The organism is Corallincola platygyrae (assembly GCF_039544265.1).
GTDB lineage: Bacteria > Pseudomonadota > Gammaproteobacteria > Enterobacterales > Neiellaceae > Corallincola > Corallincola platygyrae.
Genome location: NZ_BAABLI010000011.1, coordinates 1 through 57,671, shown reverse-complemented (window position 1 = coordinate 57,671; position 57,671 = coordinate 1). Strand labels below are relative to the sequence as shown.

Here is a 57,671-nt window from a genome sequence, read left to right as displayed (position 1 = left end):
GGGTTACGCGACCTTTTCCAATGCCCAGGTAAATATAATTTTTGTTGCTGGTGGTGGCGGTTATGGCATGGCGAAGGATAACTCAACAGGCAAGATCACCTACATGGAGATGGGTGAGGGTGGTGTCGGTTTAGGACTAGGTGCTAAAGATTACCGTGTCCTGTTCGTATTCCACACCAAAGCAGCTTTGAACTCATTTATTGAGGATGGCTGGGTGTTTGGCGGTGAAGCGGATGCTGCTGCAAAAACCAAAGATAAGGGTGGTGAAGCCAGCGGCGGAGCGAAATTTGGTGACGTCACCGTATATCAACTTACAGAAGCTGGTTTAGCGATACAGGCAACGGCGAAAGGCGCTAAGTACTGGAAAAGTGATGAGCTGAATTAAGGCTTACATCAGTAATATCGGAATTACCTTGTTCAGTGCAATAACTTAAAACGTGTCTTCGACGGGTGTATTTCGGGGTGCTTGCCCACCGAGGCAGTCTCAAGCTGACTGACTCGGTGGCACGCCAAACATGCGCTTATATTCACGGCTGAACTGAGACAGGCTTTGATAACCTACCTTGTATGCTGCATCACTGATACTTCCCTGAGGCATAGAAACCAGCTCCTTGGCTTGATGAAGCCTTACTTGTTTTATGTATTGCAGAGGTGACACGTTGGTGACTGATTTGAAGTGCTGATGGAGTGAACTGACGCTCATACTTGCCTCACCAGCGAGTGTGGCGATATCTAATGGGTCGGCATAGTGAGATTGGATGTAATTGATCACATGGGCGATCCGTTCATGGTACTTACCCTGTGTTACGAAGGCGGCCAATTGCGCACCTTGAGGGCCGAGCAAGGCATAGTAGATAAGCTCTTTGACCACCATTGGGGCCAATAAACTCGCTCTGTTTGTGTCAGTTAGGGCATCTATTAGTCGCACGAGCGCGTCTTCCATTCGCTCTGTCAGTGGACTGACGCATACCCCTCGATTCGCCAAAACATTTTCTTGCATCGCAGGCACTTGCACCATCATCTCCAGTATCATCTCTTTCGTGAATCCAATTTTTATTGCCAGATAAGGCTTTTCTGGAGAAGCCTCTATTACATGCCCTTCCATAGGCAGTGGTACCGACAATGCTAGAAAGTTGAGAGGATCATAGCGATAGCACTCAGAACCCAAATAGCTCTGCTTACTCCCTTGCAGCACGATGTACAAGATAGGCTGATAGATGATGGCTTGCCTGCTGGTTACGTGATTACTACGAACTAGCTCAATGCCATCCGATAGCGACGGGTAGAGGCCTTCGTCGGGTAAGAGGATCTCCAATTGTTCGACCAACCGGTTGCGTTGCTCAGGTGTCACAGATATCTCTCCCAGTCATTTAGGGGCGGTAACCATTGCCGATTTGAGCTTAACGGGAAAAGACCTTGTGTAAATAGCTTGATTAGGCATAAACCAAGGGTTTGGAGGATTAGGCAAACAATACGGAGAAGTGTGCTACCAACAAATCGCAGCGACTATCAATACTGTTGGCGATTCATCACCTTATCGGGAGCAAACGTATGAAACGTCGTCAACTTGGAAATAATGGTCTAGAAGTCTCTTCTGTTGGACTGGGCTGTATGGGCATGTCTGACTTTTATGGCAGCAGCGATGAAATGCAAAACATGGAAGTTTTGACACATGCACTGGATATTGGTGTTAGTTTTTGGGACACCGCGGACATCTATGGTCCTCATACGAATGAGCTGCTCTTAGGGCAGTTTTTCAAACAAAACCCCAGTGCACGTCAACAGGTTCAACTGGCAACAAAGTTTGGGGTTGCAAGGACAACCGAGGGCGAGTTTGTAGGGGTAAATGGTCGGCCGGAGTATGTCAAATTGGCCTGTGACGCTAGCCTCAAGCGTCTGGGGGTTGATCACATCGATCTCTATTACCAGCACCGTATTGACCAATCGGTACCCATTGAAGAAACCGTCGGGGCCATGGCTGATCTAGTGAAAGCTGGAAAGGTACGTTATTTGGGATTATCTGAGGCCAGTCATCGGACAATTCAGCGGGCGCACCAAGTTCACCCTATTTCAGCGGTACAGATGGAGTATTCATTGTGGAGCCGCGAAGTTGAAACGGAAGTGTTACCCACGTGTCAGAAGCTCGGCATAGGTTTGGTCCCTTATAGCCCTTTGGGACGAGGCTTTTTAACGGGCGCAATTCGTCAAAGGGAGGACCTGCAATCAGATGATTGGCGTTTGAACAACCCCAGATTTGAAGAGGCTTCGCTGCAAAAGAACCTGGCACTGGTGGATGCTGTGATGCATCTGGCTGAAGTAAAAGGGTGTACGCCTGCCCAATTGGCATTGGCCTGGTTGTTAGCACAGGACCCGGCCATCGTGCCGATTCCCGGGACGCGCAAAATCAGCCGTCTAAATGAGAATACTGGGGCTAGTGGGATTGTGCTGTCTAATCAGGAATTGACCTCATTGACTAACGCTATCAGTGATTTATCTGTATCGGGGGCTCGGTACCCTGTTGACCATCACTCTTCACTATTTGCTGACACACCAGAGCCAGTGGAGGAGTGATGGTGATTCAGCCCTCCCGTTGGACCGGAGGGCTAACTTGTTGAATATGGATAGAGGATTCATGTTTTGTGATGGGAGTAGTTAATTGATCTGAGTCAATTGATTCAGATCAAATGTTCTACCAGTTAGTCGCTGGATAATCGCCTCGAAATAACAACAAGTGGTTAACACAATGAAAACAATAATTGCATCTAGTGTTCTCAGCGCATTACTCCTTACAGCTCCACTTGCTCAGGCCCACCAAGCGGGAGATTGGTTGGTGCGTGGCGGTATCATCAACGTGTCGCCAGACGATAGCTCAGGTAACGTATGGGTCGATGGTTTAGGCTCTACCGATATGGGCGTTGGCGTCGATGACGACACGCAGTTAGGTCTTAACTTCGCCTACATGGTGACAGACAATATTGCGGTTGAGCTGCTGGCAGCAACACCTTTTACCCATGATGTAAATTTGGAGAACTCACAGCTGGGTTTGGGTGACGGCAAGTTGGCTGAAGTGACGCATCTGCCACCGACTTTGTCTGCTTTGTACTTTTTTGGTGATAGCCAGACCAAGTTCCGTCCTTATGTCGGCTTAGGTCTTAACTACACCATCTTCTTTGATGAAGAGTTCACTGGTAGCCGCAAAGAGCAAGGGTTCAACGACCTGGACTTGTCTAACTCATTCGGTTGGTCGGCTCAGCTTGGTGCTGATTACAGCTTAAACGATAACTGGTTTATCAACGCCCAGGCGCGTTACATCGATATCAGCACCGATGCCGACTTTAAAGTAGGTGATTCCAAAGCCAGTGTCAGCGTAGATATCGATCCTTGGGTGTATATGGCCAGTGTCGGCTATCGCTTTTAGACAGGGCTGAAGCATTTGCAAAATGGCGGGTATATCCCGCCTTTTTTATGCCCTAGATCTATTCGCTTTTTTCCGGCGACTCTTTTGGCAGGCGGATCTCAAACACAACACCTTGCCCCTCAGCACTGTCACAGTGGATCTCACCCGCCAGATTTTGCGTGATCAGGTTATAGATAATATGCAGACCCAGGCCACTGCCGCCGTCGCCACGCTTAGTGGTATAGAAAGGCTCAAAGATTCGACCAAGGTGCTCTGTGGCGATTCCTTTGCCATCATCTTTGTAAGTAAACAGTAGATGGTCGCTCTGTTCGGCGACGTCGATGGTTATGTTGCCCGCTTCGCTGGGAGTGAAGCCATGTTTGTAAGAGTTCATGATCAGGTTAGAGAAAACCTGCCATAGAATGCCCGGGTAACTCATCATCTGCAGATTGCTACCACAGCTTATTTCTAATTCTACTTGGTAGTTTTTGAACTGTGGCTGCAGGCTTCGTTTTACATCATTGAGCGCACATTCCAGGTTCAATAACTGCCTGCTCTCCTGATGTTGGTCGACGGCTACCTGTTTGAAGGTTTGCACCAACTGCGCGGCTCGATGCAGATTGTCATGGGCGAGATTCAGAGCAGTTAAATTCTCATTAAGGTAGTTCTCCAGCTCGCTCTTTCTCATCTTGCCGGATTCAAGCAATTTAGTTTGTTGTTTGGTCTTTTCAGTGACCATGGAGCAGGCAGTAATGGATACGCCCAGAGGTGTGTTGATCTCATGGGCGACACCGGCGACCAGGTTCCCCAGCGCTGCCATTTTTTCGCTTTCTATCAGCTGGTTCTGAGTTTTTTTCAGGCGTTCATATGCTTTGGCTAACTCACGCTGCTGTTCACGCTCCTGACTGACGACCTGATTGTAAGCGTTGTACCAGTCCACCAACCGCTTGATTTCAGTAATTGAATACTGACTATCGATAAAAACAGTGCTGGCGGTTTCATTGGGGTCGTTTTTCCTATCCGTGATGCTTCTTATCGGTAGAATCACGCGACGAGCAATGTACACAGTCGTGATGGCCATCAATGCCAATGAGAATGCCAGACATCCAAGGGTAAGATGGCTGATTAATATGGCATTTTTTTCCAGCGTGTTAAGTGGAATGATGCCTACAATGTGCCAGTCTGTGTTGGGTATCTGACTGACTACAGCACGCGCAATTTCGTCCTCATAGGTGACCACTTCCTGGCCAGTAGTATCGGAAATGTCGTTCAGTTTTAACTCTGGCATCGTGCGGCCGATACGGGACTGCAGTGGGTGATACACCACGCGGTTCTTACCATCGAGAATGGTGTGGTACATCATCGATTGATTTTTGGCGTAGGTGAAATCGTAGAAGGCACCCACCGAGTACTTCAGAATTAAGCTACCCGCGCTGATATAGCTTGCAGATGCTTCATCAAATCGTTTGATCTGATAGAGTGCTGGAATGATCAGCCCTTCATTGGATTGCTCATGGGGGTTTGACTCTAGCCCGAGCCAGCACAGAGAGAGCTCAGTTGATTCACAACGTTGCTGCCAGTCTGCAAGCAGGGCTTTATCCGTGTAATTTTCGGAGGTCTCTCCAACACCAAGGATGGTGTCGCCCACCACGATCTCAAGTGCCAAAAGACTGTTAGTGTTGAGCAGTACCCGTAATTCTTCTTCAATTTGAAATTGAATTTTTAGTCTCTCAATACCGCTGGGCTCTCGTGTCGTCAGGGTTTCCAGCAGCGAGTTGACGGTGGCGTTTTGGCTGATGTTGTAAGCAAGGCGAGCAGCGCCGCGAGTAAAATGCTCAATTGACAATGCGCGTTCTTCAATAATCTCTTTTGTCAGGTTTTCTGCCTGGTGGGTAAGGCCTGTGACTGATAGGTAGTAGCTAGCACTTCCGAGAAAAATCAGGGGTAAAAACGTACTGAACGCCATATAAACAATCAATCTTGATTGCAGGCGTGCAAACCACCGAATTAACTTCCCCATCTACTAAATATCCTTGGCTGTAATCAGTTTCACATCAACTATCACTTCGTCCTCAACCTTTTCTCCTCGCAACTGTTTGGCGGCAGCAACAACACCCGCATAACCCTGCATCTCGGCTTGTTGATCTATGGTTGCCATCATCCAGCCATCCTGGATTGCAGTACGCGCGTCGGGAATATCATCGTAACCTGCAATTTTGATCTGCTTGAGCTTGTTCTCCTGCAGGTAAAGCGCCGCGCCCAATGCCATCATATCGTTAGCACAAAAGATCAATGCCAGATCTGGGTGTTCATTGTGAACTCGCTTGGTGATCGCATATGCCTGCTCCAGATGCCAGTTGCCAACCTCAGAGCCGACTATGTTGACGCTGGGTGATTCGGCAAAAGCCCGTTTAGCCCCTTCCCGTCGCTGCCTGGCATTAGCTGCAGCGCGTGGCCCTTCAATAATCAAAGCCTTTCTCTGGCCCAGCAGTTTTGTTTTTTCTACCAAATGCTGGGCCGCCAGGTACCCGCCCTGATTATTGTCCACAGATACAAAGGGGATGGGTGACAAGCCTGCGTTGGCGACCGCTTTTTGACTAATACGGTTGTCGATATTGATTAGTTTTATCCCTGCCAGACTTGCCTTTTTCAATACGGGAACGATCCGGACCGAATCAGCCGGGGCGATCACAATGGCATCGATCCCCATTCTCAGTTGTTTATCGATCAGCTCCGCCTGTTGCTCTACCAGTGTCTCATTGGTGCCTGAGCGAACGATCAGTTCAATGCCTTGCTCTTTTGCTGCGCGTTTCGCCCCCTTTTCCAACTCAAGATAAAAAGGGTTAACCAGTGACTTCATCACCAACAATACTTTTGGCTTAGCGCCTGTGGCGGCATCGGGTTCGGTAGGAGTTGGATCGCTACAACTGATAGCAAAAAAGGAGGTGAGTACGACGAGCAGACGACTGACATAGGACACGGCAACGACCTCACTGATATTACTAATGCTAATAATAGGATGTTTTAACATGCCTGTTTGCGCTTCCCTTACGAAAAAGCCCGGCACTGGCCGGGCTTGAGCAACAAGGTGTCTGTAACGTGACTAGAAATGGCGGTAGGAGACACCCAGGTAATACTCATCGCCTGGTGTGTTATAGCCGTATACGTTCTCGTAGCTTTCATCAAACAGGTTGCTGGCCTTGGCACGGACAGTCCAACTATCAGTCACAAAGTAAGCAACGCCTAAGTTGACCAAGTGGTAGTCGTCGAGGCGTTGGCCTGCGTCGGTGCGTTCGCCGTGATACTCATATTGGGCGAGGAATTCGAAATCCTGCCAGTCATAAGTCACCTGATAGCTACCGGTCTTGCGAGCGCGTCGAATCAGTTGTGAGCCGGTGGCTTTGTCTTCAGCATCAACGTAGCTGAGGGTGGCTCGGTGACCCAGACCCAGCGCACGATAACCCAGGGTTACTTCGCCGCCCGTGATGGTTACTTCACTTACATTCTCAGGGGTACAGTTCCAGAACTCGTCGCAGATCCACTCGATGAGATCATCCACTTCGGTGCGATAAAGGCTGGCGGTGGCATTAACGCCCCAATATTGTGAACGTACCAGCAACTCGTAACTGTCGGCGGTCTCGGAGGTCAGATCCGGGTTGCCCTGAGAACCAAAGGATTCAGGGTAATAGAGGTCGTTGAAGGTGGGTGCTTTAAAGCTGTGTCCAGCATTCAGTGCGACCAGCAGTTTGTCGGTAACGTGATAACCCAGACTGGCGTTATAGGTAGTTTCAGAGTCGATGTTTTCAACATCGTCATAGCGAATTGCTGCCTCAGCGATCCATTTCTGATCCTGGAACTGAGCGTTGGCAAACACCGCGGTGACATCACGTGAGTCTTCAGCAAAGTCAGTATTGGCACTGACCTCTTCCTGGTAATAATCGATACCGGCGGCTACGCTGAAGGCGCTGTATACCTGATATTGATTGATCCAGCTGACCTGGTCGCGGCGGGTTTCAAAGAAGTCGCCATCACCTTTAGCGATGCCATTGCCGTAGTTTTCGTTGTAGTCACGGCTTTGGGCGACGGACAATACGCTGTTCCACTCATCACGTTGGTAGTGCGTGCGCAGCTGCCACAAATGGTTTTTGTAGTCGGTGCGATTTGCACCAAAGCTATTGTCATAGTCGTTGGCGCCGTCATCGATTTGTGCAACCCAGTCCAGCGTCAGTTGGTCGTTGATGCTGTAGTCACCACGAATCGCAGCAGAGAGACGGTCATAACCATCATCATCGGTTTCGTCGTCCTTGCGGGCATCAAAACCGCGGCTGTCCTCGGCGCTGGCACTCAGGGTGGTGGTGCCGCCGGCGTAGCCGATACCTACCTGACCATCACCAGCGATGAAGCTGTTGGTGCCGGTTTCTACACCTAACTGGAACTCTCCAGCGTTCAGTCGACGAGTAAAGATATTAATGACACCACCCAGCGCATCAGAACCCCAAAGTGACGCGCGAGGCCCCTTGATCACTTCGATTCGCTCGATCTGCGCAATAGGCAGATTTTCGATCGCTTTGTTACCCAGAGTAGCGGAGCCAGTACGAACGCCATCGACCAGAATCAGGGTATGGTCTGAGCTGGTGCCCCGGGTAAAGAGTGAAGTCTGTTGGCCTGCGCCACCTTGTCTGGCAACATCAAGACCTGCCACAGTGGATAGCAGGTCAGCCAGTGACTGAGGTTGAAGCTTGTCGATATCATCGCGGGTGATCACTTCAACCGCCGCCATGACGTGATCTACCTGCTGTGGTACTCGGCTGGCAGTCACAACAATATGTTCAATATCGTCGCTTTCTCTGGGCAGCACATCGTCTGCCATGGCTGAGGATGAGATCAGGCCACTGAACAATAGAACGCCTGTTGCCCAATGAGCTTTAGCTGTTTTGCCGCTTAACAATTGAAAGTGCATTGTGTTCCTCTTTGTTGGCGCCCTCCGCGCCTGTTGTTATGTATGTGGTCTTTACACCACTATTTGCATTGCGCCGGTTCCGGACTGACACCTGAAAAATATTTCAGATGAATACCGTTGCGGGGGCAGTGCCAGAGTCTCGCTGGCTTCCCGTGCGCAATACCCTTTAATTGGCGCGCTTTGCTGTTGCTGCACGCGCTGTCATTAACACCTCGCACATCCGATGCATGCCATCGAGTGCGCGCGGTGAGAATCTGTGTAACAGATCGCCATCAATACTGTAGATCTGCTTGTTTTTTACGGCAGGTAGCTCCTGCCATTTATCCCAAATCATCGCCGTGGCCTTGGATGTACCATGGTCCTCGGGGCGAACAATGACTTCTGCGTCAGTGAGTAGCACTTGCTCCAGACTGACCTGAGGATAAGCGGTGCTGGCATCTGCCATCACGTTTACACCACCGCAGCTATGAATCATTTGGTGGATCCAGCTCTCTTTGGAAATGCTCATCAGCGGATTGCTCCAAAGTTGGTAGAAAACTTTAATTGGTGGCTGTTGCGCATACGCATTACGCAGTCCCGCCAGACGTTCTAAAAATGCCGTGGCTGCCTCTTTGGCTTGCTCCTGATGACCCAGCATGTCACCCAATTCACTGATCTCGTCGGCGATCTGCTCCAGAGATTCGGGCTCGCTGTGGTAAATAGTAAAACCAAGCTTTTTGAGCTGTTCGATATCACCGGGTTGGTTGCCGCCTTTCCACACCACGATCAGGTCCGGCTCCAATTCCAGAACTCTGTCGAGTTGAATGCCGTGATAGCCGCCGATACGGGGAATGCTTAAGGCTTGTTCGGGGTAATCTGCATACTCTGTGGTGGCGACGATCTTATCGCCGGCACCGATAGCAAAAAGCATCTCAACAGCGTGTGGGGAGAGGGCAACTATCCGTTCAATATTTCCTTCAACAGTCCGTTCAATAGGACGTTCGATCGGTTTTGCCATCGTTAGTGCTGGGCTCAGCGTGAGCAGCACCAACAGTATCCACTGCTTCATCCTTGGATTCATTACGGACGCTCCTTGTTTGATGAGGAAAGGCCAGCGATAGCCATCAGTTTATCGATATCCAGATGTTGTTCGAACTGGTCTGCCAGGTGATTCAATTGCTGCTCGCGACACTGAGCGATATCCAGGGTTTCAACGGCTTTTCCATAGACCCAGCTGAGTATTGCAGCGCATGCATCAGGCTTATCAAGTAGCCCATGCAGGTATGTGCCAATGACTTGGCCATCATGGCTGATAGCGCCATCGGCTCTGTCACCGAGCAGGATGAGAGGTTGGCTGAGTGCCGGGCCATGACTTCGGCCCGCGTGGATCTCATAACCGGCGACTTCCGCTTGGCTGTTATCCAGTTGCAGCTGCCCCTCACAGTTCACCAGCGCCTTGTTTGCTGTTAGCTCTGTGTGCATCGACAGGTAGCCTAAGCCTTGGCTTTCGCCTGCGGCACTTTCAATGCCCTGAGGATCTTGAATTGTCTCTCCAAGCATCTGGAAACCGCCACAGATCCCCAGCAGCTTGCCGCCATAGCGAAGATGACGGGCGATCTCTTTGTCCCATCCCTGGCTGCGGATAAACGCCAGATCGTCTCTTACCGATTTACTTCCCGGGAGTATGATAAGGTCAGCTTGTGGCCAAGACTGCCCCATGGTTACCCAGATTAGATCGACATTCGGGTTTAAGCGCAGCGGATCCAGATCGGTATGGTTACTGATCCGGGGTAGCACAGGCACGGCCACTTTGACGACAGCGTCCTGAGTTGACTGGTCAGCACGGATCGCATCCTCGGCGTCTAACTGCAGATCATGCAGGTAGGGCATGACCCCCAGCACCGGCTTGTTGGTGGTTTGTTCCAACCAGTCCAAGCCTGATTGCAGCAGGCTGATGTCACCTCGAAAACGGTTGATGATAAAGCCTTGGGTACGAGCCTGCTCTGAATCCGACAGGAGTGCGAGAGTGCCATACAAGTGTGCAAAAACGCCGCCACGATCAATGTCTGAGACGATGACCACAGGACAATCGACTGCTTCGGCAAATCCCATATTGGCGATGTCTCGGTCACGCAGATTAATCTCGGCGGGACTGCCTGCACCCTCAACCAGAATCAGGTCATATTGATCTGATAGGCGCTGATAGGCATTGAGTACGGCAGGCATGGCGATCTGCTTGTACTGGTGATAATCCGTGGCATCCATTGTGCCGACCGGGTGGCCATCCACAATTACCTGCGCACCGATATCCGTGTTCGGTTTGAGCAGCACCGGGTTAAAGTCGGTATGTGCTTCGACGCTTGCCGCCACCGCTTGCAGGGCTTGTGCTCGACCTATCTCGCCGCCGTTAGCGGTGACCGCACTGTTCAAAGCCATATTTTGCGGCTTAAACGGCGCGACTTTGTAGCCTCGACGGGCAAACACTCTGCACAGACCGGCAACCGTAATACTTTTGCCAGCGTCTGACGTGGTTCCTTGGACCATCAGGGTAGGAGCATATTTACGCTGGCTCATCAGATCCCCTTACTGGCACGGCGGCGCAAAATGATCAGGAAGAACAGGCTGCCCAACGCCGACGTAATGACGCCAACCGGCAGCTCCTGATCGGGCAGTAGCTTCCTAGCCAGCACGTCGATCCAGACCATAAACAGGCCTCCGGTCAGACAGGTAGCCAGCAGGTTGCGCATCACATTGACGCCCAGCAGCATGCGCACCAGATGTGGGATCATCAGACCAACAAAGGCGATACCGCCACAGTAGGCCACCAGGGTCGCTGTTATCAGTGAGCTGAGCAGTAACATGCCGATGCGAAGTTTGGCGACATCGACACCCAGAGTGCGTGCACTCTCTTCACCGGCTAAAACGGCGTTTAATTGGCGAGCAAAGCCGAGAAACAGCACTAAGCTGGCGCCGGTTATTAGCAGCGGCAACCAAAGCGTGTCCCAGCTGGCACGAGTAAAACTGCCCAACGTCCAGAACAACACTGAGGCTGTGGCTGACGGTTCGCTGGTGTAGAGTGCTAGGCTGGTGACGGCGCTGAACATAAATGAAATAGCCACACCAGCCAGCAACATACGCTCGATTTGGTTGCCTCCGGGGCGGCTGCTCATGGCGACTACCAGAGCAACCGACAATGCACTGCCCACGAAGGCACCCATGGGCAGGGCGATAGTTGCGCCGAGGCCAAGGACTGCAATCACCATGACGGCACCAAATGAAGCGCCAGACGAGATCCCAAACAGGTAGGGATCGGCCAGAGGGTTACGAGTGACGGTTTGAAGCACTGCGCCGGAAAGTGCCAGGCCGGCCCCAGCGATAAACGCAAGCAGAACCCGGGGTAGGCGAATGTCGATAATGATCTTCTGTTTGATATGGCTGATATCGCATCCGCCACCCAACTGCGCGCAGGTGGCGCGCCATACATCGGCAAACTCTATTTGCGCGGCGCCGAAGCTGGCTGCCAGCATGGGTGACAGCAGGGCGATAATCACGAGAGCCGTGATGGCCGAAACGCGAAACATCGGAAAGCGCCAGAGCAACTCAGTCATCGGACACCCCAGACGAGTTGTTGCCATGATCGCCGGAACGGTATCCGTAATGGTAAGTGATCCTTGGGTGGCCATGGTCTGGGTGGCGGTCAATACTGCTGCAGACGCCAAATACGTTGGCCAGAGTGGCCTCAGTTAGCACTTGATCCGGAGAGCCTTGCTCAACCAGTTCTCCCTGATTGAGTAACAGCAATTGATCGCAGAATGCACTGGCTAAATTCAGATCATGGATGGAGGAGAGCACTGTGGTTCCCAGATGTTTGGCTAGCTCCAATACTTGGATCTGGTACCGCACATCCAAGTGGTTAGTGGGCTCATCCATCAACAAGAGTTTGGGGCGTTGCACAATGGCGCGGGCAATAAGTGCACGCTGTTTTTCACCGCCTGAGAGTTGGTCAAAAGGCTGTTTCGCCAATGCCGTCAGGCCGACCTGATCAATTGCATCATCGACCAGCGCGAGGTCCGCGGCGCTGTCAAACTCGAATGCGCGCTTATGCGGGGTGAGTCCCATGCGCACCACATCGCGCAACCTTAAACCAAAGTTGCCTGTGGTTTCCTGCAATACCACAGCAATCTGGCAGGCAATTTCACGGGCCGAACTGTGCCATATATCTTGACCATTTAGCTGTATACGCCCCTGCGTAGGACGGTTAACTCGGTACAGACAGCGCAGCAAACTGGATTTACCGGCTCCGTTGGGGCCAATCAGACCGACAAAGCTACCTGGGGCGATTGCAAAACTTATATGCTCAAGAATGGCACGCGCATCTGCCTGCCAGTGCAGATTCTCAACCTTAAGCAGTGAGTCTGCATCAGCATTGGCTGACTGCGACTGTCTTTGCGACGTTCGGGTGGATGTTTGCAACGTGATCCGCCTGGTACCTGTATCAGTATGCGTATACGGACAGATATTTGCTGAATACCAAATACGGGTCAGGTGGCGGGGTCATCAGGTGGCGCGCAGATGGCGCAAGACTGGATAACACTGCCCTGAGTAACCCGCTCAGGAAAAGCAAAAAGCCGTGTTTATACTTGCAGAGGCAGGTCTCCTGGCTCACAGCATTAGGACGTTTCGTCCCGGCTACATACCTTCCCAAACAACACAATCTGTTCAGTGGTTTCTCAAGTTGAGATTGTAGCGCTCTGTTCACAGTTGCGGGTACAGCCGCGGTATTACACCGCGTTCCCTTTTAAGCCTGTATGGCACCTTTGCAAGGTGTGTTGCTGCTGTCTCTGAGTTATCAGTTTTTGCGCAAGCCAACACATCAATGGGGCGAGATTATCCGGTAAAACTTATGTAACAACAAGTTTAGAACGCTCGTTTATGTAAAGGCTAGTGAGCCCAGGCCAACCCCACTACCGAGCCATTTTCGTAATGCCCACTGCGAACAGGGTGCAGGGGGAGAGAAGCTAACCCTTGAAGCAAGATCGCCAGTACGGATCCGTGAGTGACCACGGCGACGGCCTGGTCAACATGGTTGCCAGCGATATCCGCCAAGGTTTGTTCGCTGCGATGCCAAACATCTCTGACACTTTCGCCTCCCTGCGGCGTCGCGTCTGGTGAGCTATCGACGTGCAGATTACATAAGGCCAGTTGTTGTGCTGTCATTTCTGTCAGCTGCATCCCCTGAAGTGGACCGAAGTGGCGTTCTCGCAAACCTGGTAACTGGGTCAATGACAACTGGTGTCGGTTGGCAATCAATTGTGCAGTATCGTTGCAGCGTCCTAGGTCACTGGTGTAAATGGCACTCAATTCGGTACCTTCTAATAGCCTGGCGGCTTGTTTTGCCTGGTCCCAACCTTTATCGGTTAACGGGCTGTCGAGGTGCCCTTGCAGGCGAAGGGATTGATTCCATTCCGTTTCGCCGTGCCTGACCAGGTAGAGGTGTGTTATCGCCATCTCAAATCATCATCCATGTTACGTCTTGGGTAGCAATAGTGCTGCCAGCCACATGCTCATCGTGATGCTGGCTAACATCGTAGACAAAAGTACCGCGGCTGCCACTTGCGGTTCAGCCTGTTTATGCTGATGGGCAAATGCATAGGCGTTTATTCCCACCGGTGTAGCAGCTAAAAGAATGACAACTGCACCCACCTCGTAATCACTCGGCCGCCACCAATACCAAGTCATGACCCAAACCAGTAATGGCATCAAAATCACTTTAAGAGCGCTCATCACTATGACCCGAAAGCCGATGCCTTTAAGTGAATATTTTGCTAACGCTATGCCCAACACCAATAAAGAGCAAGGAATGGCGGCATCACCCAACCACTCAAGGATGGTTACCATACTTCGTGGTAGTTCCAACTCAAGCAGTTTTGCCAGCACTCCAAGCAATATCGAGGCGACCAGTGGTGTGGTAATGGTATTGAACAAGGCTTTAAGAAACGCTTTCCAATGTGGGCCTTGTTTTTGGCCTAGCTCTAACGCCAGGCCGCTGATGGTAAACAGCAGGGCGCTGTGAAAACCGATAATGAGAAAAGCTGGCGCCAGCGCTTCATCGCCGAATACTGCGAGAATGCAGGGGATACCAATCAGTACGTTATTGGAGTAGGTGCTGCCCAGCGCCACACAAGACTTTTCCGCCCCAGTCAGGCGCCACCCACAAAGGCACCAGGCCAGGATAAATATTGCTAGTTGTGGCAGGTAATAACTGCCGAATAAACCCCAGGGGATCTTACTCGGCCACTCAGCATTAAAGCTGCCGTAAAACAGCAGAGCGGGCACTAAAAGGTTAAATGTCAGTGCTGCAATGCCCTGATAGTGTTGTGTTGCGAAGCCGGCAAAACGCCCCATCAGCCAGCCAATTAAGATGAGACTGAAAACGGGCACAAAGATAGTAAATACCGGCAGCATGGCGTCACTGGTTGGATGTGTGGGACAGATTACTCTAGCGACAAACCTATGCTTTAACAATGAATTAGCAAAGGCTATAGGAACTAATTTGGTGAAAAAATGAACGCAAGGGGAAAACTCTGAAATTGATCACAGGTTTGCCCATTTTCTAAACAAACATGTCGGTGAAGCGCCTGATTGTTGCGTACGCTTGAACACCTAATACCAATAAAAATCTAATCAAGCTAATCAATTGGGGAAAAGCAAAATGAGTGACAAACAGGAACTCTACCTGCCATCTGAAAGCGTGAAAGAAAACGCCACAATTAAAGACTATGAAGCCTTGTACAAGCGCTCGATCGAGGATCGAGAAGGTTTTTGGGCGGAGCAGGCCAACGAACTGGAGTGGTATCAACCCTGGGACAAGGTGCTGGATGATAGCAACAAGCCGTTTTATAAATGGTTTGTCGGTGCCAAAACCAACATCGTTCACAATGCCATCGACCGTCACCTGCACTCGGCAACACGGAACAAACTGGCCATTATCTGGGAGAGTGAAGCGGGTGAGATGCGCAGCTACTCCTACTATGCGCTGAACCGTGAAGTCAGCCAGATGGCCAATATCCTTAAGAGCATGGGGGTCAAAAAAGGCGATATTGTCACCATCTACATGCCGCAGATCCCAGAGCTGGTATTTGCCATGTTGGCCTGTGCCAAGATCGGTGCTGCACATTCTGTTGTGTACGGTGGTTTCAGTTACGAAGCCCTGGCGGCAAGGATAGAGGATGCCAATAGTCGCGTGTTGATTACCGCCGATGGCGGATGGCGTCGTGGTAAACCCTCGAACCTGAAAGCGATCGCCAATGAGGCGATGAAACGCTCGCCGACCATCGAGGTGTGTATCACGGTGAAGTACAACGCACTGGATGTGGAAATGGAGTCAGAGCGGGACTTCTGGTATCACGATTTGAAGGCTCTCCCCATCGCTTCGCCCAAGTGTGAAACTGAAGTGTTGGACTCGGAAGATATGCTGTTTGTGCTCTACACATCGGGTACAACAGGTAAACCTAAAGGTATGGTGCACACTCATGGCGGCTATAGCGTTTATACCTCGACCACCCACCGTATGGCATTTGATATCAAACCTGACGATCGTTGGTGGTGTGCTGCCGACCCCGGCTGGATCACCGGCCACAGTTACATTGTCTATTCGCCACTGATCAATGGTTCAACCATCATGCTCTATGAGGGCGCACCGAATTATCCCTATCCGAACCGCTGGTGGCAGATGGTCGAGAAATACGGCATTAACGTGCTGTACACCTCTCCGACGGCTATCCGTGGCCTGATGCGTTTTGGTGACCAGTGGCCGAAGAAACATGACCTTACCAGTCTGCGTTTGCTGGGCAGTGTGGGTGAGCCGATAAACCCTGAAGCGTGGCGCTGGTTCTATGAAGTGATTGGTGGCAGTCGCTGCCCCATCATCGATACCTGGTGGCAGACTGAAACCGGTGGTTTCATGATCTGTCCGCTGCCTATTACCCCACTCAAACCGGGTTCGGCTACCAAGCCGTTTTTCGGTAATGAGATCTCTGTGGTTGATGACGAAGGTAACGAGGTGCCCGCAGGCGAAGAGGGTAAACTGGTTATCAAGAATCCGTGGCCCGGCATGGCGCGCACCATTATGGGCGACGATGACAGGTACGCCGACCTCTATTGGGGGGATTATGGCGATAAGGATTACTACAAGGCCGGTGATTCCGCCAAAATCGATAAAGACGGTTACATCTGGGTGATTGGCCGTATGGATGAAGTACTTAAAGTCTCCGGTTATCGTCTGGGTACTGCTGAGATTGAGAGTGCCTTGGTCAGCCACCCACAAGTCTCTGAAGCTGCGGCCATTGGTTTGCCTCACGAACTGAAAGGTAACGCGATCCACACCTATGTGATCCTCAAAGACGGTGTGGTGGGCACACCAGAGTTGTCGCAGACACTCAAAGAGCATGTGGGCTCCGAACTAGGCCGTATTGCCCAACCGGAGGATGTTGCTTTTGTGGATGCGCTACCTAAGACCCGTTCCGGAAAGATTATGCGGCGGGTGCTTAGAGCCCGTGCGTTGGGGCAAGATGAGGGCGACCTGAGTACCCTTGAGGAGTAGGCGATTTATCTGCTTGGCCCCGCTCAAGAGCGGGGCTTTGCCCTATGGTTCCAACTCGTAAGTTTTGCTCAGTCTTAGATAAGAGGTTCAGATGCCTGTTTGTGTGGTGACCGGTGCAACCGGGTTTGTCGGCAAGTCTTTGCTTCGTCAGTTGGTAAGCGCAGGGTGGACAGTGCATGCACTGAAGCGCTCAGGCAGTGATCTTTCTGAGTTGTCGGATCTCAATGTCACCTGGATTGAGGCTGACTTACTGGACATAGAGACCATCGAGGATGAGTTCCCGTCGCCTTGTGATGCATTATTTCACCTTGCGTCTGATACCAGCGCGTGGCGTAGAAACGATGATAGACAAACGCGCGTGAATGTCGATGGCACGCGTGCATTGCTAAAGCTTGCCAAGCGAATGAAAGTCGGCCGATTTATCTATACCTCGAGTATCTCGGCGTATGGTTTTCATAATGAGGCCATTACTGAGTCTTCTGCCAAACTCGGGCGCAACAGCGGCATCAACTACCTGCATACCAAATGCCTGGCCGATGAAATGGTGATAGCGGCAGCCGATGAGCTGGACACCGTGGTACTTAACCCTTGTCATATTATGGGCCCCGGCGATCGCCATAACTGGGCGCAGCTGTTTGACTTGATAAAGCAGCAAAAGCTACCAGGTATTCCTGCTGGAGGTGGCCCGTTTTGTCACGTGGATGAAATCGCCAGAGCCCATTTGCTGGCATATGAAAAGGGCAAGCGTGGTGAGAACTATATTCTCGACGGTGAATACCATTCCATGGCAGATGCTTGCGCTTTGATTGCGGAGCAACTGGGAGTGCCATTAGCTGCAAGGGTGATATCGCCAGGACTGTTGACCCTGCTTGGATACCTTAAACAAGCGGTGGCGGGAATAACCAACAGGGAGCCTGACATTACGCCGGAGAAAGCTGCCATGGTGTCTAAGTTGATACGGGTTGATAGTCAGAAGGCAGTTGATGAATTGGGGTATAGAAATGATATTCCACTAACGGTCATTATTGCTGATGCGCTATCTGACCTTCAAAGCTCTTAATTGGACTGCAGCCCGTTGTCTAGATTGGAACTGATGCCTCGCTGAAACCTCTTTTTGTGCTGTTAACCCCACTTCGACGTTTAAATTTTGACCAAATGCTTCGTTTGTCTAACGAAGTGTAAAAACAACACTAGTATTTAGGTACTTCTATGCCGATAGAGGCATATGTTTGCTTGTCAGCGAGCCCAAGAAGTTCGCGACCAATAAATTAAGCGCAATGACCCACCCCATTTAGTTTGGTAAAGGCCTGGTTTATGAATTTGTTAAGTAGTCTCTCCATCGGTAAAAAGATCTCAATTATAACGGTGGTCGCTGTCGTCAGTTTTGTGGTGTTGCTAACGGTGATCAGTGCCAACGTCAGCTCAAATTCCGATCGACTGAGTCAGCTAAAGAACCAGCTCTATCCTATCTTGCAAGAGGCTCAGTCCAATGTAGTGATGTTGGATCAAATGGCTGAAAGTCTTCGAACCGCTGTGATGATAGGCGAAGTGGAAATGCTGGAAGGTGCGGACCTCCAACTGGAGAGCCTTAACCAGAGTTTATCGACACTTGCAGAATTGGGTGCCGAAAAACAAGACTTGCTACCTATCACTCAAGAGTTGAAGAATTACTATCAAAGTGCAAGGGATCTGGCATTTGGCATGATTGATGGCAGCGTTTCTATGGATCAAATGGCAACGCAGGCGGCAAAAACTAATCAGCAGCTTGAGCAACTCCAAACACTGCTTGCTGATTTTAAAGCAACAGCGCAACAGAAGGTTGATGAAAGCATTGAGCAGGCCAATCAAACCTCACAGTCGACTCTTACATTTTCTTTAAGTCTAGGCATTGGCACCGTGATTTTGGTGGTATTTATCGGCTGGTCTGTGTCTGCCAACATCACCCGCGGTGTCCGCCGACTCAGCCGTTCACTGGAAGAGATTGCAAGCGGCGATGGAGATCTGACTGTTCGAGTGAGTTACGAGGGCAAAGATGAACTCGCGGACTTAGTTAACTATTTCAATCAGTTTATTGAAAAGCTACAGCGTCTTATCAGTGAAACGGTTTCCAGTGCCCGGGCATTAGGGGAGATGGCTGATCAGCTTTCTAGAGTCAGCGCTCAAGCCAACGCCAACATTGCCTCCCAAACCAATGCAATTGAGCAGACGACAGGTGCACTTAACGAGATGTTTATAAGTGTCAGCCATATTGCTGAGCATGCTGCTGAAGCATCCAGTTCCGCAACTCAGGCGAGTGGCGATTCAAGCCAAGGCTTGCAGTTGATGGAGGCGAGTGTCAGTACGATTAACGAGTTAGCCAGCGAAGTAGAAACTACCGCTGCTGAGATTTCTAGATTAGAGAGTTACACCAGCAATGTTGGCATCATCCTCGATACTATCCGTGGCATCGCAGAACAGACAAACCTACTGGCCTTGAACGCAGCTATCGAAGCGGCTCGAGCCGGGGAGCAGGGCAGGGGGTTTGCTGTAGTTGCAGATGAAGTGCGTTCACTGGCATCGCGAACCCAAGATTCTACGCAAGAGATCCAACAGGTACTGGAAGAACTACAGACTGCTTCTAAGTCCGCTGTGGAGTCTATGGGGCGCGGCACCGACATGGCCAACCACAGCGTGTCTCAAGCAGAAAATACGGGTACCTCCTTAAACAATATTACCAGTCAGGTCGAAGCTATTTCGGGCCTGAATGAGCAGATTGCTGCGGCGACAGAGGAGCAAAATCAAACGTCAGAGTTGATACGCACCTATGTCGAGGAGATCCAGCAAATGGCGCAGGATGCGATGAGTAGCACCTCTGAACTAGAGGGGGTTAGTCAGTCGCTGCTTGGTGTTAACCAGCAGCTTTCCCAAGTGGTTAACCAGTTCAAGGTGTAAAAACTATAAGGTGCGGGATACGCACCTCCCTATTTCCTTTGGAGTTTATGATGAAAGCAAGTGCCCTTTCAGTGCTGATTGCAGCCTCCCTGGCTGCACCATCAGTGGTTGCTGACGACTCGGAGTCAGCCCGGATAAAAAGTCTCGAGCAGCGAGTTTCTGAACTCGAATCAGATGCTCAGCTAAATAGTTGGCTAGAGCGGTTTCATGTCAATGGTTTCGCTTCTATGGCTATCGGCCGTGCAGATAACAATGCTGGTTACGCTGGTTATGATGATGAAGACTTTGACTACGAGCAGGGTAGCCTGTTCGCCGTTCAGACTACCTATGACATCAATGAAAATATGGAAGCGACCATGCAGCTTATTACGCGTGGTCGTCAGGACTGGGAGCCAAAGATCGAATGGGCGTTTGTTTCATACCAGTTTGATAATGGTACCAAGGTGCGTGGCGGTAAACTGCGACTCCCATTCTATATGTTGTCCGATTACCTCGAAGTAGGTTATGCCTACCCTTGGGCGCGTCCATCAGAAGAAGTGTATGGCGTTGTGCCTGTTACCAGCTACACCGGTATCGATGTACTTCACTCGGTAGACTTTGAAGAGTCAACATTGACCTTCCAACCGATTTTGGGTGAAGCCACCGTCGACTCCGATGACTCTCGTCTTGGGGTGGAAACTGACTTCGAAAAAGTCATGGGTATGGCAACAACCTATGACTGGGACGAGCTCACACTGCGCGCCAGCTACTTCAGATCTGATACTAAGTTTGATGACGCCAGCCGCCCGGATCTGGTGGATTTGTTAGATGATAAAACCGGCGAGTTCTTCGGTGTTGGTGCCCGCTGGGACCAGGGTGATTGGATGGTAATGGCCGAATTTACCCGAATCGAAGTAGATGACGCTTATCCTGATACCGATTCGGTATATATTGGTGCCACTTATCGCTTTGATCAGTTTTCGCCCTACCTGATGTACTCCTGGGTGGAGAGTAAAGATAACGATGAGCGTGAAATCCCTATTCCTGGTTTAGTCTCTGCGCTTGATGTAGAACGTGCGGCATACAGCGCGGGTGTGCGTTGGGACTTTATGACGGGCATGGCATTGAAACTGGACCTGACATACACCGACGACTTTGATGAAACCACAGGTGGATTACCTGGCAATATCGGTGTATCACCCGATTTCCCGCAGGTTGGTGCGATAAATACCGGCGAATATGACGATAGTTTCGTTTATTCAGTTGTACTCGACGTGGTGTTTTAAGGAGAAGAAACATGAAAAAGTTATTGGCGGTTTCTCTTTTTTGTGTTGCTAGCTTTACTGCCCAGTCAGCGGTGGTATTGATAGGCAATCCAGCGGCCTCTGAGTTGAGTAAATCTGATGCAAAGAAACTGTTTTTAGGCAAACTCAAAAAAGTGCCAGGCGGCGGTAAAGCACAGGTCATTGAGTTTGAGGATGGCCACCCACTGCGAATCGAGTTCCACGATAAGGTTACGGGAAAAAGTGAGTCCCAATTGCAGTCATATTGGTCTCGTTTGATCTTCACTGGTAAAGCAACTGCGCCATCACAGTTGGCATCACCCGATCAGGTGAAGCAAAAGGTTGCATCTAACCCAGGAGCGGTTGGCTATGTGGACGAAGCGGATGTAGATGCCAGCGTTAAGGTGTTGTTTAAACCTTAACATTAGGTGTTAGAAGCGAACGAAAAAAGCCCGCTTTAAGCGGGCTTTTTTACAAAACATGGAGTTCTATTTATTCAAACGCTCAAGCATTTTTTGAGCACGCAGTGAGCCTTCTGCAGCTGCTTTTTCAAACCAAGTTTTGGCTGATTCGTTACTCTTTTCTACACACTTGCCTACCAAGTGCATTGCACCCAGCTGGTTCATCGCTGCAGCATCTTTGTTTGCTGCAAGGGTGTTTAGCGCTTCAACTGCCTGATCACAGTTACCTGCTGCAACAGCGCTCTGAGCTTCTTCTAAAGTTACCGCTGATACAGAAGCGTGAAAGCCAAGAGCAAACAGAGGGAGAATAATCGCGCGCATAGATACATTTCCTTGTAACAAAATTGTAAATGAGCGCGCATGCTAGAATTAAGTGTGATGTATGTCAAATAAATGTATCGGTATGTGATTAAAATCCCGCGGATTTTTGGGCTTACTTCCGATTCTGTTTATCTCTGAATACGCCTTCTTGCATGGTCGATGCCACTAAACGCCCCTGGCGGTCAAAGAATTGGCCTCGGACAACTGCTCTGCCACCGCCACTGGATGGGCTGTCTACGTGGTAGAGTAGCCAATCATCCATTCGAAAATCACGATGGAACCACATGGAGTGATCTATCGTTGCCATCTGTATATTGGGTTGCATAAAGCTGACACCGTGTGGTTGTGCAGCTGTAGGCAGGAAGTTGAAGTCACTGGCATAGGCAAGCAGGTACATGTGGATCCTTGGATCGTCTGCGAGTTTGCCATTAGCTCGGAACCAGACATCGCGCACCGCTTCCATTTTTTCCGGTTGCAGTGGGTTAAATGGTGTCGCACTGCGCATTTCGATCGGCATTTCACAGGCATAACGGTCTCGAATTGCTTCCGGTAGCAGGTGCAAATGACGTTGGGCGAACTCTTGTTGTGATTCCAGCTTCTCTGGTGCTGCCACATTTGGCATCTCTGCCTGATGATCAAAGCCCGGCTCTTCCTGGTGGAAGCTCGCAGTCATATAGAAAATCGGTTTACCGTATTGAATCGCTTTAATTCTACGGGTGCTGTAGCTTCGCCCATCACGGATAACTTCAACGTCGTAAACGATGGGCCTGTTAGCATCACCCGGCAGGAGAAAGTAGCTATGGAAGCTGTGAACTCTCCTTGATACATCAACCGTTTGTTTAGCCGCAGCCAACGCCTGACCGATGACCTGGCCACCAAACACCTGCGGAAATCCCAGGTCCTGGCTCTGACCACGGTAAAGGCCAGCTTCTATCTCTTCTAATGTAAGTAACTGAGTTAATTGATCGAGAACTTGGGTCATGGTGATCCTTGGCTATCTGGTCATACCTGCTATTTTAGCGAGAAGTTAAGCTTCAGGGCCAATGGGTTTCGCCTGTTCCGCCAGATTGAACACCAGTTCTGCCATTTTTGTCTGTAATTCAGCCAGGTGAGGGGCCAATCTTACCTGAATATGTGGGTGTGCCTTTTGGCACTCTGCTACTTCTTCAGGGATATCTTCGACCACATGTCGCCCCGCTGCCAAAAAGTAGGGAACCACATCTATGTGTGTTGCTCCCTGAGCAACCAATGCCTCGAATCCTTCACCTATTGATGGTTTGGCCAATTCTAAAAATGCTGACTCGCAAAAAGCGTAAACGCCCTGGCTGGAAAGCAAGTTGGCAAGCGCTGAAACCTCATCATTTGAGGCCTGCCTTCGGCTGCCATGTGCAACCAATAAAAGTGCGTTTTTTGAAGTGTTCGACATAACAGAATTCTAATCTTCTTTTTTTATATGAAGTCATACCTGCAGGTTATAAGGAAACGTCTAAACTCTTGGGTATAACTGTCGATAATAGTTAACAAAATAGTGTGCAGTAAATGGATGTTGTTTAGCACCGTGTTATTTCAATGAGCTGTATTGGCTCAAATTGCCCGAGTAAAAACATGAATAAATTGTCCATAGTGCATCGTATCTATCTAGCTTTTGCTGTTTTGGTACTTATGTTTGCCATTGCTGGGGGTATCACTTTCCTCCAACTAGGGAGCGTGAAGTCGAGCTTTTCCTCAGTCACAGCGGATGCAAACATACTTTCGGCTGAAGCTAATCGCGCTAAGATCCATGTGCTGGATCTGAATCGTTTGGCCAACAATGCGGCAATAAGCACGTCAACTGACGACCTGACCGCGACGATCGAAGCGATACAGGTTGAAGCTGATGCTTACAGCGCCAATCTGGACAAGTTATCGAGTCACGCTGAACTGTACGCACATTCTCAGGTAGCAGATCAAATTAACGCGCTCAGGGCTCGGTTAGACACCTACCTGCAAGGCGTTGAAATGATTAGGGATAACCGTAACAGGGTATTGACGGAAAGTAATCAAATTGCGGAAGAACGCAGTACCTTCCTATTCAAAACTTCGGTCGGTAAAAAAGCGATCAATTCGGGAAGTGCCAGTATGGCCGCGTATGATGGTTATATTCAGGGGCTACTTGATACTTTCAATTCTACGCTGGAGTTGATGGAGTTCATTACCACCAATCTGTTGGTCAGCGATGACATTGCCAAAATGAACGAGATGTTGGAGCGCATCAAAGTTAACGCTGTCACGTTGGATGATTACTACGTTTCGATTATCGATGAAGTGCCTGACCTCTCAGGTAACTCAGATGTGAAAGAGGGCATGGATCAGCTGTTTTTCAACGTTAATGACCCTAATGGCATTATTGCTAGACATATCGCCAACGTTGAACGCTCCAAGCTTATCGATCAGCAGCTGGATGTGATGGCCGACGAACTTACCGGCGATCTCCAGTTATATGATCAAGTGGTTTCTTACAGCGGTGAGAGAACTCTGTCTGCGGAAGAGGCTGCCACTTCCGCGGTCTCGACCACGACCACACTTACTTTGATTACCCTAATTGGTGCCATTGCCATCGCCGTTGTGGTGGCTTGGTTTATGGGACAGGCAATCCGTGGGCCGCTGCAGAAAGTGATGCACGTCTTAGATTTGATGGCCTCCGGTGACTTCCGAGAGCGTATCCAACATAAAGGTGGCGATGAGTTCTCTCAGGTTGCCGATTGGGTCAATAAACTGATCGATAACATGAACGAAGTGATTGCACGCTTGCGCGACTCTTCGGCCCGCCTAACGCAAGTGGCGTCTGATAACAGCGATACAACATTACGAACTCGAAGTGCCCTTGAGCGTCAGAATGCTGAAGTGCAAGGGGTTGCGGCGGCAATTACCGAAATGGAAAGCGCCGTAGCTGAAATTGCACGAAATACTGACGCCAGTCGAGAGCGAACTCTGGAAGTAGAGAGCGAAGCACAAAGCGGCAGTGGCGTTATGACTGACAGCATCGCTATTCTGGAAAACCTTTCTCAGCGATTGGATGAGTCAAACGAAGTTATTCAGGAAGTGGACAATCTAAGCCGTGAAATTAATAAGATTGTTGAGGTGATTACAGATATTGCAGATAAGACCAACCTGTTGGCATTGAACGCGGCAATCGAAGCAGCCCGAGCAGGTGAGCAGGGCAGGGGCTTTGCGGTGGTTGCTGATGAGGTTAGGCAGTTAGCCAGCCAAACAGCATCATCTACCGAAGAGATCCAGAACATTATTGGTCAACTCCAGCGCCAGAGTAAGGAAGCGGTATCGACGATGGCGACCAGTGTTGGAGAGATGAATAACACCCGTGAGCATATAGAACAGGCGGGCCACTCGATGGAGCAGATTCAGGCCAGCATGACCTCTGTCCGTGATATGGCGAACCTAATCAGTGAAGCAGCCAGCCAGCAGCAGATTGCTGCGGAAGAGATCACCCGAAATGTGAATGTGGTGTCTGAAGTCTCTCACGAGAACTTTGAAGAGATTGAAAAGATTGCCGCAACCACAGAAGAACTTAACAACATGGCGACTGAGCAGGACGCGCTATTGAGCCGATTCTCAGTTTAGTGTGAATCGGTTGTAAGACTAAAAAAGCCAGCCCATAGGGCTGGCTTTTTGGTTTCGATTGCGAGTTTACATCATCAATCAATGCAGAGTTTAATGAGTTTCTTCCTTTGCTTTGAAGTTAATGATGTTGTCTACGCTGGGTAAAATAATTGGTCGTAACGAGGGTGATACTGACGCGCGCTCTTCGCTTTGTAAGCGTGTCCAGCGAGACTCGTCTATGGGGGCTTCGAAATAGACCGCCCAACGGCTGATGTGGCCATCCTCGCCCAAGTGTGCTAATCCGGCACTGCGTTGATCAACGCTATCTCGGTCAGCCTGCAGATCTGGTGGCATCAAGCAGGGATCAGCAATCAAACTCAATGGTTGCCATTGCACAATGCCGCTGGTTGTAAATGGGTTGAATTTGCCATAACAAATATCGACTGCCGCCTCAAAACCGTCCGCAAGTAACATGAACTGGCTTGTGCGTTGGTGCAGGTCCTGGCGCCGCTCGTGGCACTCTTTGGTTTCCTCTTCGACATGCTCGCGCAATTGGCTGGCAAGGAAGTCATACCGCTGGAAAAGACCATCAGTTGAAAGATTGGAGGGGGTCTCCGCTTCCAACTGGGTAGACAAACTATCTACGGCTTTGCGTAATGCTTTTTCGTTGGCTCGCTTTCTGTCCCTTTGCCTTTGCCATTGGATCGCAAATAGCGCGCTCAAGATAAAGCAGATGATGAAAGGAATACTGGCAAGTTGCGTGGAAAACTTTGGAAGCCAGAACAAGGTTATTGAAACCACCGCCAATGCAATACAACTTATGGTTGCCAGGCGCATCGACGAGAGCGACTGCTGAGTTTGTTTCATCTCATTAATCGCTAGCTCTATAGTTGCAGGCAGCGTTTTAGCTTGCTGAGTTTCCAGCTTGAGACGCTGCTCGTCTGATTTCAATTGTTGCCACTGACTCTGCTGGTGCCGGGCGACTTGCTGCAATTGGGCTAACTGGTTTTTTGCACTGTCGCGACACAGTTCGTATTGCTGCCAGCTTGGTAATGGTTTGGGCTCTCTTGCCGCAAGCATTGGCCGGTTTAGTTCGTCGGTGCAAAATAGCGTAACTTTGCCTTCGCTTCGGAACAGAGGTGTGACCTCTTTTTGCAGGCGAATATCGAGTTGGCGGGTAAGTTGGCTTACCAGTTCAGGGCTGAAGTTTTCGCTCAGTGCTCTGACGGTTCTGTAATAGTAACCATGGTCCTGAACAAACAGTGTTTTGAGTGCATCGACAGCCAACTCTACCTGGTCGTCGTTGTGGTTGAGCCGAATATCGCCATCCCTGATGATCTTTTGCAGCGTTCGTTTGACTGTTTCAGATAAGACATCACGATTTTGGTCTAATTTCATCGCCTGTTTCAGTTGGCGATGGCATTCGTCATGTTTGTGCAGGTTGAAGCTGGCTTTGGATTGATGCAACAGGCCGAGGCTGCGCAATAAATGAAAATCATGATGGAACTGTTCCAACTGTTGCAACAGCAATCGTGAGCGGGTTTCTGCTTCATCAAGCAGGCCAGGATCTCTGTTGCTTTCACTCAATAGGCGTGACAACCAGAAATTGGCAGTGACATGGCCGTCATCCAAATCCACTACGCGGCGCAAATTGGCGATGGCCCCTTTTCTGTGGCCAAATCCAAGATTACGCATTGCCCAGCGTAAATTCAGCTTCAAATTTGCGCCATCGCTGGAGGCATGCAGCAATTGATCATCCGCAGGATCTGGTGAACGACCGAAGATAACGTCTAACTGTTGGCTGATAACTGGATCGTGAGACTCACTGTCCGGGGTATATCCCACGATATCGAGCAGACTGTGGCTAGTTTGATTTGTTTCCTGGCTATCAAGGTGACGGCCAAGTATCTGCTCCAGTTCGGTGATGATTTCGCTGCCAGTGTGTGCAGAGCGTACCAGAGGACGAAGATGGTAGTGGGGGCCCTGACCGATGCTTGTGTCTGGTTGAGTATCATGGTCGGCAGACTTAGATCGCAAGCGAACGTCTATTACCGGCACCACCAAATGTTTGCCGCCTGCACTTAAATGTTGGTAAAGCGCGGACTCCGTCAGTGAACGTTTTTTGGGTGTGACGTCCTGATCTGGGGCTCGGTCAATACCGACCAACAGGAACATGGCCGCGTCTTTGATATCCGCTAAGCTGGCTTTTCCCTGTCCCTTATTATCCAAACGAGATAATCGAAATCCGCCATGAAAAAGTGGACTGTCATTGAAGTGACGTTCAACATCGTCAGCAATCACGGCCAGGGCTTCATGGTCGTAAAAAAGAATAATATTTGGCGCGATGGGGCTCATCCCACTAATCCTTTAGATAATACCGATCCGCATAGATATATGGTTCCCGCTGGTAGCTCATATTCTTATTCGGATTGGTATAAGCAAAAATTAAAATTTAGAGGCCAGAATAACTGCTGTCAGCCGTGTTCGACATCATCCACCTGAGCACGGCTGAATGCAATAGATCGGCGCGCTATTCGCCGCAGTGATGCCCGCCTTTGTGATTTACAAAGCAGACTTCTGGAGGGTAGGGATAAAATTCTTCAAAGTGCCCCAGCAGTGAGCGGGTTTGCATCTTGCTCCACCAGCCCGCATCAAACAGTTCCGGGTGGTATTTTTGCAGTACCTTTCGATGATGAAGGTGGGGTGTTACAAAGGTTGCAAACTCTTCCGGAAAAATATCGTTCTCGGCCACTGAGTACCATGGCTCGGCCTGCATCTCTTGCTCGGGATAAAGTGGCTCTGGGATCTGCCTGAAATTACAATCAACCAGATAAACCACTTCGTCGTAGTCGTAGAAAATGACTCTACCGTGGCGAGTTACGCCAAAATTTTTTAACAGTAAATCACCTGGAAATATGTTGGCAGCAGCCATTTCTCTGATAGCCCAACCATAATCGACGAGTGCAGCCTCAGATTGTGGCTGACTGGCCTGTTCCAAAAACAGGTTCAGCGGCACCATACGCCGTTCAATATAAAGATGTTTGATAATCACTAGGTCGTGAGTCTCAACCAAGCTGTCTTTTGCGCTGGTGCGAAGCTCCTCAAGTAAAGCATTGCTCATGCGTTTTTTGGGAATGCGAAAATTAGCAAAATCTTGAGTATCTGCCATCCGGCCGACGCGGTCATGCTGTTTAACTAAGCGATACTTGGCTTTGACTTGCTTCCGGCTCATGCCTTTGCTCGGACCAAATTTATCGCGGATCACTTTAAAAACAACATCAAACGAGGGCAGGGTAAACACACTCATCACCAAACCGGGGATGCCTGGAGCGATATCGAACTGATCTGTGCTGTGTTCTAGGTGATGCAGGTAGTGTCTGTAGAACTGGGTCTTGCCATGTTTCAGACACCCTATCGCGCTGTATAACTCAGCATCACTCTTATGAGGTAACAGATGACGAAGAAACGCAATGACACATGAGGGCGCAGGGATATCTACCATAAAGTAGCTACGGGCAAAGCCAAAAAGGATGCTGACCTGGTCTCTCTCTGTCAGGACTGCATCTACCTGAATCCCTTCTCCCTCGCGATTGACCAAAGCAATGACAAATGGGTGATTGATATGCTCACTGAACAGGCGACCCACCATATATGCCCCTTTATTGCGGAAGAATACCGGCTGCAATATCTCCAAGGTGGGCGTGCTAGGGAACCGCTCAAGCTGCTTTCTGAGGACCGCAGCGAGTTGCTCTATATCAGTGTATTTGTCTTTCCAGTGGGGTAGGAAGCCACTGGCTTCCAGGATCTGATTTGCAATGGTGGGCAGAGGTAGTCCAACCAAGCGATAGTGGTGTAAGGGGGGATCTTTTTCAGGTGGTGCCCCCCCAGCCCACACAAACGCGTGAGGAGGGGTGAGAAATTGGTGGTGAAACATCTTGCCGTAAGTTGAGTTATAAAAGCTCTCAGCCAACTCCCGGCAAGGGCTATCTTTGGTCTGTTTTATATAGCTGTCTTTGATTGCCCGCCAAAGCTCGACTTCAAGACACTCGCTCTGTTTTTTGAGCTTGTTGATCAGTTGCGATACGCGGCCATCATAGATTTGAAGCCTTTCTCTTGAAGCAACCTGAACCCCCATCCAGTCTGCATCGACAAAACGCTGCCCAGAATCTCGGGTAATACTGAGAAAACGGTCATAGCACTTATTAAAGCCCTCAAAAATTTGTGCCGCGATAGTATCGGGAAGAGACATGACTACGCCTTGTGGTATGACCAGTTGTCATTAAAACAAGTGTAGACACAGAGTGTTGACTGGCGCAAGCCAGCGGGAGCGGGCAGAATATTCGCGTGAGTATTTAAGGATAATCGATGGACGTTGTTTTTATACTGGTTGCGCCATCGCGCCCGGCAAACGTGGGTGCGGTAGCAAGGGCGATGAAAACCCAAGGTTTTGCTCAGTTGCGTATCGTTGCCAGTGAGGCGCATTTGGATGAAGAAGCGCATTGGGTCGCTCATGGCGCTCAGGAGTTACTAGCTGAGGCCACTCATTATGAGTCGGCAGAGCAAGCGTTGAGTGACTGCGATCTTGTGGTTGCTACTACAGCGAGGCGCCGTGGCTGTGTGCGCGACTACTGGGAGCCACAACAGGTACAGCAGCAACTAGCCGCGAAGTCGGAACAGTTGGGTCGTGTGGCTATTCTGTTTGGCTGTGAAGAATCAGGCCTGCCTAATGAGCTGATAGATCAGGCTGATCTGCTGAGTTGTATTCCTCTGGCTCAACCCCAGCCCTCGCTGAATTTAGCACAGGCGGCCATGGTGTATGCCTTTGCCCTGGCGCCTTTGGCCTCATTGTCGAATACTGCTGAACTAGATTCTGTCGATTTGTCGCGGTCATCAACGGCTGAAGATCCTCAAGAGCAGGGACAATGGTTAGCATTGAAACAACGCCTGGCGCAGTTACAAAACCGCTTGGGTAATGACGACGATGCCAAGCTTTCGGAGTGGCTACAGGACAGATTGGGTTTGATCGAAGGGCGGGATATTCGCATGCTTCATACGCTATTGAGCAATATTGAATCCGCATTAAATAAACCATAGTTGGCACTAGGATAAGGGAAGAAGGGAATTCGATGACTGCTGATGCCGATACACCGCTTGTCTCAGTGATTACACCGGTTTACCGAGGTGAACAGACATTAGTGCGAGCGGTAAAAAGCCTGCTTGGGCAAGACTATCCCCATTGGGAACAGTGGATCATTATGGATGATGGTCATGACTATCAGGCGTTATTGTCAGATGCCGGTATCGATGACCCTCGTATCCACTTTATTCGATCTGAAGGGATTGGTACCGGGCCAAATCGCACGCGAAATCTGGCACTGGAACTCGCCGCTGGTCAGATTATTGCGCCACTGGATGCAGATGACCTTTTTTATCCCTCTCGGCTGTCGACCTTGGTGCCGCTGGCACTGAAGTACGGCGTTGCGGGTGACAATGTCAGAGTCGTAGATGAAACAGACAACCAGCCGATGGCGGACCTTTTTCCGCTATTCGACGGTTACCGCACTCTGCCGTTAGATGAGTATTTGCAGACAACGACACCGTGCGTTTTCTTGTTTCGGCGGGATTGCGTAAAACAAGGCTGGTCACCGGATGTGATATTGGGAGAGGACACGCTGTTTAACCTGCGTGCCATGGAGCAAGCCGATCGTTGTGTGTTGTGGGGAGCGCCGCTGCATGAGTACCGAGTGAACACGCAATCTATCTGCCATAGTGATGATGCAGCAAGCCGGGCGGATAATAGTTATCAGCACTGCCTTGCGCGGATCAGAAACGATGGAATGGGCTTTGAGTCGTTACGTTATCTTGAAAAAGTCGAACAGATGCTGATACGGAAAAAGCAGATTAACCTGGACTACGATGTGGCACTAAAAGCCGGCTTCGATGGCAGTTATCAGCATTTTGTTCTGCAGGATCGCCTGGCTAATGGTGATTGGGAAAAATGTTGCTCCAATGCTGATAAGCAAGCTGATAAGCAAGCTGATGAGCAAAAGGAAAGTGTGGAATGAGTGAGTTAGCGATTCATGTCCTTGGCGCGGGTAGTGCGGGCGCAACCGAATTACTGCCCTCCAGTTTCGTTCTGGAGCAGGAGCGACAGCCGAAGCTTTTAATAGATTGTGGTCCCGGCGTTTTGGGTGCTTACAAGGCTAGATATGGTCAGCTACCCGACGCGGTTTATATCAGTCACCCCCATATGGACCATGTCGCAGACTTGGAAAAGCTATTTATTGCCGCCTGCTTCAATGACAAACCTGCCCCCAAAATCTACGTGCCTGCCCCCCTGGTGCCTCGATTAACGGATATGTTTGACAATCATCCGGCACAGCTGGCGGAAGGTGGGGCCAACTTTTGGCAGGTGCTTCAGCTAGTGGCAGTCAAGTCGGGCTTCTGGCTCTCAGGACTGAACTTCAGAGTAACCCCGGCACGGCATCATCAACCTGACTTTAGTTTCAGCCTTTCGTTACCGGGGCGGTTCTTCTTTACCGCAGATACCCGACCCATCCCCGAAGTGTTGCATCATTTAGCGGCACAAGGTGAACCTATCTTCCATGATGCCGGCCTGATCGCGAACCCTTCCCATAGTGGTGTCGAGGACTTAAAGCGCGAGTACGACGCTCGGATCTGGCATCAGCTGCACCTTTATCACTACACCAGTGAGAAGGACGCTGCGGGTATGGCCGCTGAAGGGTTTAAGGTGGTGAAAGCGGGTGAAACCTTCGAGCTGCCTGTTTTAGCCCAGCCCACCTAGTGGGCTGTGTACAGATTTCGTGGCAAAACTGTTGGTTTTGGCTGACGGGCGTCATTTTTTATGAACACTGGTCAGTTCAGACAATTTTTATCACGCTATTGACTTTTATGTTGTGTGGTTTTCTGGTAAAACACAGTCTCATCATTTTGCGAGAGCATTTAAAACTGCAATGAACGCAACCGTGCGCAACACCATTATTATGACCATTACCCGTACCCTAAGGGAGGCGGGCTGAGTTTTTGCGCACAAACGACAGAATCACAGCCCGGGACCCAAAAGGTCGCGGGCTTTTTATTTTTAGGAATGTAAGGGCGAGGTAGGAGATGCGAGTACTTAAGTTTGGTGGCACATCGCTGGCAACCGCCAGTCGCTTCCAGCAAGTGGCTGCGATTGTCGCCGACAAGTTCAAGTCAGAGCAGGTCGCATTGGTGCTGTCAGCACCATCAGGTGTCACAAATTCATTGGTAGCAGCGGTTGATAGCACTTCCCGCGGCTTGGATGCCAAATCTCATATTGAGTGCATTGAAAACACCTTTACCACCCTGATTAACACCCTCAAAAGTGAGCACGCTAGCCTGGGCGCTGACAAACTACTGCAGTTGCTGCATCAGGAGATGGGGCAGATGAAAGAGCTGTTGCACGGTGTCAGCCTGCTCAAACAGTGCCCCGACAATATCCAGGCGCAAATTCTGGTCAAAGGTGAGCGCCTGAGTGTCGCCACTATGATTGAGCTGCTTAAAGCCCAGGGCTTGTCAGCGGAAGCGATAGATCCAGTGCAGCAATTTGTCGGTGTCGGCGACTACCTTTCTTCTCTGGTGGATATCGAAAAATCGACCGAGCGTTTTGAGCGCAAGACCCTGCCTTCTGACGCTGTGCTGGTGATGCCTGGTTTTACCGCAGGTAATGACAACGGCGAAATCGTGACGCTGGGCCGTAATGGCTCAGATTACTCAGCGGCAGTATTGGCCGCGTGTCTGAAAGCGAGTTGCTGTGAGATCTGGACAGACGTAGACGGCGTCTACAGCTGTGACCCGCGCCTGGTGCCTGATGCCAAACTTCTCAAGAGTTTGAGTTACCAGGAAGCGATGGAGCTTTCTTATTTTGGTGCCAAAGTTCTCCACCCAAAAACCATCGCCCCTATTGCGCAGTTCCATATCCCTTGCCTGATCAAGAACACCCACAATCCAGCCGCGGAAGGTACTCTTATCGGTGCTCACACCGATGACAGCGGTCTTGAAGTGAAGGCGATTTCAAACCTCAGTGGCATGACCATGGTGAGTGTTTCTGGTCCAGGCATGAAAGGTATGGTGGGCATGGCGGCACGTGTGTTTGCGACCATCTCCCGCGCAGGTGTTTCCATCACGCTTATCACCCAGTCTTCCTCTGAGTACAGCATCAGCTTCTGTATCCACAGCAGTGACGCCGAGCAGGCGAGAGCGGCGTTGCAGGAAGAGTTCGATCTCGAACTACAAAACAAGCTGCTGGACCCCATCGACATGCTCGACGGTCTGGCGATTGTGTCGCTGGTTGGCGACGATATGAAGAAATACAGCGGTGTGGCAGCGAAGTTCTTCCGCGCACTGGCTCAGGCCAATGTGAATGTTGCGGCGATTGCACAGGGCTCTTCTGAGCGCTCTGTTTCAGCCGTTATTAACGAAGAGCGCTGCAGTCACGCCATCCGCGCCTGTCACGAAAACTTCTTCGACACGCTGCATTACATCGATGCCTTCCTGGTTGGTTGCGGCACTGTCGGCGGCGAACTGTTGAACCAGGTGCAACGTCAGCAGGAGCGTCTGCGTCAGCAAAACATCGGGTTACGTGTATGCGGCATTGCCAACAGCAAGGGCCTGACGTTGGCGGCTGATGGTCTGGCATTGGATAGCTGGGAACAGGCGGTCGCAGAGCAAGCCAAGGTGCCATTTACCCTAGAGCAGCTGCAACGTTTTATTAAAGAGAACAACCTGAATAATCCGGTGCTGGTTGACTGCACCAGTAGCCAGAGTTTGTCAGATGATTACCTGAATTACCTGAATGCGGGTTTCCACGTAGTGACGGCAAACAAAAAAGCCAACACAGGCGATATGGGTTACTACCGTGCGTTGCGTCAGGCGGCGTTGGTGAACAAACGCCAGTTCCTGTATGACACCAACGTGGGCGCTGGCCTGCCGGTCATCGACAACCTCAAAGGCTTGTTAAACGCAGGTGACCGTCTGCTGAGCTTTGGCGGTATTTTGTCAGGCTCGCTCTCCTATATCTTCGGCAAGCTGGATGATGGTATGGCGTTTTCTGAAGCCACTGCCATCGCCCGTGAGAATGGCTTTACTGAGCCGGATCCTCGTGACGACCTGTCAGGGACTGACGTTGCCCGTAAGTTGCTGATCCTGGCCCGTGAAGTGGGCTTGGCTCTGGATCTTGAAGATATTTATGTGCAACCGGCACTGCCACCTGAGTTCGACCAAAGTGGTGATGTGGATACCTTTATGGCGCGTACCAAAGAAGCGGACGTTTTCTTTGCGGATTGGCTGGCTAAGTTAAAAGATGAAGGTAAGGTGCTGCGCTACGCTGGAACCATTGATGAAGATGGCAAGTGTCGTTGTGGTATTGAAGCGGTTGGCCCAGAGCATCCGTTGTTTGCCATCAAAGATGGTGAGAACGCGCTGGCGTTCTACAGCGAGTACTACCAGCCACTACCGTTTGTACTGCGCGGTTACGGTGCTGGTGCTGCAGTGACAGCGGCAGGTGTCTTCTCTGATCTGCTGCGCACTCTGCCTTGGAAACAGGAGCATTAATCGATGGCGTTAACTGTATATGCTCCCGCTTCTATCGGAAATTTAAGTGTCGGTTTTGATATTCTCGGTGCCGCACTCAGCCCGGTGGATGGCGCTTTGTTAGGTGATAGTGTCACCATCGAGCAGAGTGAACACGGCGATTTTGCACTGAACTGTGTAGGTCGCTTTGTTGATAAACTGCCAACGGATCCAAAACAAAACATTATCTATGACTGCTACCTGGCATTTCGTCGTGAGATGGCAGAGATTGGCCGCACCGATGAAGTCGCCGTCAGTATGACACTGGAGAAGCACCTGCCAATCGGTAGTGGCTTGGGTTCCAGTGCCAGTTCTATCGTTGCTGCATTTTATGCGTTGAATGAGCACTACGGCCGCCCATTTGATGAAGCGAAGCTGCTGGCGATGATGGGCGAATTGGAAGGACAGATCAGCGGTTCAATTCATTACGATAATGTCGCGCCCTGTTATTTGGGTGGTATCCAGTTGATGCTGGAGAAAGAGGGCCGTATCAGTGAGTCGCTGCCAGTGATTGATGACTGGCATATTGTGTCGACGTATCCCGGTATTTCGATATCAACGGCTGAAGCAAGAGCTATCCTGCCGAACCACTACAGTCGTGCCGATATTATCGATCACGGCCGTCACTTGGGTACGTTTATTCATGCCCTTTATCGTGGTGACGGTGAGTTAGCTGCAGAGTCGATTCGTGATGTGGTTGCCGAGCCTTATCGTAAGCAACTTATTCCTGGCTTTGACGAGATGCGTGAACAGATGATGGCTCAGGGCGCTTTGGCCGTGGGCATTTCTGGCTCTGGCCCAAGCGTGTTTGTGATCACTGATTCGCAACAGAAAGCAGAAGCAATGCATCGCTGGATGCAACAACACTTTATTAGAAACGATCGCGGCTTCAGCCATGTCTGCCGCATCGATAGCCTGGGTACCCGGGTTCTGGAGGAAACAGCGTGAACCTATACAACATCAAAGACCACAGTGAACAGGTCAGTTTTCAGCAAGCAGTAAAACAGGGCCTGGGTCGTCAGCAGGGGCTATTTTTCCCATCTGAACTGCCTCATTTCGACAATATCGACGAGCTGCTGGAAATGGATCTGGTTTCTCGCAGCCGCGTTATCCTCGGTGCCCTTATCGGAGACGAGCTGTCTGACGAAGCGTTGGCAGGTATGCTCAAGCGTGCTTTCCATTTCCCGGCACCAGTAAAAAAGGTGAATGACAAGGTCTCTGCGCTGGAGCTGTTCCACGGTCCAACGCTGGCGTTTAAAGATTTCGGTGGCCGTTTTATGGCCCAATGCCTGCGCGAATTTGGTGGTGGTCAGAAGATCACGATCCTGACCGCAACCTCCGGTGATACCGGTGCTGCGGTAGCGCACGCGTTCCACGGTATCGACAACATCGACGTGGTTGTGCTGTATCCGAAGGGTAAGATCAGCCCGCTACAGGAAGCGTTGTTCTGTACTTTGGGTGACAATATTCACACGCTCGCAGTGGAAGGTACTTTCGACGATTGCCAGGCGATGGTGAAACAGGCCTTTGATGACGCTGAACTGCGTCAGGCCGTGGGGCTGAATTCAGCAAACTCAATCAATATCAGCCGTTTGATGGCGCAGATCTGCTACTACTTTGAAGCCGTTGCACAGGTGCCCAAAGAAGCCAGAAACAACCTGGTGGTATCCGTACCAAGCGGTAACTTCGGTAACCTGACTGCAGGCCTTCTGGGTAAAGCGATGGGCTTGCCAGTTAAGCGTTTTATCGCCGCCACTAACGTCAACGATACTGTGCCACGCTACCTAGAAACGGGTGAATGGGCCCCGAAAGAGACGGTACCGACGTTGGCGAATGCGATGGACGTGAGCGCACCAAATAACTGGCCGCGTATCGAAGAACTCTGCCAGATCAAAGGCTGGGGCTTGGATCAGCTGGGTTATGGTGCCATTGATGATGCCACTACCGTCAGCACGTTGCAGGGCATGAACGAGCAGGGCTATCTGTGTGAGCCTCACGGCGCCATCGCATACAACCTGCTTGAGCAGCAGTTGGCAGACGATGAATATGGCCTATTCTTGTGCACCGCTCACCCGGCCAAGTTCAAAGAGAGCGTAGACGAAGCCCTGTCTATTGACTTGCCACTGCCAAAACCGCTTGCGGATGCGGCAGAGAAGCCACTGCTGTCAGATACCATTGCAGCGGACTTCAGCTTGGTTCGCGCCAAATTGATGAGCTTGTAAAGTTTATTGTTAGCTAATCCGGTGTGCGCATGTTCGTGTGGCATGCTGCACTTCTAGGACATCGTCGCTCCTGTGCATCCATGCACCCGCGAGATACCGTACTTCCTGTACATAAAAAAACCGCCTTTCGGCGGTTTTTTATTTCTGCAATTCAGCGATTGCTAGAGACGTCGGTGGACTGAGACGTCAATTACAGGCTTTCAGTGAAAGTACGAGTGATCACGTCGCGCTGCTGTTCTGGTGTCAGTGAGTTGAAACGCACTGCGTAACCAGAAACACGGATAGTCAGCTGAGGATATTTCTCTGGGTGATTGATAGCATCTTCCAGCGTGTCACGGCTCAGAACGTTAACGTTCAGGTGCTGACCACCTTCAACCTTTGGTGCAACCTGCATTGGTACTTCTTTGTACTCGATGTTGCCCAGCTTAGAAACAGCTACCACTTCATCTTCAGCGTACAGGTCGTCTTTCACACACAGGCAACGTGCTTCACCTGCGGCTTCATCAAGCAGCCAGAAAGAGTTGATCAGTGCATCGTTGTCGGCTTTGGTGATCTGAATACCAATAGTCATTACGTTGTCCTCGAAAAGAGTAAAAAAACGGATATCAAATTCTGGCTTGATTTGTATCACGAAAGAGGTATCAAAAGATTGATCCAGCGCAATGAAAGTGTTGGATCGCGATGTTATGCCGCCTTTTTTATCAAACTGCGCAGGTACTGGATTTCTGCAGCCCAGAGCGTTTCGTCAATGGTTTCCAAAACCAGTGGAATATGATCGAAGCGGGGATCTGGCATCAGATACTCCCACACCGCATTGCCTATCGTACCCATACCAAGGCTATGGTGACGGTCTACGCGGCTTCCTAGCGGGTTTTTGGAGTCGTTCAGGTGCATGCCACGTAAGTATTTAAACCCAACCACTTTTTCGAACTCGTTGAAGCTAGCTTCACAGGCATCATGGCTGCTGAGGTCATACCCAGCGGCAAAGCTATGGCAGGTATCCAGACATACACCTACCCGGCTCTTATCCTCTACCTGGTCAATAATTTCGGCCAGTTGTTCAAAGCTGTGCCCCAGGTTGCTGCCCTGACCGGCGGTATTCTCTATTACGGCACAGACACCTTCTGTTTTATCGAGCGCGAGGTTGATCGATTCGGCAATGCGACGAAGGCACTCTGTTTCACTAACCTTTTTCAAATGGCTGCCAGGGTGAAAGTTGAGCAGTGTTAGCCCTAATTGCTCACAGCGCTGCATCTCATCGATAAAAGCCTCGCGGCTCCGTTCTAGCCCGTCAGCTTCTGGGTGACCCAGATTAATCAGGTAACTGTCGTGCGGCAGGATCTGGTCTGCGCCGATACCCACCAATTCACAGTTATGCTTGAAGGCGTCAATCGACTTGTTATCCAGTGGCTTGGCTTGCCAGCGACGCTGATTCTTGGTGAACAGGGCAAAGGCGTTGGCACCTATTTTTTGTGCATTTAAAGGGGCATTTTGTACGCCACCTGAAGCGCTGACGTGGGCTCCGATATACTTCATCGTTGACTCTTTTCGGGTGATATCTAATCCAGCGCGCTAGTTTAACCTGACCAACTCACAGATACACCAGAGCCGCGGTGTGGTTGTTGCAGTGCTTGTTGAAGTGGTTGTTGCAAAGAATGTCATTGGTTACCCTGTACCGCGTTTTGAATTGGCTGGTACAGGAGATGAGCATGGGGTTGGCGAGTTGGCAGGCGTTGATTGGTGGCGAAAAAGAAAAGCCCTATTTTCAACAGACGCTGCAGGCAGTGGAACAAATCAGACAATCTGGTGTGACTGTCTACCCGCCCAAAGAGCACGTTTTTGAAGCATTTCGCGCCACGCCCCTAGACCAGCTTAAAGTCGTCATTCTTGGCCAGGACCCCTATCATGGCCCTAATCAGGCCCATGGGCTGTGTTTCTCTGTGCAGCACGGTGTCCAGCCTCCGCCTTCTTTGAAGAACATGTACAAAGAGTTGGCGACCGATATACCAGGTTTCACCATCCCGAATCATGGCTTTCTGCAATCATGGGCAGAGCAGGGGGTGCTGTTGTTGAATACGGTGTTAACAGTGGAAGCGGGCAAGGCCCACAGCCACGCCAAGTTGGGTTGGGAAACCTTTACTGATGCAGTGATAGCGCAAATCAACCAGCACCAGGAACAGGTCATCTTTATGTTGTGGGGTTCTCACGCACAAAAGAAAGGCGCGATCATCGATCGAAATCGGCACTTTGTTCTGACGGCGCCACATCCATCTCCACTTTCTGCCCACCGCGGATTTTTTGGTTGTAGTCACTTTTCGCAAGCAAACAATATCCTGCAGCAGACAGGCAGAGCACCCATCAACTGGCAGGTGTAATCTGGGTTGAGTAAAGACTTAACTCAAATTGTGAGCCAGGTCTCGCAGGGCTCAGGGTTTATTTGGCCTCTCTTATGATTGGTCAAAAATGCTGCAATCAAACTTGGATAATCTGGGAACCACTGCGCTGGAGTTTGGTCACAATTTTATAACAGGTACCAACTCGAGAGTGGTGGGCTGCTTATACTGGTTGTTCAGCTCGTCGCAAACAGCGTTAAACCCAACGTATTTTTAATACCACTAGACCACCGGGAGAGGTCCTATGCTCGAACTGATCCATAACGACCACAAAAATCTGGCGATATTGATCCAGTTGCTGAGAGAGCGCCACGCAGCATTGGTTGAGAAAGGTGAAGTTAACTACAGCCTGATCCGCGATGTCGTCGATTACATGCAGGACTACGCAGACAAGTACCATCATAAAGTTGAAGACGTGGTTTATGACTACTACCTGACCCACGTATGTCATCAGGATGCGGAGAACAACAAGCTGGCTCAGGAGCACAAAAAACTGGAGCTCAACACCGATGAGTTGAGAACCATGTTGGATATGATCCTCAATGACTGTGTAATACCACTGGACCAGTTCGCTGAGAAATTGGGCGAGTTTATCGAATTGCAGCAGTCTCATATGGACTACGAAGAAGAACATGTTCTGCCAGAGCTCGAAGCAAAAATGAGCCCTTCTGACTGGCAAGCGGTAGCCGATCAGTTTCCTGTTTGTCCTGGCGCCACCTTTGAAGAAGCCAAAGCGACAGCGCAGCGTCTTGACCCGCTGTTTGGACAGCAGGTGGCTGAGCAATACAAAGAGTTGGCCAAACGCCTACAAAAACGCAGCGAGTGCGTTAGCGTTTAGACGGCTTCCACAAGACCAAAAAGAAAAGCCCCAGAGTGTCACTCTGGGGCTTTTCTTTAGATTTCTAGGTCATCCATCTCAAAGTCATGGGCCCAATCAATATCCTGTAATTCTTTTTTCAGGCGGAATTTATCTTTTATCGACTCGATTTCGCGCCATTTGCGCTTTTTCTGTCTGCTCCCCTTTGGTGTGCGATCTTGTCCGGCAACTTCAAATGCTAAACGCTCCATGCTTACCTCCGGTTACATCATATTGGTTGGCGATATTGGTGATATCATAAGCAGCTCAAAAATAAAACGCTTTTGTTGCATTTGTGTTAATACAGTCTAAAAGCTGAAATTTTGTGCATCCCCTCTAAGTTTCTTTCGATCCCACTACGCTCGCCCGAGTTATGAGCTATTTCGAGCACTTCCCATGTTTAACAATGATCAATTCCGTTATCTGACAGTTGTGTTATCTTTCTGCGTCCCGCAATTCCAACTCTGTTGCGGCGGGAGCAAGGCAATGTCGGGTGAGCTAGCACAAACCTGATGACAGGCTATATTGATAGCGATTTGCCATCGCGCAGTAATCACAGATAGCCCGAATGAATTAACGGTGTTGGCTTAGGGTATGGCCTTCAAGCGAGCACCTTCTTATTTATCTTTCGACTAACACTGGAAAGGAGCACCCATGCTTCAGGCAATTAACCCAACTCAGACTGCAGCTTGGAAAGCACTCGGCGAGCATGCTGAACAGATGAAGCAAACAGATATAGGTACACTGTTTGCGCAAGATACAGCACGTTTTGACAAGTTTTCTCTGCAGTTCCACGACATTTTGTTCGATTACTCGAAGAACTTGCTAACTGATGAAACGCTGGAAAAATTGCTGGCGTTGGCCGATCAGACTGAGTTGAAAGATGCCATCAACAAGATGTTTGCTGGTGACGAAATCAATGCCACCGAAGGTCGCGCAGTACTGCACACTGCGTTGCGCAATCGCAGCAATACGCCGGTTATGGTTGCTGGCGAAGATGTGATGCCTGCGGTGAATGCTGAACTGGCGAAGATGAAAGCATTCTGCGCCAAAGTACACAGCGGTGATTGGAAAGGTTACACAGGCAAGGCGATCACTGATGTAGTAAACATCGGTATCGGTGGTTCTGATCTGGGTCCTGTGATGGTGACCGAGGCGCTGAAGCCATACTGGAAAGGCATCACTCCACACTTCGTATCTAACGTTGACGGTACCCACATTGCTGAAACGCTCAAGAAAGTTGATCCAGAAACCACCTTGTTCCTGATCGCGTCTAAGACATTTACCACTCAAGAAACCATGACCAACGCTCACAGTGCGCGTGACTGGTTCCTTAAAGCGGCAGGTGACGAAAGCCACGTTGCTAAGCATTTTGCGGCGCTTTCAACGAACAAAGGTTCAGTAGAAGCGTTTGGTATCGACAGTGCCAATATGTTTGAGTTCTGGGACTGGGTAGGTGGTCGTTATTCTCTGTGGTCAGCGATCGGCCTGTCTATCGCGTTGACTATCGGCTACGACAACTTTGAAGAGTTGCTGCAGGGCGCGCACGATGTAGACCAGCACTTCGCGACGACCGATCTGGACAAGAACGTGCCTGTACTGTTGGCCCTGATTGGCCTTTGGTATGGCAATTTCTTTGGCGCTGACAGCGAAGCTATCCTGCCTTACGACCAATACATGCATCGTTTCTCTGCTTACTTCCAGCAGGGCAACATGGAAAGTAATGGTAAGTATGTCACCCGTGATGGCGAAGAAGTTAACTACCAGACTGGCCCAATCATTTGGGGTGAGCCTGGCACTAACGGTCAACACGCCTTCTACCAGCTGATCCACCAGGGCACTAAATTGATCCCTTGTGACTTCCTAGCGCCAGCTATCAGCCACAACCCAGTAGGCGATCACCATCCGAAACTGTTGGCTAACTTCTTTGCTCAAACTGAAGCATTGGCATTTGGTAAAGATCGTGCCACCGTTGAAGCAGAGCTGAAAGCGGCTGGTAAGTCAGACGCTGAGATCGCAGAGTTGGCACCACACAAGGTGTTCAAGGGCAACCGTCCAACCAACAGCCTGCTGTTCAAACAGTTGGATGCGCGTACGCTGGGTCAGCTGATCGCTTTCTATGAGCACAAGATCTTCGTTCAAGGCGTTATCTGGAATATCTTCAGCTTTGACCAGTGGGGTGTTGAGCTGGGTAAACAGCTGGCAAACCAGATCCTGCCAGAATTGACGAACGACGATGCTATCAGCAGTCATGACAGCTCAACTAACGGCCTGATCAACGCATTTAAAGCGATGAGCAAGTAAGCGTTAGCTTCTGTTTGGCATTTATGCTTAATAAAAAAGGCCGCAATTGCGGCCTTTTTTGATGTGCTTTAACAATCAAAGCTGCTGTTCCAGCATCATCTCTAATTTCACCTGGTCTTTGGCAAAGTTGCGGATTCCCTCAGCAAGCTTCTCAGTTGCCATGGCATCTTGATTCATTGCCCAGCGGAACTCCGGTTCTGTCAGGGCCACAGGTGTTTGCTTGAGCAATGTAGCCGGTTTAAGCTTTCTGACCACCTGATGTTCAGACGCCTCTAATTCTTCAAGCAACGCAGGGCTGATGGTTAATCTGTCACACCCGGCTAGCTCGAGGATTTCACCACTGTTGCGGAAACTGGCGCCCATCACCACCGTTTTATAACCATGTTCTTTGTAGTAGTTGTAGATCTGGGTGACGGATAACACCCCCGGATCTTCCGCGGAGCTGTAATCACTCTTATCGGTATTGGCTTTGTACCAATCAAGAATACGCCCAACAAAAGGTGATATCAGATAAACACCTGCCTCGGCACAAGCGCGAGCCTGAGCAAAACTAAACAGCAGGGTCAGGTTGCAGTTGATCCCTTCCAGTTCCAGTTGTTTGGCTGCGGAAATGCCTTCCCAGGTCGATGCGACCTTAATCAGGATCCGATCTTTACTGATACCCGCTTGTTCGTAGAGGGCGATAAGTTTGCGTGCTTTGTCCAACGTTGCCTGCTGGTCAAAGGAGAGGCGGGCGTCTACTTCGGTTGAAACACGGCCAGGTACCTGTTTCAAAATTTCTAACCCGACATTTACAGCCAGCTTGTCACCGGCATCGATCAGTTGCTGCGCTTTGTCGCTGCTTTGTTGTTTCGCCCAGGCGATAGCATCTTCAATATAGGGCTGGTAATGGGGATTCTGCACGGCTTTAAGCAGCAGTGACGGATTGGTGGTTGCGTCCTGCGGTTTATGACGGGCGATGGCGTCAATATCGCCTGTGTCTGCCACGACAGTTGTCATGGTCTTCAGTTGTTGCAATGTATTGGCCATGATGGTCCCTGAAAGTCTGTTAACTACGCTTCTCTGGATCTTTATATCAGCGATCTCTGGCGGATCGTCGGCTTACTATATGACGAATTTCATTGCTTTGACAAAGGTGTGATGGAATCTGTTTCGTTGAGGGAGAGAACTGGTTAGAATTGTCGGTTAATTTTACAGTTTAGGGCTGTCTAATTCTGTTTAAGTCGTCTGGCCTTTTTGCCATATTGGGTGTGCATGAGTGCAGTAGCAAACCAGTTTTATAAGCGACAACGGCTATTGGTAGTCGATGATTGCTCGCCGATCCGCAATGCCATTAAGGGCATGTTGCAGACCTTGGGCTGTGAAGAGATTCAAACAGCCTGCGATGGCGATCGTGCCCTGGTGCTATGTGAATCACATCAGTTTGATATTGTGCTTTGTGACTACAACCTGGGTGATGGTAAAGATGGCTATCAGCTGTTTGAAGAATTGAAACAGCGAGAGCTGATTCGTCCGGACGCGCTGTTTATTCTGATTAGCGCCGAAAATCGCCGCCAAGTCGTTCATGGTGTCATTGAACTACAGCCAGATGACTATCTGATAAAACCTTTCACATATACCAGCTTGGGCAAACGATTGGCTCGCGCTTTTATCAAAAAGCATTCACTCTCAGCGGTGTACAAAGCAATTCGGGAGAGGAACCTTGAAAGTGCTGCTGCACAATGTCAGATCGCGATAGAGAGCGCACCAGAGCATCAGTTGTTTGCAAAACGTATGAGAGCAGAACTGCTGGTGAAACTGGGACGTTATCAGCAAGCGTTTGACCTTTATGGTGATGTGCTGGCTGAACGTGACCATGCCTGGGCCATGTTGGGGCTGGCGATCTCCCGTTTTCATCTTGGACAGGTGTCGGATGCAAGAAAGATGTTTCAGGCGTTGCTTGAGCGCCCTGAAGTACAGGTTGAAGCATTCGACTGGCTTGGTCGTATTGCAATTCGAAAGAATGAGCTGACTCAGGCACAAGAGCACTTTGTTGAAGCCAGTAAGCTGTCGCCCCGCAATATTGAGCGCCAGCGAGCCATCGCTCACCTGGCGATGGCAAACAATGAACTGGAAATGGCGGTGAAGGCCCATAAAAAGATCGTTGAAGGGATCCGCCATTCGGTACATGAAACGCCGCTTCACCATCTTAACTACGCCCGCTGCCTGGTTGATTTGGCGATGGAGAGTAATGACCTGGTTGCCGTGCGTTGTGTTAATCGGTCAATGGAAGTGCTGCGGGATATCAGTCGTCGTTTTAAAAGTCAGCAGATGGAATCACAGAACTTGATCCTGCAGTCACGAATCAGCGTGCTGAAAGGCGATATTCCGGCCGCGAGAGGGATGCTTGATGGTGATACCTTGTCGACGCCGCTGGAAAATATTGAGGACCAGCTAGATAAAGCCAAAGCCCTGTTTGGTGTGGGTGAGCCTGAGCAGGCTGACCTGGTCATGAATCAGATCCAACAGATGCGTAGTGATGACGAACTGAGCATGGCGACCCTGGGTGTGATTGTTGAGCGAGAGCAGCATAAGCAGAATGTGTTTAATGCCAAGATTAAACAACTGAACAGCGATGGCATGGAGCTTTACCAGCTGGGTGCCTTTTCGGAGTCGTTGGAGTGTTTTATCGAAGCGTTTGACATGATGCCTCATAGTGCCAGTCTGGCACTCAATCTCGCACAAGCATTATCAAAAGCCTGGTCTTCTAATTTGTCGCGATTGCAGGTACTGGCGCTGGGCAAACGTTGCAAGCAGGTGATCGAATCGTCCACGCTTACCGACCACAACGCCAAACGATATCAGGCGATCAAACTTGAATTAGATAAGGTTCTGACCAGTCCCACTCGTTAAGCTGCTACGCTATCTATTACCCCTCTTTTTCCTCAACCTTTTAAATCATGCAGATAGATCTGGTTTGCGGCGATATCACTCAGCTCAAGGTCGATGCTATCGTCAACGCAGCCAACAACTCATTGCTGGGTGGTGGCGGAGTTGATGGCGCTATCCACAGAGCCGCTGGCCCAGAATTGCTGGATGAATGCCGAAAACTCAATGGCTGCCCAACCGGCGAAGCCAAAATCACCTCTGGTTATCGCTTACCAGCCAAATATGTCATTCATGGGGTGGGCCCGGTGTGGCATGGTGGAGATAAAGGAGAGTCGGCGCTACTCGCTAGTGTTTATCAGCATGCCTTAACTCTATGTGAACAGCACCAAATTGCTTCGGTAGCGTTTCCTGCTATTAGTTGTGGTGTTTATGGTTATCCACTAGTTGAGGCAACGCACGTCGCATTGCACACCATTGATGAGACAAGCAAAGAGATAGGATGGTCTGGTAGCGTCACTCTCTGTGCTTATGCTGACTCTGATCATCTGGTTATGCAGCGAGTTCTGGCAGACTTCCGCGCCGAAAATACATACCAAATTTAACTTTCGTTTCATCGAATGGGGGAACAATGCTCGATCTCGTTAACATGATAAATGGAATACTGTGGGGCAACCTGCTTATCTATTTGCTGCTGGGAACCGGCATCTATTTCACCATACGCCTTGGCTTTATTCAGTTTCGCCACTTCGGGCACACCTTCTCCGTACTAAAGCACTCTCGCAAGGGCAGCAGTCACGGTATCTCTTCATTCCAGGCGCTTTGTACCAGCCTGGCAGCACGTGTTGGTACGGGCAACCTGGCTGGCGTAGCTACGGCGATTATTGCCGGTGGTCCGGGCGCGGTGTTCTGGATGTGGCTGATTGCGCTTATCGGTATGGCCACCAGTTTTGCGGAATCGACATTGGCGCAGCTCTACAAGGTTGAAGATGATCAAGGGCTCTATCGCGGTGGCCCTGCCTATTACATGGAAGCTGGGTTAGGTAAGCGCTGGATGGGGGTGTTGTTCGCCATTGCACTCATTCTCTGTTTTGGTCTGGTGTTCAATGCCGTTCAGGCCCATGAAATCAGTAAAGCGATGGAACAGGCCTTTGATATCCCGCGAATTGCCAGTGGTGGCGTGATGGTTGTTTTAGCGGGGTTGATCGTTTTTGGCGGCATTCGCACTATTGCACGTTTTGCCGAAGTGGTAGTGCCGTTTATGGCGCTGGCTTATATCGTGATTTCGTTTGGTGTTGTGGTTATCAATATCGATGAGATGCCACGTGTACTCACCACTATTGTCAAAAGTGCCTTTGGTTGGCAGGAGGCAGGGGCCGGTGCATTAGGGTATACCGTTATGGCGGCAATGATGAATGGTATCAAGCGTGGATTGTTCTCCAATGAAGCAGGTATGGGGAGCGCACCAAATGCGGCAGCTAGTGCCGAGCCTTATCCTCCTCACCCTGCGTCACAGGGCTACGTGCAGATGCTGGGTGTTTTTGTCGATACGCTGGTTATCTGTACCGCAACTGCGGCGGTTATTTTGATCGCAGATGCAACACCTGGTGCCAATGATAGTGGTGTACAGATCACGCAGTTAGCCTTGTCATCTTTGGTCGGTAGCTGGGGCGGTGCGTTCGTTGCTATTGCACTGCTGTTTTTCGCCTTTACCTCCATTGTTGCCAACTATGCTTATGCAGAGAGCAATCTGGTGTTTCTCGAGCACAAACACTTGGCAGGTTTGGCGATATTCAGGTTGTTTGTATTGGGCATGGTGGTGTTTGGCGCGTTGGCACAAAGTGACCTGATCTGGAGCCTGGCAGATACCAGTATGGGCTTTATGGCAATCATCAACTTAATCGCGATCCTGCTACTTTCGAATGTGGTAGTGACACTGGCTCGGGATTATCACCAGCAACAAAAAGCGGGCAAAGTACCGAAGTTTGACCGTAAAAAGTATCCAGAGCTGGACAAGAAGATTGCCCCCGGTATTTGGGAAAACAACGATAAAACAAACGATTAGTTAGGGTCTGTTGACCTTTGCTGTTTGTTTTTGCAGCAATGTGTTGGTGATTTAGGCGAGGCAGAGGCTGTGAAGTTGAGTGGCCCTCAAAAAATAGCCGATAACGAAGCATAAATCACCAACAAATACTGCCCCTTCTTTTGAAGGACATGGGGTTCGTTGAAACACGTTNATGGGGTTCGTTGAAACACGTTCTGCGCTGCGTCGTTCACTACTTACTTAGATCGCTAAGTTACGTAGCTCACTTCTTGCTCAAACCGTGTTTCATTCGAACAAAATCCATACACGAAAGGTCAACAGACCCTAGTTGTTTTCCGATAAGCAGGTACAGGTGAGAGATGCTCGCCTGTATCCGCTTCATTCACTCCCGATCTATTGATCTTATAAATTGTTCTAAAAATAAACTGTTTAAAATTTCGACACTCGGGAGTGCAGGCTCTACATTAAGAAATACTTGTACACGGAAGTTCTGAGGTCGATATGAAATGGATGTTCGCCGCTTTCACACTTGTTTTTGCCAGCTTTGCCTCTGCAAATAGTGCCCCCTTATCCTGTACTGCAGTGATCGATTCCTGTCTCGAGAACAACCAGCTCCAAATTGAACAAGAGGTGCCAGAAGCCTTGTACTGGATGGCTAAGTATACCTTTCGGCAACACCAGGATTTCTCTTTGGCATACCCCTGGTATCTCAGAGCAGCTAAGCAGGGCCATGCACCCGCGATAAGATCACTTGCGCTATACCAACTGCGCGGTGTTGCAGGTGAAGAACAGAGCTACCAGAAAGCCTTCGAGTTACTGGAGCAAGCCAAACAGTTAGGCGACGCCAAGTCTTACTTCATATCATTGAAACTTGAGCAACAGATGGGTGATCGTGCGCAGCGTTTGGTGGCTTTGTCTGGGCAGCAGCAATAAAAATCCTATGATATAGTCGCTGCTAATTTTTAATTAGTAGGGGCTATTCCCATGTTAGCTGTTATCTCACCAGCCAAAACGCTGGACTACGAAACGCCGCCTGCAACGGACAACTATAGTCTTCCCAGTTTGCTGGATCAGTCTCAGGTATTGATCGACCGTTGTCGTCAGCTAACCCCTGACCAGATCGCCAGCTTAATGAAAATCAGTGATAAATTGGCAGGGCTAAATGCTGCACGTTTTCAGGAGTGGCAGCCGGACTTCACCCCAGACAATGCCAAGCAGGCATTGCTCGCATTTAAAGGTGATGTTTACGAAGGTATGGATGCGAACAGCTTTAGTCAGCGTGATTTCGACTGGGCGCAGGATCACCTGCGAATATTGTCTGGACTTTATGGGTTACTTAAACCGCTGGATTTGATGCAGCCTTATCGGTTGGAAATGGGTACAAAACTGGATAATGAGCGTGGCAATAATCTCTATCAGTTTTGGGGCGAGATCATTACGCAAACGCTCAGCGAAGCTCTTACCGAACAGAAAGATCGTGTGCTTATTAACCTGGCATCAAATGAGTATTTCAAATCAGTCAAATTGAAGTCGCTGAAAGCACTGGTGATCACCCCTGTATTTAAGGATCTGAAAAATGGTCAGTACAAGGTGATCAGCTTCTATGCCAAGAAAGCCAGGGGCATGATGGCGCGGTATATGATTGAGAATCAACTGACCGATCCGGAGCAGCTCAAGTTGTTCGGTGAGGGCGGCTATTACTTCTCTGGCACTGACTCTACCGACTATGAGTGGGTGTTCAAACGAGACCATAGCTAGGCTCTGTTGAGCTAACAAGAAGCCGAGCATATGCTCGGCTTTTTTGATCCCTTGTCTGTTTCTGGCGCCCCAAGTGAACTTATCAACAGCACCACCCGTAAGCAGTGTTAGCTCGCAATCGGAGGGTGCCTCAATGCGACAACTACATTTCATTCTCAATAGTCTGGATCACGGTGAATTGATCCACAAAAGCCTGTGTGATGCGGGCATTCACAACAACCAAATCAAATTTGTTTCCCGAGACAAACCATCTCTCAGCCGACTGCGTGTAAACAGCGCCAGCTTTCTAGAAGAGCGCGATGTGGTGCACATGATGATGCGTGGCGGCCTGTTCTGCCTGCTGCTGTCAACAGCATCTGTGTGGGGTTTGAACAGTAGCGGCTTAGTGTCGTTGGGGGTTGCGGGCAGCACGCTGGTCATTGTGTTTTTGACCATGTTTGGTACCTGGGTGGGCGGCATGATTGGTTTTAACCATGACAACTACAAACTCGCTGCATACCACGACGATCTGCTTCAAGGCGAAGCCGTACTGGTTGTTACCGCAAGGCCTGAGCAGGAAAGTGTTATTCAGCGAGTCATGATGGCCTATGCAAACGATGTCCATTACGTCAATCGAGCTGAAAACGTAATCAATCCGCTTCATGGCGGGCGTTTGGTTCATCATACCGACGACTGGAGGTAATCATGGCTGGCTCAATACCAACCGCGAAAAACGTATACGATAAGGCATTCGCGAGAACAATTCCCTGCAATCGGTTGGGAAACTGGGAACCTCTTCACTGGCTCGCGCTGGCGGTAGACGACTTCAAACGAGTGCCTTTACTAAGTCTCACTTACGGCATTTTGTTTGCCGTTGCATCTGCGCTGATAATTGCTCTTGTGTATATGCATGGCAGTCACTTAGTGATACTGCCGAGCCTGATGCTGTTTGTACTGATCGGTCCGTTTCTGGCGACGGGGCTCTATGATGTGAGCTGGGAGTTGGAGAAAGGCCACAAACCCTCTTTTGTGCACTCGGCTAAAGCCATCGGCCGCAACCGAGGTTCCGAGTGGGGCTTCGCACTAATACTGTCGTTGACTATGATGGTGTGGATGCGCGTGGCTGCGTTGATTCATGCGCTGTATCCCAGCGTGCAAGGCGCTCACTTTGAAGAATTTTTACCCTTCCTGATGCTGGGGTCACTGTTTGGGGTGATTTTTAGCAGCTTTGTATTCGCAATTTCGGTATTTTCATTGCCGCTCATGATGGAACGTCGAGTCGACACAATGACGGCCATTTTCACCAGTGTCAACGCCGCGAAAAACAACCTACCCGCCATGTTCGTATGGGCAATTATTCTGTTCATTGGGGTGTTTATCGGGTTCGCGACAGGCGGCATTGGAATGGTGATTGTTATGCCACTGTTGGGATACGCGACTTGGCACGGCTACATTCGGACTATCCAGACCAAACAACAGCGGCGCTACGAGTAGCGCCGCCACAAATCATAGCCCGAATCACAACTCCAGTCGGTCGCCTACGGCTATTTGCTCGCTTTTACCTATTAGCAGAATAGCGTTTTGTCCAAAGTAGGCACCGGGTTTCTCTTCTCCGAGCGTGTTGAGCTCACTTAAGGTTCGAAGTGGCTCTCCTGCGGGTTGCTGTCGTACCCCCTCAGTTTGGTCCACCGTTATCATTGGGCATCGTTGGCAGGGCTTTCTTAATCCCAGTACGTATTTGTTATGGCTGAGTTCCCGAATGCTGTTTTCAGACAGAGGCGCAGGCCCTTTAACCACGATGTTGGGACGAAAACGGTCCATGGTTACTTCGGGTAGGTTTTTTTCTTCCAGCTTCTGATTCAGCCAGGTTAGTGTTGCCTCGTTTGTCACAAGGAAGGGGTAACCGTCGGCAAAAAAGGTATCTGCGCTTTCGTGCGCATTCAGGTGCTTCTCACTCACCGGTCGCTGTCGCTTGGGATCGAATCTGACCAGGTAAATAGGTCTGGGCCAATCTTCTTTGAGCGCCTGACTTAGCCATTGAGCCACTAATTCGCCTTCATCCAGGGCTTTCGCTGTGTCACTCCACACCTGCACCATGCGTTTAGACTGGGGCAGAGCCGAAAGTGAGATCGATAGTGGTTGCTCGCCTTCGCAGCACAAAACCAGTTCTGAATCTGTGAGTTTTGGTTTTATTTTGGCAAGTGCCGGACACTGCCGTTGGGTGACAAATCGACCTTTAGCATCTACCAACATCCATTGGCGATCAAAGGCAAGGCCCTGGGTTGTCAGTGTGCTCTGGTTTAGAGATATAGCGCCCAAAGACTTCACTGGATAGATATTAAGCTGGGTAATAATGGCTTCAGCCATACTTAGTTTCCTGTGTTTAGCTCAGGGTATAGCGCCGTTAGCAGCGGCGTCGAGTCTACAGGATGGGATAAGTGTTGCAGTAGATCCAGTGTATCGTCGAGGGTTTTAAGCACATGGCGTTCTGAATGCCGTGAAACTCCCTGCATCATCTGGTCGAGCATGTGAACCTGCAGGTTTTCCATCGATACCAGGTTGATGCTGTGAGCCATATTGTGCTCTTCACACCATCTCATCAGCTGATTTAGAGCCGGTATGATTTCTGGGCCACCTAACTGCCATTCTCGGATGTCTGTTACGCGTATCCATGGTTCTTTACTGACTTCAGTGGCTGCGGAAATCACACTATCGCGATACTGCTCAGAAAACTCCAGGTTAATCCCGCCCTGAACCCGGATCCAGAGAACCTGGCCCTGATGGTAAATATTTGTATATCCGTGTGCTTTCATAGAACCGCTATTGAGCACTGAGAGAGAGCTCGATGGTAAGGTGTTTTACTTCGTCGAACGAGCTTAACTTTTTACGGTAAACATCTGAATCTTGATGTTTTTCAGTGGTGATGCTGATCACAGCCGCGTAGTAATTTGGAGATATCTGCCAGAGGTGAAAGTCTGTGACTTTGGTGCCATCTATCTGGTGTAAGGCATCAAGCATCGCCTGTTTGCGCTGCTGGCTCGGCGACTGGTCAAGTAGTACCTCGCTGGTTTGTTTAAGTAAGCCAAACGCCCAGTGGGTAATTACCAACGCACCGACAATCCCCATCAGTGGATCCATCCAGTGCCAGCCCATCCATTTACCTGCCAACAAGGCAACAATCGCGGTTATGGAGGTCAGTGCATCAGCCAAGACATGTAAGTAAGCTGCACGCAGATTATGATCATGGTGGCTATGCTCATGGTGGGTGTGGTCATGGTGAGTATGCTCGCTGTGCGCGTGTTCATGATCATGATGATGATGATGACCTGCGCCCATCAATAGCCAGGCACTGACTAAGTTAACCGTTAACCCAATAACGGCAACCATAATCGCCTGATCAAACAAGATATCTTTGGGGGACACCAGGCGTTCAATGGATTCCATCGCCATAAATAAAGCGACCACGGCAAGGGCTACCGCACTGGCAAAACCGCCCAGTGATGACACTTTGCCTGTGCCAAAGGTGAACCTAGGGTTATCTGCATGCCGACGAGCGTAGCGATAGGCGAACAGTGTAATTGTGAATGCAGCAACGTGTGTCGCCATGTGCCAGCCGTCAGCCAACAGTGCCATCGAGCCAAATAGCGTGCCCGCTACGATCTCGACCACCATGGTAATGGCTGTTAACCAAAGCACGTACCAAGTGCGTTGCTCGCCTTGTGTGTGTTCAGGTTGAAAATTGTGTTGTGGACACTTGGGAGCTTGGGCTTGCTGTTTCATAATCATTTCGTCGACTTCCAGCCCAGAAGTCGACGTTGTTCAACTCTGGGTGAGAATTATTGCGATTTGCGTTTAGTCTGCTTCTTAGCTTTTCTCTTTGCTTGGGCTGAAGTCAATTTTTTCTTCTTTTTCTTGCTCTTGGACGGCAATTTGGCTTCTTTGTGCTGAGGCGCCAGTCCTTCAATGACTCGACGCTTCAGAGCCTGGTTGGTGTAGCGCTCGATACGCGCCAGGTTGGCCATGTCATGCGCTTCGATCAAACTGATAGCCGTCCCTTTTTTGCCTGCGCGTGCAGTACGGCCAATTCGATGCACATAGATATCGGCAGTGCGCGGCAGATCATAGTTGATGACATGGCTGATATCGGGAATATCCAGGCCACGAGCTGCGACATCAGTCGCTAGCAGCACATTGGTTTCTCCCGCTTTAAAGCGGGCCAGAGCCGCATTGCGTTTATCCTGGGCCATTTCGCCACGGATCCAGCTGTGCACTATACCTGCGTTATCCAGCGCGGCGGAAAGCGCCGTGAGACGTTCACGGGTCTTCACAAAGACAATCGCGTGTTGGGTGCCCTCATCGTTGAGTAGGGCACTAAGCAATTGATGTTTGTGGTTTAGGTCATCCGCCAAGTGCACCCATTGGATGATTTTGTTTGATTCCCGGCGGGGTGGTTTTGCGTGAACTACGGCGGGTTCAGTTAATACATTACGGGCAAACTTCTCTAAGCCTTTACCTTCCAGCGTGGCTGAAAGCAGCAAGGTTTGTTTGCGCCAGCGTGTTTCGTCAGCGATGCGGTCCATCTCTTTAATGAACCCCATATCCAGCATGCGATCGGCTTCATCAAGGATCAGGCACTCAACGGCACGGCAATCAAACACTTCGCCCTCTATGTACTCCATCAGGCGTCCTGGTGTTGCGACTACCAGATCGCAACTTCCGTGCAGCGTACCGACATGGTCTTCATAATTGACACCGCCGGTGATCGCTGCGCATTTGAGCTCGGTGAGCTTTGTTAGTGCCAAAGCATAGTCAAGCACCTGATTTGCCAGCTCCCGTGTTGGAACCAACACCAGGATTCTTGGTGGTCCCGGTTTGCGGCGTGGAAAGTCGAGCAAGTGCTGAAGTGCTGGCAGCAAAAATGCAGCAGTTTTTCCTGTGCCTGTGGGGGCTGATGCCATCACATCCCGTTGATCCAGAGCTTCCGGGATCATCTGAGACTGGATAGTGGTTGGTTTATCGTGTCCTAACAGGGTAAGGGCTTCGATCAGAACGGGATCAAGCTCTAGTTGGGAAAAATCTTCTGTCATGCTGAGTCTACTGGGCATTGTAATGCCATTATTCTAACCCAGACTGTGCGATGCAGCAGCTATCTTCTGGATTAACTTAAATAAACTGAGTGTATTGGTCGGTTTTTATTCGAATTGTGCGAACTTCACATTTTGTGATGAGGTGTGATCATGATAATGTCTGCCGATAATTTTGCTGGGCCAAGCGCTTGTTAGCTCAGTGTTAATCAGTCTTTGCGCAACTTGAGGTTTTCACTTGTCCCGTCCACTTAATACCGCCGATACCCTGGGTTTGGGCTTTATGTTGCTTGCGTTTTTCTTGGGCGCAGGTAACTGGATTTTTCCACCGATGGCAGGGCAATTGGCCGGGCAGGAAGTGGTGCCGGCAACGTTGGGCTTTCTGATCACAGCAGTGGGTCTGCCCTTACTGGGTGTAGTGTCTATCGCCGCGGCCAAGGGGGGATTAGCGCAGTTAGGTCGTTATTTGCCTCCGAGTGCGAGTCTGTTGCTAGCGATGGCTATCTACGTGGTGATGGTGCCAGGTTTTGGTGTTCCCCGCACGGCGCTGGTGGCTTTTGAAATGGGGTTCAAACCCTTTTTCGAAGATGTTGATCAATCACTATTGCTAGCAGGTTTCTCTGTTACCTACTTCGCGTTAGCCCTCTGGCTGGCGTTTAATCCAGGTAAGCTACTCAATCGTGTGGGAAAGTTGATCGCGCCTATGATGCTGGTACTGATTGCCGTATTGGGGTTTGTCGTCTTTACCTCACCCTTGGCGCCAGTGGGTGAGGGCAGTGGCGAGTTTGTTGAAACACCATTTACCAAAGGCTTCCTCGAAGGCTACATGACCATGGATCTGCTGGCTGCCATGCTGTTTGGTGTCTTGATTACTAATACGCTGGCAGATAAAGGGGTTGTTGCTCAGCGACATCAATATGCCAGCCTGACCCTGGGAGGCATGATTGCAGCCCTCGGTTTGGCATCGGTTTACATCATTCTGTTTTACCTGGGGGCGACCAGCCATGAAGTAGCCAGCAGCTCAGAAAATGGTGGTGAAATCTTTAGTCGCTATATGCTGTCTTCCATGGGGTTAGAAGGGCAGATTGTGCTTGCTCTGGTGGTTGGCCTGGCCTGTTTAACTACGGCTGTTGGCGGTACCAGTGCATTTGCCGAGTACCTGAGCGAGCGCTGGCCGCAGCTTAAGTACCGTCCAACGCTGATGGTTCTGGTTGTTATCTGTACTCTGGTAGCTAACGTTGGCTTGTCCAAATTGATAAATGCGCTGATCCCGGTGCTGTTCACCGTTTATCCGGTGGCAATCGTTGTCGTGCTGCTTAACCTAATCTCCAAGTATTTGCCTGCGCCTACTAAAGCATTTCGCTGGGGGGTAGGTGTTGCCCTTTTGTTTGGGATATTTGATGGCGCGAAGTTCCTTGGTTGGACCGATAATCTGCCGGGTGTTGAATGGTTAACGTATATCCCCATGTTCTCTTTGGGCTTGGGTTGGCTGCTGCCTGTGGTGGTGGTCGTTACCGTAAGTTGTTTGCTTGGCAAAGAACTCTCTAGCCAGCCTGCGACAGAAAATGGCGATATTTAGTCTATAGTTTCTTAATCGGATCAAAAAGTTAGAACAAGATGTCTGGATCTAAACAGTTATCAACAGGTGATATTTTTGCCCTTGGTTTTATGACCTTCGCTTTTTTCCTGGGGGCTGGAAATATCATTTTTCCTCCGTTGGCAGGTCAGCAGGCGGGCACTGAATTCTATTGGGCAATGGCGGGCTTTCTGTTTACGGCAGTAGGGTTGCCTCTGGTTACGCTGCTGGCCTGTGCCAAGGCCGGTGGTGGTTTGCCGAGAATGACTCGCTTGTTGCCTAAGCAGATAGGAATTGCTATCACGCTGGCGATTTTCATTGTTATTGGCCCTGCATTTGCGACACCCAGAACCAGCCTGGTTGCTTTCGAGATGGGATTTAAACCATTTTTAGGCGAAGCAGAATCGCAAAGCTGGATCCTGCTGGCTTACTCCATCGGCTTTTTTGTTGTCGCATCAGGTTTGGCTTTGCACCGAGGCAACTTGATTGACTACATTGGGAAGATTCTGACGCCGGTGTTAATTCTATTACTGCTTGTACTCTCCATTACGGTTTTGGTAAATCCTCAAGGCACTGCAGCAGCGCCCAGTGGCGATTACCTGACACAGCCTTTTACCAAAGGATTTTTGGAAGGCTACAACACCATGGATACCTTCGGCGCCTTGATGTTTGGTATGTTGATTGTCGATGTACTTCATAAGAAAGAGATCAGTGATACCAAGCTACAAACACGTTATCTCATTTTTGCCAGCATCATTGCCGCCAGTGGTTTGGCATTTGTTTATATGTCGCTGTTTTATCTCGGTGTGACCAGCAGTGAGTTGGCGCCTGGGGCGGAAAATGGCGGCAAGATCTTCGCAATCTATGTTCAGGCGTTGTTTGGAGGGCCGGGGAAACTGATTCTGGCCGCTGTAGTAACCCTTGCTTGTTTGACTACCGCGGTAGGGCTTATCAGTGCTTGTGCCGACTACTTTAATAAGCTTTGGCAGAAATTGAGCTACCAGGCTTGGGTGGTTGTGATAGCAGTGCTTTGTGCTGTGGTTGCGAATGTTGGGCTGACACAGCTGATCGCTATCTCCGTGCCCGTGTTATTCGCTCTTTATCCAGTTGCGATTGCCTTGGTGATATTGAATCTGATTGTAGATAAGCTGCCACGACCTAAATCTGCTTTTTATTTGGTGCTGTCAGTTGCCTTGCTGCTTGCATTAATCGACGCGGTTAAGGTGACTGGCCTGGTGAACAAAGAGGCATTTGATTTTGCTGAGGCGCTACCCCTGTTTAGTTATGGTTTAGCCTGGCTGCTGCCTGTTACTGTGGCACTGGTGATTAGCTTCTTTATGCCGAAAAAGGCGGAACAAGCTGCGGTCTAAAGTTGAGAATTAACCAGTAAATAATCCACCTGCATAGCAGGTGGCTTTGCTTTTGGGCACCCTATAAGGGTGCTTTTCTGCTTTAACTAACTCCTAAC

General features: G+C 50.1%; 49 protein-coding genes, 1 pseudogene and 2 riboswitches (1 of these 52 running past the window's edge). Of the genes and pseudogenes, 27 read left to right on the top strand and 23 right to left on the bottom strand.

All coding sequences use genetic code 11. From position 1 onward, the window contains the following. A protein-coding gene (locus tag ABEA14_RS09455) for a lipid-binding SYLF domain-containing protein (RefSeq protein ID WP_345339715.1) crosses the window boundary here: on the top strand, window positions 1–385 show its 3' portion. 167 nt of this gene lie to the left of the window's left edge; 385 of the gene's 552 nt are visible here — the last part of the coding sequence; its start codon lies off the left edge, out of view; it ends in the stop codon at window positions 383–385. A gap of 99 nt (window positions 386–484) precedes the next feature. On the opposite strand, the gene ABEA14_RS09450 is transcribed toward ABEA14_RS09455, so the two are convergent. Beyond that, window positions 485–1,351: an AraC family transcriptional regulator gene (locus ABEA14_RS09450; RefSeq protein WP_345339714.1), complete on the bottom strand. Its 867-nt coding sequence runs from the start codon at window positions 1,349–1,351 to the stop codon at window positions 485–487. A 200-nt stretch (window positions 1,352–1,551) separates the two neighbouring features. On the opposite strand from ABEA14_RS09450, the gene ABEA14_RS09445 reads away from it, so the two are divergent. Next, the gene (locus tag ABEA14_RS09445; protein ID WP_345339713.1) at window positions 1,552–2,571 is read left to right on the top strand and encodes an aldo/keto reductase; all 1,020 of its coding nucleotides are present in this window, start codon (window positions 1,552–1,554) and stop codon (window positions 2,569–2,571) included. 172 nt (window positions 2,572–2,743) lie between these two features. After that, window positions 2,744–3,418, top strand: coding sequence for an OmpW family outer membrane protein (locus ABEA14_RS09440; RefSeq protein WP_345339712.1), 675 nt, complete (start codon window positions 2,744–2,746; stop codon window positions 3,416–3,418). A 58-nt stretch (window positions 3,419–3,476) separates the two neighbouring features. Here the strand turns inward: ABEA14_RS09440 and ABEA14_RS09435 are convergent, their stop codons facing one another. The 9 genes and pseudogenes from ABEA14_RS09435 to ABEA14_RS09395 form a co-directional block, all read right to left on the bottom strand. Further along, complete coding sequence (locus ABEA14_RS09435) at window positions 3,477–5,417, bottom strand: ATP-binding protein (RefSeq protein ID WP_345339711.1); 1,941 nt, start codon at window positions 5,415–5,417, stop codon at window positions 3,477–3,479. A gap of 3 nt (window positions 5,418–5,420) precedes the next feature. Then, window positions 5,421–6,428, bottom strand: a complete 1,008-nt coding sequence (locus ABEA14_RS09430; RefSeq protein ID WP_345339710.1) for a substrate-binding domain-containing protein — start codon at window positions 6,426–6,428, stop codon at window positions 5,421–5,423. Between the two features lie 72 nt (window positions 6,429–6,500). Then, window positions 6,501–8,357, bottom strand: coding sequence for a TonB-dependent receptor domain-containing protein (locus ABEA14_RS09425; protein ID WP_345339709.1), 1,857 nt, complete (start codon window positions 8,355–8,357; stop codon window positions 6,501–6,503). 54 nt (window positions 8,358–8,411) lie between these two features. Beyond that, window positions 8,412–8,571: riboswitch (cobalamin riboswitch) on the bottom strand. A 111-nt stretch (window positions 8,572–8,682) separates the two neighbouring features. Beyond that, window positions 8,683–9,267 (bottom strand): annotated as a pseudogene (locus ABEA14_RS09420) (cobalamin-binding protein); the annotation flags it as partial. A 149-nt stretch (window positions 9,268–9,416) separates the two neighbouring features. Beyond that, window positions 9,417–10,910: a cobyric acid synthase gene (locus tag ABEA14_RS09415; RefSeq protein WP_345339707.1), complete on the bottom strand. Its 1,494-nt coding sequence runs from the start codon at window positions 10,908–10,910 to the stop codon at window positions 9,417–9,419. Next, entirely contained in the window at window positions 10,910–11,944 is a 1,035-nt protein-coding gene (locus ABEA14_RS09410) for a FecCD family ABC transporter permease (RefSeq protein WP_345339706.1), read from the bottom strand. The genes ABEA14_RS09415 and ABEA14_RS09410 overlap by 1 nt, the downstream gene beginning before the upstream one ends. Further along, a complete protein-coding gene (locus ABEA14_RS09405) occupies window positions 11,937–12,809 on the bottom strand; it encodes an ABC transporter ATP-binding protein (protein ID WP_345339705.1) in 873 nt (290 codons plus the stop codon). The genes ABEA14_RS09410 and ABEA14_RS09405 overlap by 8 nt, the downstream gene beginning before the upstream one ends. Before the next feature lie 157 nt (window positions 12,810–12,966). After that, window positions 12,967–13,170: riboswitch (cobalamin riboswitch) on the bottom strand. A 107-nt stretch (window positions 13,171–13,277) separates the two neighbouring features. Continuing rightward, the gene (locus ABEA14_RS09400) at window positions 13,278–13,844 is read right to left on the bottom strand and encodes a histidine phosphatase family protein (protein ID WP_345339704.1); all 567 of its coding nucleotides are present in this window, start codon (window positions 13,842–13,844) and stop codon (window positions 13,278–13,280) included. An 18-nt stretch (window positions 13,845–13,862) separates the two neighbouring features. Further along, window positions 13,863–14,801 carry an AEC family transporter gene (locus ABEA14_RS09395; protein WP_345339703.1) on the bottom strand — a complete coding sequence of 313 codons (939 nt, stop codon included), beginning with the start codon at window positions 14,799–14,801 and terminating at the stop codon, window positions 13,863–13,865. A gap of 247 nt (window positions 14,802–15,048) precedes the next feature. Here ABEA14_RS09395 and acs point away from each other — a divergent pair, with 247 nt between their 5' ends. The 5 genes from acs (at window position 15,049) to ABEA14_RS09370 (ending at window position 21,553) form a co-directional block, all read left to right on the top strand. Beyond that, entirely contained in the window at window positions 15,049–16,938 is a 1,890-nt protein-coding gene (acs, locus tag ABEA14_RS09390; protein ID WP_345339702.1) for an acetate--CoA ligase, read from the top strand. Between the two features lie 91 nt (window positions 16,939–17,029). Next, window positions 17,030–17,998 carry an NAD-dependent epimerase/dehydratase family protein gene (locus tag ABEA14_RS09385; RefSeq protein WP_345339701.1) on the top strand — a complete coding sequence of 323 codons (969 nt, stop codon included), beginning with the start codon at window positions 17,030–17,032 and terminating at the stop codon, window positions 17,996–17,998. A gap of 254 nt (window positions 17,999–18,252) precedes the next feature. After that, window positions 18,253–19,869, top strand: coding sequence for a methyl-accepting chemotaxis protein (locus ABEA14_RS09380; protein WP_345339700.1), 1,617 nt, complete (start codon window positions 18,253–18,255; stop codon window positions 19,867–19,869). Window positions 19,870–19,919: 50 nt separating this feature from the next. Further along, entirely contained in the window at window positions 19,920–21,134 is a 1,215-nt protein-coding gene (locus tag ABEA14_RS09375) for a porin (protein WP_345339699.1), read from the top strand. A gap of 11 nt (window positions 21,135–21,145) precedes the next feature. Then, window positions 21,146–21,553, top strand: a complete 408-nt coding sequence (locus ABEA14_RS09370) for a type 2 periplasmic-binding domain-containing protein (RefSeq protein WP_345339698.1) — start codon at window positions 21,146–21,148, stop codon at window positions 21,551–21,553. A gap of 66 nt (window positions 21,554–21,619) precedes the next feature. Here the strand turns inward: ABEA14_RS09370 and ABEA14_RS09365 are convergent, their stop codons facing one another. The 3 genes from ABEA14_RS09365 to ABEA14_RS09355 form a co-directional block, all read right to left on the bottom strand. Continuing rightward, a complete protein-coding gene (locus tag ABEA14_RS09365; RefSeq protein ID WP_345339697.1) occupies window positions 21,620–21,913 on the bottom strand; it encodes an SEL1-like repeat protein in 294 nt (97 codons plus the stop codon). A 112-nt stretch (window positions 21,914–22,025) separates the two neighbouring features. Then, window positions 22,026–22,895 (bottom strand): acyl-CoA thioesterase II, encoded by an 870-nt coding sequence (gene tesB / locus ABEA14_RS09360; RefSeq protein WP_345339696.1) that lies wholly within the window; start codon window positions 22,893–22,895, stop codon window positions 22,026–22,028. A gap of 45 nt (window positions 22,896–22,940) precedes the next feature. Continuing rightward, window positions 22,941–23,339, bottom strand: coding sequence for a sirohydrochlorin chelatase (locus ABEA14_RS09355; protein WP_345339694.1), 399 nt, complete (start codon window positions 23,337–23,339; stop codon window positions 22,941–22,943). A 179-nt stretch (window positions 23,340–23,518) separates the two neighbouring features. Between ABEA14_RS09355 and ABEA14_RS09350 the strand changes: the two genes are divergently transcribed. After that, window positions 23,519–25,531, top strand: a complete 2,013-nt coding sequence (locus tag ABEA14_RS09350) for a methyl-accepting chemotaxis protein (protein WP_345339693.1) — start codon at window positions 23,519–23,521, stop codon at window positions 25,529–25,531. Between the two features lie 90 nt (window positions 25,532–25,621). On the opposite strand, the gene ABEA14_RS09345 is transcribed toward ABEA14_RS09350, so the two are convergent. Continuing rightward, on the bottom strand, window positions 25,622–27,865 hold the full coding sequence (locus ABEA14_RS09345; protein WP_345339692.1) for a hypothetical protein: 2,244 nt from the start codon (window positions 27,863–27,865) through the stop codon (window positions 25,622–25,624). A gap of 175 nt (window positions 27,866–28,040) precedes the next feature. Continuing rightward, window positions 28,041–29,759 (bottom strand): bifunctional isocitrate dehydrogenase kinase/phosphatase, encoded by a 1,719-nt coding sequence (aceK, locus tag ABEA14_RS09340; protein ID WP_345339691.1) that lies wholly within the window; start codon window positions 29,757–29,759, stop codon window positions 28,041–28,043. 116 nt (window positions 29,760–29,875) lie between these two features. Between aceK and ABEA14_RS09335 the strand changes: the two genes are divergently transcribed. The 6 genes from ABEA14_RS09335 (at window position 29,876) to thrC (ending at window position 37,344) form a co-directional block, all read left to right on the top strand. Continuing rightward, window positions 29,876–30,604, top strand: a complete 729-nt coding sequence (locus ABEA14_RS09335; RefSeq protein WP_345339689.1) for a tRNA/rRNA methyltransferase — start codon at window positions 29,876–29,878, stop codon at window positions 30,602–30,604. A 32-nt stretch (window positions 30,605–30,636) separates the two neighbouring features. Continuing rightward, on the top strand, window positions 30,637–31,575 hold the full coding sequence (locus ABEA14_RS09330) for a glycosyltransferase family 2 protein (protein ID WP_345339688.1): 939 nt from the start codon (window positions 30,637–30,639) through the stop codon (window positions 31,573–31,575). After that, a complete protein-coding gene (locus ABEA14_RS09325; protein WP_345339687.1) occupies window positions 31,572–32,315 on the top strand; it encodes an MBL fold metallo-hydrolase in 744 nt (247 codons plus the stop codon). Before ABEA14_RS09330 ends, ABEA14_RS09325 begins: the two co-directional genes overlap by 4 nt. Window positions 32,316–32,638: 323 nt before the next feature. After that, a complete protein-coding gene (gene thrA, locus ABEA14_RS09320) occupies window positions 32,639–35,104 on the top strand; it encodes a bifunctional aspartate kinase/homoserine dehydrogenase I (RefSeq protein ID WP_345339686.1) in 2,466 nt (821 codons plus the stop codon). A 3-nt stretch (window positions 35,105–35,107) separates the two neighbouring features. Continuing rightward, window positions 35,108–36,070, top strand: coding sequence for a homoserine kinase (gene thrB, locus ABEA14_RS09315; RefSeq protein WP_345339685.1), 963 nt, complete (start codon window positions 35,108–35,110; stop codon window positions 36,068–36,070). Further along, complete coding sequence (gene thrC, locus ABEA14_RS09310; RefSeq protein ID WP_345339684.1) at window positions 36,067–37,344, top strand: threonine synthase; 1,278 nt, start codon at window positions 36,067–36,069, stop codon at window positions 37,342–37,344. Before thrB ends, thrC begins: the two co-directional genes overlap by 4 nt. Window positions 37,345–37,534: 190 nt before the next feature. On the opposite strand, the gene grcA is transcribed toward thrC, so the two are convergent. Both grcA and nfo read right to left on the bottom strand, forming a co-directional pair. Beyond that, window positions 37,535–37,915 (bottom strand): autonomous glycyl radical cofactor GrcA, encoded by a 381-nt coding sequence (grcA, locus tag ABEA14_RS09305; RefSeq protein ID WP_345339683.1) that lies wholly within the window; start codon window positions 37,913–37,915, stop codon window positions 37,535–37,537. Window positions 37,916–38,028: 113 nt separating this feature from the next. Further along, entirely contained in the window at window positions 38,029–38,880 is an 852-nt protein-coding gene (gene nfo / locus ABEA14_RS09300; protein WP_345339682.1) for a deoxyribonuclease IV, read from the bottom strand. Between the two features lie 167 nt (window positions 38,881–39,047). Here nfo and ung point away from each other — a divergent pair, with 167 nt between their 5' ends. Both ung and ABEA14_RS09290 read left to right on the top strand, forming a co-directional pair. Further along, window positions 39,048–39,719, top strand: a complete 672-nt coding sequence (ung, locus tag ABEA14_RS09295) for a uracil-DNA glycosylase (RefSeq protein ID WP_345339822.1) — start codon at window positions 39,048–39,050, stop codon at window positions 39,717–39,719. A gap of 262 nt (window positions 39,720–39,981) precedes the next feature. Next, complete coding sequence (locus ABEA14_RS09290; protein WP_345339681.1) at window positions 39,982–40,575, top strand: hemerythrin domain-containing protein; 594 nt, start codon at window positions 39,982–39,984, stop codon at window positions 40,573–40,575. Window positions 40,576–40,631: 56 nt separating this feature from the next. Here the strand turns inward: ABEA14_RS09290 and ABEA14_RS09285 are convergent, their stop codons facing one another. Beyond that, the gene (locus tag ABEA14_RS09285) at window positions 40,632–40,805 is read right to left on the bottom strand and encodes a DUF3545 family protein (RefSeq protein ID WP_345339680.1); all 174 of its coding nucleotides are present in this window, start codon (window positions 40,803–40,805) and stop codon (window positions 40,632–40,634) included. A 442-nt stretch (window positions 40,806–41,247) separates the two neighbouring features. Here ABEA14_RS09285 and pgi point away from each other — a divergent pair, with 442 nt between their 5' ends. Beyond that, window positions 41,248–42,897, top strand: coding sequence for a glucose-6-phosphate isomerase (gene pgi / locus ABEA14_RS09280; RefSeq protein ID WP_345339679.1), 1,650 nt, complete (start codon window positions 41,248–41,250; stop codon window positions 42,895–42,897). Between the two features lie 75 nt (window positions 42,898–42,972). On the opposite strand, the gene tal is transcribed toward pgi, so the two are convergent. After that, window positions 42,973–43,926: a transaldolase gene (gene tal / locus ABEA14_RS09275; RefSeq protein WP_345339678.1), complete on the bottom strand. Its 954-nt coding sequence runs from the start codon at window positions 43,924–43,926 to the stop codon at window positions 42,973–42,975. A 225-nt stretch (window positions 43,927–44,151) separates the two neighbouring features. Here tal and ABEA14_RS09270 point away from each other — a divergent pair, with 225 nt between their 5' ends. From ABEA14_RS09270 to ABEA14_RS09240, 7 genes are all read left to right on the top strand, one after another. Next, the gene (locus ABEA14_RS09270; protein WP_345339677.1) at window positions 44,152–45,789 is read left to right on the top strand and encodes a response regulator; all 1,638 of its coding nucleotides are present in this window, start codon (window positions 44,152–44,154) and stop codon (window positions 45,787–45,789) included. 47 nt (window positions 45,790–45,836) lie between these two features. After that, the gene (locus ABEA14_RS09265) at window positions 45,837–46,367 is read left to right on the top strand and encodes an O-acetyl-ADP-ribose deacetylase (RefSeq protein WP_345339676.1); all 531 of its coding nucleotides are present in this window, start codon (window positions 45,837–45,839) and stop codon (window positions 46,365–46,367) included. Between the two features lie 26 nt (window positions 46,368–46,393). Continuing rightward, the gene (locus ABEA14_RS09260; protein WP_345339675.1) at window positions 46,394–47,827 is read left to right on the top strand and encodes an alanine/glycine:cation symporter family protein; all 1,434 of its coding nucleotides are present in this window, start codon (window positions 46,394–46,396) and stop codon (window positions 47,825–47,827) included. 480 nt (window positions 47,828–48,307) lie between these two features. Further along, entirely contained in the window at window positions 48,308–48,739 is a 432-nt protein-coding gene (locus tag ABEA14_RS09255; RefSeq protein ID WP_345339674.1) for an SEL1-like repeat protein, read from the top strand. A gap of 51 nt (window positions 48,740–48,790) precedes the next feature. Then, window positions 48,791–49,564, top strand: coding sequence for a peroxide stress protein YaaA (gene yaaA, locus ABEA14_RS09250; RefSeq protein WP_345339673.1), 774 nt, complete (start codon window positions 48,791–48,793; stop codon window positions 49,562–49,564). A gap of 133 nt (window positions 49,565–49,697) precedes the next feature. Next, window positions 49,698–50,246 carry a hypothetical protein gene (locus ABEA14_RS09245; RefSeq protein WP_345339672.1) on the top strand — a complete coding sequence of 183 codons (549 nt, stop codon included), beginning with the start codon at window positions 49,698–49,700 and terminating at the stop codon, window positions 50,244–50,246. A 14-nt stretch (window positions 50,247–50,260) separates the two neighbouring features. Continuing rightward, window positions 50,261–51,037: a DUF2189 domain-containing protein gene (locus ABEA14_RS09240; RefSeq protein ID WP_377776235.1), complete on the top strand. Its 777-nt coding sequence runs from the start codon at window positions 50,261–50,263 to the stop codon at window positions 51,035–51,037. A 24-nt stretch (window positions 51,038–51,061) separates the two neighbouring features. Here the strand turns inward: ABEA14_RS09240 and ABEA14_RS09235 are convergent, their stop codons facing one another. The 4 genes from ABEA14_RS09235 to srmB are packed head-to-tail and all read right to left on the bottom strand — an operon-like array spanning window position 51,062 to window position 54,648. After that, window positions 51,062–51,910 carry an MOSC domain-containing protein gene (locus tag ABEA14_RS09235; protein ID WP_345339670.1) on the bottom strand — a complete coding sequence of 283 codons (849 nt, stop codon included), beginning with the start codon at window positions 51,908–51,910 and terminating at the stop codon, window positions 51,062–51,064. 2 nt (window positions 51,911–51,912) lie between these two features. Next, window positions 51,913–52,356, bottom strand: coding sequence for a hypothetical protein (locus ABEA14_RS09230; protein WP_345339668.1), 444 nt, complete (start codon window positions 52,354–52,356; stop codon window positions 51,913–51,915). Between the two features lie 7 nt (window positions 52,357–52,363). Further along, window positions 52,364–53,323, bottom strand: a complete 960-nt coding sequence (gene dmeF, locus ABEA14_RS09225; protein WP_345339666.1) for a CDF family Co(II)/Ni(II) efflux transporter DmeF — start codon at window positions 53,321–53,323, stop codon at window positions 52,364–52,366. A gap of 56 nt (window positions 53,324–53,379) precedes the next feature. Next, complete coding sequence (srmB, locus tag ABEA14_RS09220) at window positions 53,380–54,648, bottom strand: ATP-dependent RNA helicase SrmB (protein WP_377776234.1); 1,269 nt, start codon at window positions 54,646–54,648, stop codon at window positions 53,380–53,382. A gap of 217 nt (window positions 54,649–54,865) precedes the next feature. Here srmB and brnQ (ABEA14_RS09215) point away from each other — a divergent pair, with 217 nt between their 5' ends. Continuing rightward, a complete protein-coding gene (gene brnQ, locus ABEA14_RS09215) occupies window positions 54,866–56,206 on the top strand; it encodes a branched-chain amino acid transport system II carrier protein (RefSeq protein ID WP_345339665.1) in 1,341 nt (446 codons plus the stop codon). Window positions 56,207–56,244: 38 nt separating this feature from the next. After that, window positions 56,245–57,573, top strand: a complete 1,329-nt coding sequence (gene brnQ, locus ABEA14_RS09210; RefSeq protein ID WP_345339664.1) for a branched-chain amino acid transport system II carrier protein — start codon at window positions 56,245–56,247, stop codon at window positions 57,571–57,573. Window positions 57,574–57,671: the final 98 nt, after the last annotated feature.

Bases quoted from the DNA above. Each gene is read 5' to 3' on its own strand.
- ABEA14_RS09445 (WP_345339713.1), top strand. From the start codon at position 1,552: ATGAAACGTCGTCAACTTGGAAATAATGGTCTAGAAGTCTCTTCTGTT.
- ABEA14_RS09440 (WP_345339712.1), top strand. From the start codon at position 2,744: ATGAAAACAATAATTGCATCTAGTGTTCTCAGCGCATTACTCCTTACA.
- ABEA14_RS09435 (WP_345339711.1), bottom strand. From the start codon at position 5,417: ATGGGGAAGTTAATTCGGTGGTTTGCACGCCTGCAATCAAGATTGATT.
- ABEA14_RS09430 (WP_345339710.1), bottom strand. From the start codon at position 6,428: ATGTTAAAACATCCTATTATTAGCATTAGTAATATCAGTGAGGTCGTT.
- ABEA14_RS09425 (WP_345339709.1), bottom strand. From the start codon at position 8,357: ATGCACTTTCAATTGTTAAGCGGCAAAACAGCTAAAGCTCATTGGGCA.
- ABEA14_RS09415 (WP_345339707.1), bottom strand. From the start codon at position 10,910: ATGAGCCAGCGTAAATATGCTCCTACCCTGATGGTCCAAGGAACCACG.
- ABEA14_RS09410 (WP_345339706.1), bottom strand. From the start codon at position 11,944: ATGACTGAGTTGCTCTGGCGCTTTCCGATGTTTCGCGTTTCGGCCATC.
- ABEA14_RS09400 (WP_345339704.1), bottom strand. From the start codon at position 13,844: ATGGCGATAACACACCTCTACCTGGTCAGGCACGGCGAAACGGAATGG.
- ABEA14_RS09395 (WP_345339703.1), bottom strand. From the start codon at position 14,801: ATGCTGCCGGTATTTACTATCTTTGTGCCCGTTTTCAGTCTCATCTTA.
- acs (WP_345339702.1), top strand. From the start codon at position 15,049: ATGAGTGACAAACAGGAACTCTACCTGCCATCTGAAAGCGTGAAAGAA.
- ABEA14_RS09385 (WP_345339701.1), top strand. From the start codon at position 17,030: ATGCCTGTTTGTGTGGTGACCGGTGCAACCGGGTTTGTCGGCAAGTCT.
- ABEA14_RS09380 (WP_345339700.1), top strand. From the start codon at position 18,253: ATGAATTTGTTAAGTAGTCTCTCCATCGGTAAAAAGATCTCAATTATA.
- ABEA14_RS09375 (WP_345339699.1), top strand. From the start codon at position 19,920: ATGAAAGCAAGTGCCCTTTCAGTGCTGATTGCAGCCTCCCTGGCTGCA.
- ABEA14_RS09370 (WP_345339698.1), top strand. From the start codon at position 21,146: ATGAAAAAGTTATTGGCGGTTTCTCTTTTTTGTGTTGCTAGCTTTACT.
- ABEA14_RS09365 (WP_345339697.1), bottom strand. From the start codon at position 21,913: ATGCGCGCGATTATTCTCCCTCTGTTTGCTCTTGGCTTTCACGCTTCT.
- tesB (WP_345339696.1), bottom strand. From the start codon at position 22,895: ATGACCCAAGTTCTCGATCAATTAACTCAGTTACTTACATTAGAAGAG.
- ABEA14_RS09355 (WP_345339694.1), bottom strand. From the start codon at position 23,339: ATGTCGAACACTTCAAAAAACGCACTTTTATTGGTTGCACATGGCAGC.
- ABEA14_RS09350 (WP_345339693.1), top strand. From the start codon at position 23,519: ATGAATAAATTGTCCATAGTGCATCGTATCTATCTAGCTTTTGCTGTT.
- ABEA14_RS09345 (WP_345339692.1), bottom strand. From the start codon at position 27,865: ATGAGCCCCATCGCGCCAAATATTATTCTTTTTTACGACCATGAAGCC.
- aceK (WP_345339691.1), bottom strand. From the start codon at position 29,759: ATGTCTCTTCCCGATACTATCGCGGCACAAATTTTTGAGGGCTTTAAT.
- ABEA14_RS09335 (WP_345339689.1), top strand. From the start codon at position 29,876: ATGGACGTTGTTTTTATACTGGTTGCGCCATCGCGCCCGGCAAACGTG.
- ABEA14_RS09330 (WP_345339688.1), top strand. From the start codon at position 30,637: ATGACTGCTGATGCCGATACACCGCTTGTCTCAGTGATTACACCGGTT.
- ABEA14_RS09325 (WP_345339687.1), top strand. From the start codon at position 31,572: ATGAGTGAGTTAGCGATTCATGTCCTTGGCGCGGGTAGTGCGGGCGCA.
- thrA (WP_345339686.1), top strand. From the start codon at position 32,639: ATGCGAGTACTTAAGTTTGGTGGCACATCGCTGGCAACCGCCAGTCGC.
- thrB (WP_345339685.1), top strand. From the start codon at position 35,108: ATGGCGTTAACTGTATATGCTCCCGCTTCTATCGGAAATTTAAGTGTC.
- grcA (WP_345339683.1), bottom strand. From the start codon at position 37,915: ATGACTATTGGTATTCAGATCACCAAAGCCGACAACGATGCACTGATC.
- nfo (WP_345339682.1), bottom strand. From the start codon at position 38,880: ATGAAGTATATCGGAGCCCACGTCAGCGCTTCAGGTGGCGTACAAAAT.
- ung (WP_345339822.1), top strand. From the start codon at position 39,048: ATGAGCATGGGGTTGGCGAGTTGGCAGGCGTTGATTGGTGGCGAAAAA.
- ABEA14_RS09290 (WP_345339681.1), top strand. From the start codon at position 39,982: ATGCTCGAACTGATCCATAACGACCACAAAAATCTGGCGATATTGATC.
- ABEA14_RS09285 (WP_345339680.1), bottom strand. From the start codon at position 40,805: ATGGAGCGTTTAGCATTTGAAGTTGCCGGACAAGATCGCACACCAAAG.
- pgi (WP_345339679.1), top strand. From the start codon at position 41,248: ATGCTTCAGGCAATTAACCCAACTCAGACTGCAGCTTGGAAAGCACTC.
- tal (WP_345339678.1), bottom strand. From the start codon at position 43,926: ATGGCCAATACATTGCAACAACTGAAGACCATGACAACTGTCGTGGCA.
- ABEA14_RS09270 (WP_345339677.1), top strand. From the start codon at position 44,152: ATGAGTGCAGTAGCAAACCAGTTTTATAAGCGACAACGGCTATTGGTA.
- ABEA14_RS09265 (WP_345339676.1), top strand. From the start codon at position 45,837: ATGCAGATAGATCTGGTTTGCGGCGATATCACTCAGCTCAAGGTCGAT.
- ABEA14_RS09260 (WP_345339675.1), top strand. From the start codon at position 46,394: ATGCTCGATCTCGTTAACATGATAAATGGAATACTGTGGGGCAACCTG.
- ABEA14_RS09255 (WP_345339674.1), top strand. From the start codon at position 48,308: ATGAAATGGATGTTCGCCGCTTTCACACTTGTTTTTGCCAGCTTTGCC.
- yaaA (WP_345339673.1), top strand. From the start codon at position 48,791: ATGTTAGCTGTTATCTCACCAGCCAAAACGCTGGACTACGAAACGCCG.
- ABEA14_RS09245 (WP_345339672.1), top strand. From the start codon at position 49,698: ATGCGACAACTACATTTCATTCTCAATAGTCTGGATCACGGTGAATTG.
- ABEA14_RS09235 (WP_345339670.1), bottom strand. From the start codon at position 51,910: ATGGCTGAAGCCATTATTACCCAGCTTAATATCTATCCAGTGAAGTCT.
- ABEA14_RS09230 (WP_345339668.1), bottom strand. From the start codon at position 52,356: ATGAAAGCACACGGATATACAAATATTTACCATCAGGGCCAGGTTCTC.
- dmeF (WP_345339666.1), bottom strand. From the start codon at position 53,323: ATGAAACAGCAAGCCCAAGCTCCCAAGTGTCCACAACACAATTTTCAA.
- srmB (WP_377776234.1), bottom strand. From the start codon at position 54,648: ATGCCCAGTAGACTCAGCATGACAGAAGATTTTTCCCAACTAGAGCTT.
- brnQ (WP_345339664.1), top strand. From the start codon at position 56,245: ATGTCTGGATCTAAACAGTTATCAACAGGTGATATTTTTGCCCTTGGT.